This is a genomic window from Sphingobacterium sp. CZ-UAM (assembly GCF_002000245.1).
In the GTDB taxonomy this organism is placed as follows: domain Bacteria; phylum Bacteroidota; class Bacteroidia; order Sphingobacteriales; family Sphingobacteriaceae; genus Sphingobacterium.
In genome coordinates this window covers 230,686-288,356 of record NZ_MTCM01000003.1, presented here as the reverse complement: position 1 = coordinate 288,356, position 57,671 = coordinate 230,686, and the positions used below count along the sequence as shown (strand labels likewise).

The following is a 57,671-nucleotide window of genomic DNA, read 5'->3' as shown; positions in this document are numbered from 1 at the left end:
TTGCATCTACTTTTTCCAGGTTCAACAAGGTGTAATTCTGGTTGAAATAGAGATTATTATTCAGGTTGATATTCAATTTCAAAGGTTCTACGCGATAACCAAGGCTATTATGCCATTTTAGATTGTATACGCCGTTAAAATTCTCGGGTTTGATATATTGCCCTCCCGGTCCCAGTATGACATCGTTCTCAATGGTAAATGCCGAATCAGTTGTAAAGATGGTGTTTGAAATCTTGTTCTGAATAAAATCCGCTGTAAAATCTGATGTAAAACTTCGGCCCGAGGCCTTATTGACAGACCTGAACTGCATGACCAGGTTATGGTCGTATTCCTGTTTTAGGTTCGGGTTGCCCGAAGTAATGCGCAGTGGGTTCTGATTATCTATAAAATCCTGTAACTGTTCAATAGCAGGTGTATTCGTTTTGGCATTATAGCGCAATTCAATACGGGTTTCTTTAGTGAAGTTATACTGGAAGTTTAAATTTGGCAGTAAACTGTTGAAGTGACTTTCTGTTTTCAATCTGTTCGGAAATAACTTGTCATTTGTCTGATTGGCGGTCTGATAATCCAATCCGACCTGAAAGCGTATGCTATCTTTTTTATTGAATAAATAAGATACCCCCGCACTGTGGTAAACAAAGTCATTGCGGAATTCGTTCGAGAGACGGTTTTTCAATTCGCCCAACTGCTCGGTTTCTGCCAGGAATTCATAGGTTTTACGGTCAGAATACCGTGCTGTATTCCGAAAAGTATAGTTTCCCTGCAAACGTGCGTATCTGCCTAACATCTCGGTATAGGCAATTTTGGTGCGAAAACCATTATTGTCACCGATGGTGTAATTGCGGTTGTTTACGGTGTCCATTCGACTGAAGTCCCCATTTTTGTAGTACGTGTTTAAAGCGTAGTTTGCGGCGTTTGCCTTGTTTGTGCTGAAAGATCCATTCATATTGACGCTGATCGTTCGTCCCGGTTTGTTTAGCCTACGCATATAGGTGAGATCCCCGCCCCAGTTGAAATTTTCGCCAAAACTGCTGTTGTTTCTGTTGGATTGGTTAAGCATTTCGCTCAGGTTTAATAAGGTACTGCCCAGCGAGCTGCTATGCCTATTATTGCTCTGATAGGAAAAATTGGGCTGAATGTCCAACTTTTGAATAGAATCTATTTTCCAGTTTGCCCGCATGGAGAAGGCGTGATTGTTTGTGTAGGTGCTACCAGATTGCTGTTGATTGTTGATCTGGTTGGCTCTATTGCCGGCAGTATATTCAGTTTTGTTTTGGCTGATGGTATTATTGTCGGTATAGTTGTAGCTGTAATTGGCGTTGAAATCCATGCGGTCTGCCAAAAAGCGGTCGAGATAATTAAATCCGGCATTGAAGCGTGTTGTGATGCCCTGTCCGGTACGGCCGCGCGTATTGCCGCGTGGTGCAAAACCATTGGGCTGGTTGACGTTATTAGTGTTGATATCTATCGAGTACTGACGCTTTGGATTCATTTTGGTGACTTGGGTATTTACAGCATATTTGTTGTCTGGGCCAGCTCCGCCGCTGATCTTGCCAAAATAAGATTTCCTTTTATCCGGCTTGGTGACAATATTGATAACCTTCATCCGTTTGCCATCGTCAAATCCGCTGAATTTCGCCTGCTCGGTTTTGTCATCAATGAGCTGGACTTTAGCAATCACATCGGCAGGTAAGTTTTTAAGGGCGACTTTTGGATCAGTGCTAAAAAATTCACGGCCATCAATAATAATCTTGCTTACGGCTTCTCCCTGCGCCTTTACATTCCCGTCTTCGTCAATTTCAACACCCGGGATCTGCTTGACCAGCTCGTCAGCATCTGCAAATTCAGGTGTGATATATTTTTTTGCATCAAATTCTAAGGTATCCCCCCTTACCTGTACACTCGTCGGTGAGATGCTGATTTCATCCAGCACGATCTCCGAGCTGTTGAGCTTAAAATTGACCTCGACGGTTTTACCAACCAATCTGATCTTTCGGATATCTGCTGTATAACCCATTGGCTGTACCGAAATCAGATAATCACCGTTGGGAAGTGCTGCACTGGCAAATTTGCCTAAGATATCCGTTGGTGTCTGCAGTTTACTGGAGTCTTTTAAGGCAATGATCGTTACATTGGCTCCCGAAATTGGTTTTGAACCGTTGCTGTCCATGAGCCTCCCAGATATATATTGCTGGGCAAAAGCATTCATCTTTAATAGCATTAAACTAAGCGAAAGGATAACAATTGTCCAGGTTTTGATTTTCATTGGTTGGGGATGTATGCGTGGTTTTAGGCTTTGTTATTGGTTGTTTTTTTTATTTGTCAAATTTATGCGACTATTTGATACGAATTACTATCATTTTAGTTACAATAATCCTAACTGAACGGAAAGATTAGATATATTTGCAGTAGAATTAGAAATCAACTGAACGGCATAGTATATGAAAGAAAGTGTTTTGAGTAGAAAAGAGCGTATTATGAAAGAAGCATTGCTGCTTTTTTCAGACCAGGGCTATACCAATACGTCTACCAAAACAATAGCACAGAACGCAGGCGTTTCTGAGGCTTTGATATTCAAACATTTTGGTAACAAAGATGCACTCTTGGTCTATCTGGTTAAATCCGGATATCGCAAGGTCCTTACCCATCACCGTGGGATGATGACCTATCGTGAACCCAAAGATTTTTTGCGTACCATGATCAACCTTCCCAATAAGTTGGTCAGTGCCGAACCCATATTCTGGAAATTGCAGGAAAGACTGTCCCATCATCCTTTTTCCAAGCAGCAGCATGAACAGTTTATGAAACCGGTACAGCCGATTATCCATCGTGCTTTTGAAGAATTAGGATATGAAAATCCTGAATTAGAAACACAGTTCCTTCTATTGATCATTGATACGCTGTGGAAAAAAGAGGCCATCGGTGAATTGGATCATGTTATGGAATTGACGCTGTTCCTCGAAAAAAAGTATAATTTGATTTAGTATCTAGTATTTAGTAATGAGTATTTAGATTCTGGTTGTTTAAGCTTACAGCTGATACTTCGTTTGTCTTTACTCTTGGGTATTTTAGGCTTGCTTAAGCTTATTGCAGCTACTTAGCTATAGCTGGCATTCATTACCAATCAAGTCCATAATCAGATTTGTCCCGAAGCCAGCTCTTAACAAAATCAACAATAGACAACAGGTATATCCGGCAGTAGTTCTCAGGTATAGGATCATTATATTTCCTTTCGTTGCGCTTGAAATGCGTCTTGTTGCGTGTTTTAATAAAATTGTTGCAAAAACAATTTCATATTATCCAAAATAATAGCGTTATTAGTATTCTATTTAAGACATTATACAAACTAATTTATGTTCAAAAAATTCAGTCTGGGCCTATTGGCATTGGTCGGTGCGTTATCCATTGCGAAAGCACAGGACAAGAAAGATTTTGTAAAATACATCAATTCCCAGCATGATTGGGTGGATGCCGTATTTAATACCTTGACACCAAAGGAAAAAGTGGCTCAGTTGTTCCTTGTACGCGCGCATACCAATCTCGGTCAGAAATATATTGATTCCGTTGCACAGGTTGTTCAGGATGAGCAACTGGGGGGGCTTGTCGTTTTTCAGGGCGGTCCCGTACGGCATGTGGATATGTTCAATCGTTATCAGTCTGTATCCAAAGTGCCCTTGTTGGTCACATTTGATGGCGAATGGGGGCTAGGTATGCGTATGCCGGATTCTACTTTATCATTCCCTTATCAGATGACACTCGGAGCTGTGCAGGACAATCAATTGATCTATCGCATGGGACGTGAGGTTGCGCTGGATTTTCACCGTATCGGTATGCATTTTAATTTTGCACCAGATGTGGATATCAATAACAACCCCAAAAATCCGGTCATCGGTATTCGTTCTTTTGGCGACAATAAATATAATGTCACCCAAAAAGCAAAAGCCTATATGGACGGTATGGTGGATGGTGGTATTTTGGCTTCCATTAAACACTTCCCGGGACACGGTGACACAGATGTCGATTCACACCATGACCTGCCTAAACTTCCGTTTGATAAAACCAGATTAGATACGTTGGAACTCTACCCTTTCAAAGAACTTATTAAAGCGGGTGCGCCAGCAGTTATGGTTGCGCATATGAATATCCCTGTCTTGGATGATACGCCCAATATGCCATCTTCGATTTCTAAAAAAGTCGTTACAGATCTTTTGCGGAATGAACTTGGTTTTAAGGGTTTAACAGTAACTGATGCCATGGATATGAAGGGTGTCAAAAAATTCTTTCCGAATGGAGAAGCCGATGTTCAGGCCATTGTGGCAGGGCATGATCTGCTTGAGGTATCCGAAAATAGCAAACGCGCTATTGACCTTATTTTGAAAGCAATTGAATCGGGTCGGATCTCGCAGGCAGATATCGATGCACGCGTGAAAAGAGTACTGGCAGCTAAACTATGGCTAGGTTTGGATAAATACCGGGCAACCCCACAACAGAATCTGTATGCTGACTTGCATCGCGCATCTGCAGTTCAGTTGATTGATCAACTATCCGATGCTGCTATTACAGCCCTTAATTCGACGGAAAAACTGAAATCGTTTAAAAAGGATCTACCTACAGCGATTATTAATGTCGGTGTTGCTGCCAATCAAACATTCCAGAACGAACTGGCAGCGGGATTGACAAATGAAACACAGTATTTTGTGCCAGACAGCTTGAGCAAAGATGATATGAAACGTCTGGTGAAGGAAATCAAGAAAAACAAACAATTCATCATCGCTGTCCACGACACGCGGTTACGTCCTCGCCCGACCATGCAGCTAAATGAAAATGTGCAGAAGCTGATGAAAAAATTTGCAAAGAAATCCATCTTGACCCTATTTACAAATGTATATGCGTTAGATGGCGTAGAAGCATCCAAGAAAGCAAAGACAATTTTGCTGGCTTATCAAAATGATGCTTTTATGCAAAAGGCTGCTGCCAAAACCTTATTGGGGCAAAATGTCCCTAAAGGAAAATTGCCTGTTACCATCAATAAAAAATTCAAATACGGACAGGGCAAATAAGATCGCCTTAAAATCACACCAATAAAAGAGCCCTTCCGGAGCAGCTTGCTGTTATCAGCATTCTGATCTGGAAGGGCTCTTCTTATGTTTTGTCAATGCCGATCGTTCAGACGAAGATTAGCTCTCCCCATCTTCCTCCCGACTGTCAGAAGGACGACTCTCATTTTTCATCCGGTCTATTGCGGTGACTACATATTTATAACGTTGATTCTGTTTGATGTCATCATCCGTATACTGGAGTTTATCGGCATCGTATGTGATAAAGATGATTTTGCCCGGATCTTTGATATTGACGCGCTCACCTACGACAAATCGATAGACAACATAGCCATAGGCCGATTGACCGTCACTGGCCACATCCGGTTTCTGCCAAAAAAGTGTATTCATTTTTCCGTTGGCGGATGATTTGACGAGCAAGCCGAAAGGAGCATTGGGCGGAATACTGTCCAACCAAGGCATTGTGGGGGGCAAAGCGGGGCTACGATACAAGTCATTTCGCATGGAATCCTGTAATCCCGCCAAATTGTCCATGAGCGATTTGGAACTGAAGTATATACTTCCTTCGACATCATGTTCTTCGCGTAGGTGACGCACCTGTCGGGGGATCTGGCTTTTGTCAGTCCACCCCGTCTTTTTCTCTGTTACGCGGTAGGCTCCATGCCCCACATAAAAATGCCGACCATAGGTATGTCGCTGCCACCAGGATACCAGCACCTCATAGGCGGCTGCACGGTTTTTAAAGGGGAAGTAAATCTGTGGATTGATATAGTCAATCCAACCCTCCTGCATCCATTTTACGCCATCCGCATAGAGTTCACGATAAGCGCTTAGCCCGCGTGTTTCCGAACCGATGCTATTGTTTTCCTTATTGTCCCATACGCCACATGGGCTGATGCCATATTTGACATAAGGTTTTATTCTTTTGATCGCGATACCAAGGTCACGTACAAGCATGTTCACATTATTGCGTCGCCAGTCTTCAATATTTTCGATGCCATTATGATACTGGGCAAAAGTCAGCTGATCCGGTACGGTTGTATTCCGGCTATCGGGGTAAGGGTAAAAGTAATCGTCAAAGTGTATCCCGTCTACATCATAGTTCTTTACAACATCCATAATGACATCGATGATATACTTACGGACATCCGGTAGTCCTGGGTTGAAAAGCTTTTTTCCGGCGTAAGTAAAGAACCATTCGGGATGACGTTTGGTAATATGATCATCGGAGAAATGTGCAGGATTGAGTGTGGTTGAGGCCCGATAGGGGTTGAACCAGGCGTGCAATTCCATTCCTCTTTTGTGTGCCTCCGCAATCGCAAATTCTAAAGGATCATAAAATGGTGCCGGAGCCAGTCCCTGCTTCCCGGTCAGGTACCTGCTCCAGGGTTCACGGCCTTTGCCGTAAAAAGCATCCGCTGCAGGGCGTACCTGTAGAATAATGGCATTTAGCCCCGCACTGCGGTGCTGGTCCAAAAGATCAATAAATTCCTGCTTTTGCTGGGCAACATTATTGCCCGCTCTGACCGAAGGCCAATCTATATTACCTATGGTTGCAACCCATACACCACGAAACTCTCGCTTGGGTATTTGTTGGGAATATGTTCTAGTCGAAAATAAACAGACAAAAAAGGCAAAAAAAGAATATAAATATGTTTTTCCTGTCATTCTATAAATAGTAGCCAACAAAGATAGGGAAGCATTTCTTACTTTTTCCCTAAAAAATGTAAGATGTTTGTTGGATACTTGTTAAAAGAATGTCAGCTTGGTTTTCAAATTGATAATAATACAAATACAGGTAACATTGTACACTTATTTGTGCTAATTTAGATGCGGTTTTCACAAAAGCTAGGAAAAGCGAGCTGACCGCAACAATAAAGATTATGAGCAAAGAACAAATATCCGTTTTTGATATGTTTAAGATTGGTATCGGACCATCCAGTTCGCATACCTTAGGACCTTGGCGTGCAGCCCAGCAATTTACCCATGTTCTCAAGACAAGAGCTGTATTGCATGAGGTGGAGCAGGTCAAGATTTTGCTTTATGGATCTTTAGCCAAGACCGGTGCCGGACACGGTACAGATATCGCTGTTCTGCTCGGACTGAGCGGCGATGATCCAGTTACCTTCGATGTAGATCAGGTGACACCAAAGGTAGCGCATATCAAAGCGGTAGGCGAACTGGAGGTTGCGGGTGAGCGTACGATCCCATTTTCCTATCCGGAAGACCTGCTGTTTTTGTACACAGAGAGTTTGCCCTTCCATCCAAATGCGGTCACTTTTCAGGCTTTCCTGTCAAATGGCAAAGCCATTACGGAGACCTATTATTCAATCGGAGGTGGATTTGTCGTTCAGGAAAATGATACTGAAAGCGTATTGTCCGAAGTAGATCTCCCTTTTCCGGTGGATACCGCACAGGAACTGCTGCACTGGACCATGAAAACCGGCTTGAAAATATCCGAACTTGTTCTTGAAAATGAATGTGCATGGCGGGAGGAAAGTGAAACTGTTGCTGGGGTCCTGAATATCTATAAAACCATTTACGAGTGTATCTATCGTGGCTGTCACACTGGCGGTACTTTACCAGGAGGCTTGAATGTGGAACGCAGAGCTGCAAAATTAAATAAGAAATTAATGCAGGGGCGTAGCTACCAAGATTATGAATCATGGGTAATGGCCATTCGTGAAGGTGGGCAGAATTTTCAATATATCCTGGACTGGGTAAGCTGCTTTGCACTTGCCGTCAACGAAGAAAATGCGTCTTTCGGGCGTGTGGTTACCGCTCCCACCAATGGTGCTTCAGGGGTTATACCCGCAGTTTTACAATATTATATTACTTTCCATGATGGGATGCGGGAAAATAAAATTGTACAGTTTATCCTGACCGCTTCGGAAATAGGTTCCATCTTTAAAAAGAATGCAACCATTTCAGCCGCTATGGGTGGCTGTCAGGCCGAAATTGGCGTCTCTTCAGCAATGGCTGCCGGTGCGTTGACAGAAGTACTGGGTGGCTCACAACGGCAGGTGCTGATGGCGGCAGAGATCGCCATGGAACATCACCTCGGATTGACCTGCGATCCGATCGGGGGACTGGTACAGATTCCTTGTATCGAACGCAATACCATGGGGGCAATAAAAGCGATTACGGCAGCTCAGCTGGCTTTGCAGTCAAATCCCGACAAAGCCAAAGTAAGTTTGGACACCGTGGTCAAAACCATGTGGGAGACCGCTTTGGATATGAATGCCAAATATAAAGAAACAGCAGATGGAGGTTTGGCGGTCAATATCCCATTGAGTTTGCCGGAATGTTAAGGTTCAACTGAGTGCTCTTGTTTTTTGTATCTTTGCTGCAGTAGAATATATATTCATAAATAGTATACGCGAATGAAATATTGTGCAATCGCCTCCGGGAGTAATGGAAACTGTTATTATATCGCCAAAGATGATTCGGCTATCTTGATTGATGCTGGCATCAACAGTAAACATATCCATCTCAGGATGTACAATCTCGGGATCATTCCGACCCAGATTAAAGCAATTTTTATTACGCACGAACACTCCGATCATATCCGAGGACTGTCTGTTTTTGCAAAAAAATACAATCTACCCGTGTATATCACAAAGGGAAGTTATGAAGGATCCAGACTACACTTGCCGCCCCACCTTGTCAATATCATTGCGTCCAATGAGGAAGTTGAAATAGGAGGGTTAAAAATTTATGGGATTCCCAAATATCATGATGCAAAAGAACCCTGTAGCTTCCTTGTCTCGGATGGCGTTCATAATATAGGTGTGCTGACCGATATCGGGCGGCCCTGTGAAAATGTGCAGCATGTGATCCAACATTCCGATATCCTATTGCTGGAATCCAATTATGATGAGGATATGTTGCGTACCGGAAGATATTCCTATTTTTTGAAGAACAGGATCAGCAGCGGATGGGGGCATCTTTCGAATCGGGTTGCGGTTGAACTATTCAACCAATATAAAACCGATCGTCTCAAACATCTGATCTTAACGCATCTTTCCGGTGAAAATAATACGGTCGATCTCGTTCATGCGACTTTTGAACCCCATTGTGGGAATATCAAACTTCATGTGGCCACGCGGTACCAGGAAACGGAATTGTTTGACATTACCCACATCTTAAAGAAACAGGTGGTTTTATCAGCTACAGCTGTCCTGGATAATTAAACTAAGCGCTGTTTCTAAAGCGCCCGTCAGCCTAAATAAAGACAATCCCTATTTTCACTTTTATTGCAGATTCCGGTCTGCTATGGTTGCTGCTAAATGACAGACTGTTCACGCTCAGCAATCTGCTACCGCTCCGATATGGGACAGCCTAGGGAAGCTGCCCGATATGTAGGCCAACTGATTTATTTGATTCGGGTTTTGTAAGTTTTGTTTTACAGCTTGATTTAACAAAAGGTCAATGAAAACCTCAAAACTGAAAAAAATAAAATATACTTGATATCCAAATAATTCCTTTTATATTTGCTTTGTTTTTAATCAGTCTAAATTATTCGAAAAAGATTTACAGGTTGGATTGAAAACAGACACCATGCAATAGACGGCAATCTATCACATGGTGTAAAAGCTAAAGACAGCGGCAACTGCCTTTAGCCGACTGAAGCAGCTCGCTGCTCCGGTTGCTTCCGATATAGGATATGGAAGAACTTGCAAGATAACGAAATTTGCGGTTTTATTCGTTAACCGGATTTTTTTTATCTGTGAGCTCCTCCATAATAAGTTGAAAAACTAGACGCATCAATCAACATATTATGAAAATTTTAACTTCGCTCTTTACATTCCTTACAGTATTGTTCTACTGTAACAGCAGTTCCGCTCACGCACTTTGGATAGAATCCGCTCCTCGCGGTACAGTCAATCAGTCGCATGAGGTAAAAGTCTATTATGGTGAATATGTGACCAATGAAAGAGATCAGATTGAAAAATGGTATTCTGATGTAAAGGATTTCACCTTGTTATTATATGTTCCGGGAAAAGCGCCTGTTCAAGTGCAATTGACCAATAAAGGCGACCATTTCAGTGGTTCATTCCAACCGACCGAACAAGGAACCTACTTTTTATCGATCGTCAAGGCACCGAAAGATCTAGGTGGCCAGACAAAATATGAGTTTTCTTCCTTAATGCCCGTTGTTATTGGCAAATCAAGCAAATTGGACTATAGTACATTAAAAAATCCCTTGCAGGTTGAGTTGCTCAATTCCGCCGATGCAAAAAAAGGAGCTAGCCTCCAGGCTAAGATAACCAGCGAAGGGAAAGTCGTTCCCAATGCCAAAGTATCTGTTTTCTCGTCCACAGGCTGGGGAAAAGAGTTTGTAGCTGACGCCAATGGTATTATTACATTTGATGCCCTCTGGTCAGGTGCTTACGTACTCGAAGCAAGCACATTTGTTGAGAAAGCAGGTGAGCATGAGGGAAAACCCTACGCATCATCTTGGCAGGGAAGTACAACCTTTCTTGAAGTAAAATAAAAATTGATACCTACAAATCAGATGGATTCATTTTAAATCTCACATTCAAAATGAATCCATTTATCACATATCTACCAGTGAAATACACATGAATAAAACTTTATCCTTTCTAGCTATTCCGATGATCAGCTCAATTTTTTCTGTGGCACAGGCGCAGAGCAAATTGAAGATTGACGGTATCCTTGTCAATGAAAAATCCGAACCTATTTCGGGTGCAACAATTAAACTATCGCCTACAGGCGTGACCACCAGTACAGATGCTGAAGGGCGCTTTATTTTCTATAAACTCGCGGCGAATACATATACCATCGAGATCAAAGCTTTTGGTTACAGCAAACAGACGATGACAGCGGTCCTCAGCGGTGAAGACAGTCATTTGGGTGAAATTAAACTCAGTGACCAGTCTGAGGCTATTGATGAAGTAGCCGTTTATGGAAAATATTATCAAAATTATAAATTTGACAGTATATCCGGATCACTGCGTCTAAAGACGCCTATCTTGGAATTGCCACAAAATATCCAGGTAGTCTCATCGGATTTGATGGCTGACCAGCAGGTTTTTGATATTGTCGACGGGATCACCCGTAATATCAGTGGCGCGACACGTCAGGGGCACTGGGACAATCAATATGCCAATATACGTATGCGCGGATCCAAGATCCCTGCCTTTCGTAATGGAATGAACATCGAAGCTTCTTGGGGGCCTACTGCTGAAGATGTCAGCATGATCGAACGTATTGAGTTTGTCAAAGGTCCGGCTGGTTTTATGTTGGCCAGCGGAGAGCCGGGAGGTTTCTACAATGTGGTAACCAAAAAGCCAACAGGTCATACCAAAGGATCGGTTACCCTTAATACCGGAAGTTTTGATCTCTACCGTGGGGCTGTGGATCTGGATGGAAAAATTACCAAAAACAATAAGTTGCTTTATCGTCTGAACGTAGCAGGGCAGAAGAAAAAGTTCTTTACAAAATACAATAATAGCAATCGTCTTGTCATCGCTCCGGTATTGACCTATAATATCGATTCGCTGACTGCTATCACGGCAGAATACACCTTTCAGGGATCTTCTTACCTGAGCAACGGAAATTATACCTTTTCGCCCAAGGGCTTTGCCGACCCAGGGATTGCCAACGACTTTTTCTACGGTGATCCGGGGATGGAGCCTGGGAAGCTTAGAGACCATAGCGCCTATCTCTATTTTGATCGAAAACTTAGCCAAAAGTGGAAATTCCACGCCCAGGCAGCTTATTTTAATTTCGACATGAAAGCAACCAGTACCTGGTTGAACTATATGACAGCGGCAGGGGATATGCCGCGCTATTATAGTACAGCTGATGAGCATGGTGAAAATAAATTTGGACAGTTCTCCTTCAATGGTGAAGAGCGGACAGGAAGTATTAGACACCGGATACTGGCAGGTGTGGATTATGGCAATAAAAAATTCTGGGGTGATTTCAGTTCATTGTTGCCAAGCATCCCCGGTGATCCTTTAAATGTTTATAATCCTGTTTATGGTATTCCGGAATCTGTCTTTCCCAAAGTTGACCGCACCTTGGACATTAAAGAACGGGCACAAGGGCAAGCCTATGTGACAAGTTCGTCCTATACATCCTTTTATGTACATGATGAGATGGCATTCCTTGCGGATCGCCTTAAATTATCTTTGGGATTACGTTTTACTTCATCCAGTGTGGTTTCAAAAACAGGGGCTGATCCCACAAAGGATAAGGTGTGGAGCCCACGTGTAGGATTAAACTATTTAGTGACTCCTTCAACAAGTGTTTACGCCCTGTTTGACCAGTCCTTTGTACCTGTACCGGGAACTGATTGGGAAGGCAATGCTTTCAAGCCTATACGCGGCAATAGTATGGAAGCAGGTGTGAAGAAGGAATGGGGTGGCGGAAAATGGATATCTACATTAAGTGCTTATCAGATCAAACGCAAGAATGCAACAGCTACAGACTTTGACCATCCGCTTCCCAATGGCGGGGGTTATTTCATGATGCAGCTGGGTGAGACAACGACCAAAGGAATTGAGTTTGATATCACGGGTGAAATTGTTAAGGGATTAAATGTCAATGCGAATTATGCATTGACTGACTCTAAAATTTCAAAAGATACTAAACCAGAAAATATAGGGAATATAACCCCTAATACCGCAAAGCATACTGCGAATGCATGGGTAACCTATCGTTTGCAAAAAGGCCCACTAAAAGGTGTTGGTTTTATTGGGAGTGTTCAGGGGATGTTTGATCGCGCTATTGGCGCCACAAAAGAGTCTAATTTTAAAAATTACTTACGCACGGATGGCGGTATTAGCTATCAACACAACCGATATAATATCTCGCTTATGGTCAACAACCTGTTGGACAACCGGAAGCTAATGACTGCCGGATCAACAACTGCGAAAAATGCTAAAATTGAGAACAGTGTTATGTACTATACTTACATCGTCGAGGCAAGACGCAACTTCCGCCTAGGTTTAACCTACAAGTTTTAATTGAGCGACTTTATTAAATTATTTATACGATGTATAGCACACTTTTAATAATCATACTTATTGGCGCTTACCTTTTTTACAACTGCAGTAAAAAAGTGAAGTTCCAGCATAGGCCCGAATGGTTAAAAAAACTTTGCGCGCAGACACATTCTGTGCGCATCTTGAGTATGGTGTTGCTGCTACTCCCATTTGGGATTATTCTTTATCTACAGGGGCTCGGCGCAGGATTCTTTGCTTTTTTTGCCTACGTCATGTGCATGATGAGCCTGGTCGTTCTATTGAACCCTTACCGTTATTTAACAGGCTACCGGGTATTCGGATTGTACGCCCTGAGTCTCTGTGTCGAATTTTTGATATGCTAAAGATTTCTTATGCCAGCAAATAAAAAATACCTGAGTTCGCCCTTTCAACGATTCCTGAAGATTACCGCCGGATTTATCGGTGGCTATGTGGTTATGCTTTCTTTTCATGTATTGCTGACCAGCTTTTTTGATAAAAAAGATGTTGTTATGACCGCCGGGATCAGTGGTTATCTCCTTTGGGCTGTGCTGATGCTCCTGGCCTTTCTTTCCAAAAGCGGATGGAAAATATGGGGGATTTATATACTCCTCGCAGCAGTGTTTTCGTTGCCTTATTTGTTAAAGATGTAATCGATCATGAACAACAGAAATTACAATATCTATTTTAATACCCATACCATAAGCGGTATTATCATCTGCGCGCTGCTGTATGTGATATTTTTCGCGGGCTCTTTTGCATTCTTTAGAAATGAAATTGCAGCCTGGCAAAATAATGCTTCGTATGCAACTTACAAGGAAGATCATCAAAGTTTTGACAAGCTTTTGGATTCCCTAAAGGGAGAAACTAACCTACACGGACGTGATATTAACTTTTATATGCACCGGGAGGCAACTTCTGCTTATGTGGGGTACACGGCTTCAAACGACACGATACTCAACAAGGAAAATTTATCCAAGATAACGCCTGAACAGAAAGCGGAGAAAAAGAAAGGCCGGAGACGGCGAGGTGGCGATGATGACTCGAAAAATTTTACCTATAATTTTGTCAATCAAAAAGTGGGGGACTATGCGCAGAACTATGATATGGGCGAGTTTTTATTCCGCTTACATTTTCTGGCCCAGCTCAATCAAGTACCTATTAGCGTAGGAATAGCCCCATTCGGGTATCTCGTCGCAGGAATTACCGCCTTTATCTTTTTATTTGCATTGATAACAGGTCTATTATTGCATTGGGATAAATTAGTATCCAACTTTTTTGTTTTTAGACCATTCAGTAAATGGAAAACTGTCTGGACGGATATGCATACTGCCCTGGGGGTGATCGGCTTTCCCTTTCAGTTTATTTTTGCTGTGACGGGAACATTTCTGATCGTCAATTCGGTTCTGGCGCTCCCCTTCAGCAAATTGCTGTACGCGGGGGATCAGCAAAAAATGTATCAGGATATTGGTGTATCCGCCAATGAGGATTATGCGTATAGTTATAAACCCCTGAATGGCGATGTGAAAATCGCTCCCTTTCTAGATATGGCGAAGACCAAGTGGCCGGAAAGCGAGTTTCATCGTATTATTGTAAAAAACTATGCGGATTCCAATATGCATGTTATCATGTTGCTCGAACCGCATTATAACAGCAGCTTTGCCGGATCCGGGATACTGACCGTGAAGGTGGCCGATAATAAAATTATTGAGGAGAAATCACCGTTGACGGGAGCAAACTATGGTGACTACGTACGAAGCATTATATATCGTCTGCATTATGGTGACTTTGGTGGATATCCACTCAAAATGGTCTATTTTATCTTAGGCGTCATGGGCTGTTTGGTTATAATTTCGGGAATTCTGATCTGGTTGGTTGCGCGGAATAAAAACAATGTCATCCCAAGGAAACGCAAATTCAATTTTTGGGCCGCAAATGTCTTTACAGCGATCTGTTTGACGATGCTGCCGGTCACAGCGATAACATTTATTGCCATTAAGATCAGTCCCAAAGTTGATCAGGATTTTATCTATAAGGTCTACTTCTATGCATGGTTGGTTCTGTCACTTTACTATATCATTCGCCGGAGTATAAGAAGGACAAACCGCGAAACGCTATTGGTCGGCAGTATCCTCGCGTTTATTATTCCTATAGCCAATGGTCTGGTCACCCATAATTGGTTTTGGAAAACATTTGTGAATGGACAACGCGACCTATTTGTTGTCGATTTTCTTTGGTTAATGATCGGTATTATTGGGCTATTGGCCTTTTATAAGACAAAAAAGTTCTTTCAGAACATTCAGTAATTAGAAGGCGTCCTTTTAGGACGCCTTCATTATTTTGGCGATTTTTTTAACCTCCTTTGCGAATTTGTACGCTAAGCTTTCGCAGGTAAATGCGGCGAAAGCTCTCAGAGCAAATTTGATTTCAGGTCATATATTGATTGTCGTTGGGAAGGTATCCATTCCGTCGTGTAAAATATATGCTTAGGGCTGCTTGAATAAAGCAGCCCCTAAGCATATCTGAGATGTGTCTAAGGCATCCGTGATATATTTTTCGCATTGCACAATGGTTGGGATGTGTTCGGACACTGTTGCAATGAGGTCCGACGGTTTAGCCAGAGCTAGCCCGAACAAGCGGTAGACAGGCAGTGGACAAATTCGCCCCAGGTTAACCCTTTATTCGGCAAAGCTTCAGCAGCTGGTCGGCATTTTGTCGAAGGTTTGTCGAAGGTTTGTCGAAGGTTTGCCGAAGCGCAGTCGAAGAACAGTCGAACAGCAGTCGAAGAATTGTCGGACAAATCCCGAAGCAGTCCCGTCTCTGTCTTCTTGCTGTTTCGAAGCGGATACGAGGCGTAGCCGAATAACAATCAAACAATCGCCGAAGCACAGTCGAATCATAACCGAATAGCTCCCGACTGTCTGATAGATATCTTTGTCAAGTGATGATAACGAGGTTAACAGGGATTCATTTAAATGACAGCTTTAAAAAATCGGCCCAATCGCATCAGGTCATGCGCGGTTTTTTCGTTCCAGTCGACGGCATAATTCAGCCGGATACAGTTTTTAAACTGATCATGTTGTGTAAACATTCGGCCTGGCGCAAAGCTCAATTTCTGTTTCAGTGCGTAATCATATAGTACAGTAGAATCAATTTTTGGATCCATTTCCAGCCAGAGCATAAATCCGCCTTCGGGCTGTGACATTTTTGTATTCTCCGGGAAATGAGCCTCGATACTTTTTCTAAAATTGATATAATTGCTATACAACTTCTTTCTAAAGGTATTCAGGTGATGGTCATAACGACCGATTTTTAGAAATTTGGCCACCGCTTCCTGATAGATAGCTGGTTGCGAGATGGTCTGGATCAACCGTTGTTTGAGGATCTTGTCTTTGTATTGTCCGGGTTCGACCCATCCGATCCGAAAACTTGGTGCTAATACCTTGGTGACAGATCCGCACCACATGACCAGGCCTTCCTCATCAAAATATTTACAGGGTTTGGGACGCGAAGAGCCGAAATAAATATTTCCGTAGAGATCGTCTTCAATCAATGGAATATGATGGAAAGCGAGCAGTTTGACAAGTTCTTTTTTATGTTCATCCGGCATCAGCGCACCCAAGGGGTTACTGAAATTGGAAACAAAGCAGCATACATCGATTTTATGGATCACCTTTTTCAGCGCGTCCAGTTCAATGCCCGTAATGGGATGGGTCGGTATCTCAATGGTTTTTAATCCCAATAACTTGAACGCCTGGATAAAGCCAAAATATAGGGGACTTTCCACGGCAATGGTGTCTCCCGGTTGGGTCACCGCACGCAGGCAGCTATAAATGGCATTCATGGCTCCGGAGGTGATAATCAGATCTTCATCACTGATCTTTCCTTCCAGTACGAGCGACCATTTGGCGATCTCTTTACGCAAATTCGGACTCCCTTGTACCTGACCATATTGATCGCCGTAATCGTGCAGCTCGTGAACCGTCTCCAGAATACATTTATTGAGTTTCTGAATCGGAAGTAACGAGGAACTGGGCAATCCGAGAGAGAATCGTGTGATCTCCTTATCCTCCAGGGAGTGAAAAACTTTATCAATCAATGTCGCAGGATCCTGTTTCTTCTCATCAGTCTTAAAAGTTGAAACGGAGGGGATAGACATCCGGCGCTGTCCTGCCAGACTGACAAAAAAGCCCGATTTAGGTCGTGACTCGATCAGGGATCTACTCTCAAGTTCCATGTAGGCATTTTTTGCCGTATTTAAGCTTACATTATACAATTTCTGTGCACTACGGACAGAAGGTAGACGATCTCCGTAGGTCAAAGAGCCATTTTTGATCTGGTTCTCTACGATGTTCGCAATTTTCTTATATAATTGTTGCTGTTCCATGTTTACACTAATTTACTGTTTCCGCTTGGATTTACCCAATCGTGAAAATAACGGATTCCCCTTTTTAGTGATTCTTCGTCGCCAAACATATTTAACAGCTGCTGTTCGAAATAAGCCTGCGCTTTGCGCTTAAATACCGTTGATAAGTCTTCGGAAACTTCGGTTCGATAAGAAATTTCAACAGTAAGGTTGTTGTTTTCGGAGACTATAGCAGAAGAAACAGCTGCTATTTCCTCGTTTTGTGCAAGCAAGAGAAAAGGCATGCGCAACAGGTTTTTGCTGCTCACTTCGGGATGAGCTTTTTTCAGTTGGGAGAGATCAGAGAGAGCAACCTGTCTGATGGAATACGATTGATGTGCTGTAGTCGACATGGCAATAAATCTTTTTGCTAATTTAGAAAGGGTACAGGTCGGATTTGAGGTACAGAATCAAATAGAAATGAGGGTACAGATGAAAAAGTGAAAAAATATGACGGGGAATGGATGGTTTTTAAGGCCCATTTAAGATATTTATAATATGGTCTGGGAAATAATAATAGTTGGAACCCTTTGGGCTTGTTATTTAATCCGAACCACGATGAAAGTTATAATAACAGGGGCCACAGGGATGGTCGGAGAAGGTGTTTTATTGGAATACCTTCAAAATTCTTCGCCCCTTCGGCAGTGTTGTCCCTGCATGAGGTGGGACGGGCGATGATTCATGCCGTGGAGCGGGATAATGTGAAAAACATATTGGAAATCAAAGATATCAGCGCTTTGGCTCAATAGCGAGGACGCTGCAGCATCTTCGAACCTATTTCCATTTCCAGTCCAGCTCCTCCTGATAGGCGATATGAAGGCGTTGGCTGAGCGCTGTCAGGAAAGCTTTAAATTCGGCGGTATCTTCGATCTGCTGTTTTGGGAAAAACAGTTGATCCGCCATTTTCAGTTTGATAAAAAAAGCGAAAGCCGTTTCGGTCATATATTCAAACTGATCGTATTGATATTTGGACTCCATTTGTTTGCTTTTGATCTGGAGATAATTATCTTCAAAGCTGATTGTGTGTAGAATACCGATTCGATTCTGGAATTCGGGGCTTTTGACATATTTGGTGAAATAGCGCTTATAGTATATCCCGAGATATTTCGGAAAGAAAAGAAAGGCGATTACGCTAACTATGATAATCAAAATTGCCAGTGGACGCTCATAGTAGAAAAATGGAATGGATAGTATCAGCATGAGCAGCATAAACATGAATCTTGATTTTTTGCGTGCTTTGACGATTTGGGGTGATTTGGACATGCTGAACAATAATGCATCCAGTTGATCTTGCTCGGAAAGGGTTAGTTGAAGTTCTTTCATAATTTAAATGTATTAAATTGGTAAGATAATCGGAATATTTCCGATTATCTGCAAATAATTTGACATGTTTTGTTTTTTGCAGCAGCGGAAAACCGATAATATTGGGTTGGGATTGCTCGCTGAACGAGCTTCTAGTGCTTGGCGAAACTTGGTAAGAATCATTCTATTCACCAAAAGTAATGCTTTTTGGTGAGTTCATTCACTAAAAAGCATTACTTTCAGTGAATGGGGTGGTAGGATTTAGATTCCGAGATTGACTAAATGTAGCTTGACGTACATAGGTATCTATTCTATTTTCTCCACCTGAATAGCGCTTGAAATTTTCCCAAAATAATCTTCCATCTCTTCGTTACATCTTTCGATAAACAGCTTTGTAAGTTCCTGTAATCTTATAATGGCGAATGGATCTCCCTTATAGTTCGCGTTATATCTAAATTCCTGTTGGGCTTTGATAATTTCTTTAAACAGTTTAACATGGTCGCTGTTGTTCAGGCAAAAGGTCGCGTGTGCTTCCGGAACAATTAATCGGCAAAGATTCATTAAAAAGGGGAGCCCAACAGTTTGAGGTTTGTATTGAAGGATTGTATTGATAACACCGAGACAGGTTTGTTCTAAAACTTGTGATAGCGAATGATATACGGCTTCAACTCCAAAAGACCAATCCTCTTCAAAAGCATAGTAAAGGCAGCGGGCGTTATTGTAGCGGTTTCGCCATTGTTGACGTGCATAATCCAGGTCAAGTTGAGGAGCGACAATAGAGTCAGGGTTGATATTTTCGATTATTGTATTTTGGAACCAGATATCACCGACTTTTATGAGGGATAAGAAGAAGGGATGGCCTTTGGAAAGTTTTTTGATAAAGTGTGCTGTCTCTTCAGTGACCAAGGTCAGTGACACATTTTTCGGCAGCAGATCCATTGTCTTTTGTTGTAGGTTGGCGAGGTCTGTATTTAGGCTGTCATAGGCAATAAAGAGGTAGTAAGCATGCGTTATCTGGTCTTCTTTATTGTTTTGGAGCGGGCTATTGTACTTATGTTGATCAGAATGATAACCGAAGCAGGCAACTAGGGAAGGGGAACAATATAACTCCAGCGTATTTAATATTAGATCGCGGTAGTTACTGTTACATTTATTTGTGTTGTAAATAACAATGTTATTTTTGGATTTTTCAATCTCCTTGTGCTGAATTTCTTTCTTGCTAAGTTTTTCTCTGATTTCTTCGAATAAAAGATTGGAGTAATCGTAGATCCAGTTTAAAGCGTTTATGGCAATTTGGTAAGCTGTTTCTAATAGACTTTTGTTGATCGTATAATCTTGATTGTAACGATAACCAACATAGGCCTCATCAATCTTTTCAAGTGCTTTTTTTCCCTCTTCGCTGTCTGTCAATTTGGCCAATTTAGAGTCAAAAGTTTTGAGATGGGCTATGGTACCTCTAAGTGAATGTGATTTCCTTTCATCGTTTAAGAGAAGCTTTTCTGCGGTTCTTAGAGAGAGCTCGATGGCCTGATGGAGCATAAAGGCTGCGTGTGCATGGTTGTTGCTATCCAGATAGAAAAAGTGTCCATCTATAAACGATCTGATTTTACTTTTCTCTTGATCGATATATGATCTGGTTCTTTCGATAACCTCAGCTGGAGCATATTTGGGTAATACAAGTGGTATTTCTTGAACAGGATTTTGATAAATGCGATTTTCTGATTGATAAATAAGATAGGTACGGCCCAATCCTTGGTCGAGTTTCTTTTGTATCTCATGGGTGAAGTGTATTTTGACGTATAGGTCTGGGTGATTCTTGATGATCTTGTTAATCGCGCCGAGAGGATCTATACATCGAATTGCTGTATTTGACAAGCGGTTAATCTGAAGTATTTGATATTTCTTGCCATCGTGGTCATACGTCCAGTGATAGATTTCATCGACGGCAATAGCGCGAAGGATAGCTTCGATGATTGGAGTGAGTTCGGTGTTCATAATCGATTGGTGTATTGTTGTTATTTGGTTAGTCTATCGCCTATTGTCCTAATTTAGGAGCAAGTCGACTTTCGGAGTGAAAGTGCTCTTAATTAGCTACAGTATCTAATATTTCAATCTCATTTTCGTATGCTAGTATATAAGCTAGTTCAACTATGTTGATCAAAATATCGTAAATAAGCAAAGTTTGATTTGAAAAGTCTTCATTGGCGTATGCTTCTTTAGATAATCCATATTCTAACCAGTCATATAAGATTTCGTCCCATTCTATTTTGGTGTATTGATTGATCAACTTGGCAATGGAAAGAAATAGATCTTCGAGTTGTTCAGTGTTTGTGTGGCTTAGATGAAATTTATCATCGTTGTTTACAACGGTAATTGTCGCTGTATCACGGATGAGTATTTGTTGATTTGGATCTTTGGCTACATAGTCGATCTTTCTTAAATCGGCTTCATTACGAAACATTTCTAGTAGGGAATAGATACAGGAATAATTGAATAATAGAGTTGATCCACCGTAGTAAGGGCTTTCTTGGCCCACAGACCAAAAGCAGTTTTCTGTGATGGCTGCTCTATGCCAGTATTTTATATGTTCCTTCCATCTATCGAGGCATCCGTGAGAAAAGAAGTCTTGAACTGCTTTTATTGAAAAAGGCTGAGGCGCTAACCAGGGCGGTAAGGTAACTTGCTTTTTTAGACTAAATATTTCGTTTTCTACTGCGTCATCGAAGGATCCCTCTTTTGTCTTTATGTTGTCGGTCTGTTCCAAAGATGTTTGGTCTTGGTTTTTCTCACTTTCAATCTCTTCTTGATTGTTTGTACTATTGTCCGGAAGCGATTTGTTCTCATATATTTTATGCAGCGATATAGCCAATCTTTGTAATAATTCCCTAGTCGCAAGGATTTCCTTGCCTACATTTCCCAGAAATTCGCCATTTCTATCGCTCATATTTATCCAAATTTCGTCTAAAACTTCGTACCATTGTCCTAACGATTGGAATGAGAAAAATCGGCTGATCTCATCTTCTGGCGATTCAATGTCATTTACACTGAGACATTCCCCTGATACGTAATTCCAATAGTCGGAATCACATTTAAAAAAGTCCAATGGATTTTTTAGCTTTTTCAAACTGCATTTTTTAAAAATAACATAGGCTATTTCAACAAACGTAATCAGTTTTTTTGTATTGTAACCCAGATTTGAATAAGGGCTATTCATTTTTGCATTTGAAGCAGCATTGACGAGCAGGTTTATATCCTTGACAAAATAGTGAACGTATGTTTCTTGTTCAAAGAATTCCTTGAGATATTTCAGTGGATCTGCAATATACTCCTTGCTTAAATAGCGAAAATGTTTCGCTTTTAGTTTCTTTTGCGTATTTTTCATGCTAGGAAATGTTTTTGGTTAAATATTGTGTTTATAATTATCATCTGTTAAGCTAATTTAAGAACTATATTTCATCAAAACAAATTTATAATATTAAAATTTTCGGAAATGAGTTCTATTTTGAAGAGAATTAAGATTGTTTCAGAAAAAGAGGGGATAAGTGTGTCCGCTTTGGAAGCATCAATCGGGGCTAGTAAGGGTGTTTTTACACGCGCACTGGCAAATAATACTGATGTTCAAGCTAAGTGGTTAGTCAATCTTGCTGAAAAATATCCCAAATATTCATCAGAATGGTTATTGAGAGGAGAGGGGGAGATGCTTAAGCCCGTTTTAGTGAAGGAAGATGAAGAAACTTATCTAACACCTGAATTGGAGAGAATCACGAATGGGGAGATTAATACGTTAAAACAATTGATCGCTTCTCAAAATATCACTATTAAATCTCAAGAGAAGACAATTATGTCTTTGGAGAGATTATTGTCATCTTTGGAGCATGAGATTGAATCGCTGCGGAAATAAATAGATTCTAACGGGAAATTTGAGTTTTCTTATTGGAGGCGGAGCTCATTGGCTATGTTTTTCATGGGAATAAGTAGTTGAATCGCTTGGGATCAATACACGTCTGTGAATCTCGTCTTTTGCGGAGATAAACCCCTTCACAAATTGGAAGTTTGGTTTGCGGTTTGGTTTAAAATAATAGCGTCTTAAAAATAGAATAATTGTGAACGTAAAAGAACGTGTATTGCTGATCGCTGAAAAAAAGGGTATCAGTAAAACTGAATTTTTTAAAGATGTGGAGCTTTCCTATGCCAATTTTAAGGGCGGTCAGAAAAATACGGCCCTCAGTTCGGATGCAATGATTGCGATATTGACCCGCCATCCGGATATTAGCCCTGCCTGGCTATTGATGGGGGAAGGTAAAATGATGCGCGCTGCGGAGACCGTTAGCCCTGAACCACAGATGGCCGCGAGCAGTTCCGAAGGTTCGTCAGTTTCCAAACAATTGGTCTCCGCACTGGAGCAGATAATCAAGGCGCAGGAAAAGACCATTTCCGCGTTGGAGGGACAGGTGGAACTGCTGAATCGCAAGTAAGAAACCGGAGAGATACTGCGTTAGCTCCGATGAGCATTCTTTTTCTTCAACGGAGATATTCTTTACCCCAAGAGCCTTTAAAACAACAATTATCTTTTTTTCCGAAGAATTAGCAGCGTGCTCAAATGAAAATACTGCTGTTGTCATCATGTTTACTTGTTAAAATTGGGATTGTGTAACTTATGCTTCGATGCAAAGATAGGAAAGCTATTTTTCGTTAGTAAAACCACTTCGTTATAGAAATCGGGACGGATAAATTCTACGTTCGCGAAATAGCTGATTATAGTGATTTCCTTGGCCTTCTTTTTGCCTATTTTTGTTAAATATCAGAAATGCTATTATTCAGCTAAAATATTGAGCTGTGCTGCTCGCTGCGATGGTTTTCAATAGGTTTAGCCGACTTTGATGGATGTCTGATCGCTATTAAAAGAAATGAAGCTATATGTTTAGAAAAGTATTATTCCTGTGCTGTATCCTATACAGTTGTTTTGTGAACCGAAGCATGGCGCAGCCAGCGGGCGAACGGCCGGTGTATACATCCAAGTGGGGTTATCTCTATCGGGAGGCTGGGGAGAACAATGATCCTTTGGGGATATTTGCCACCGAAGCGCCGATTTACCTGCTCGACTCGACCAATAGGCAGTATAAGGTGCAGGTCAGCAATGGCGATATCGGCTTTATCGACCGGCAGCCGCTAAAGACATTTATGGACGGGAAAAAATCTGCGGACGAACCTGCACAGTATTTTTATCGCGGTGTTGAAGGTCATCAGTGTCCGCATTATTATGTACAGGTATCCGAACTGCGTGTCCGTAAGGCGCCGACAACGGCTAGCGCCGCTGTGCGCCGAGCACCGCTTAATGAGTTGCTGTGCATTGATTATGTGCCTTTATATACCGACGGCTGGGTGTATATCGGCGATCATTTTCATGAGAACCCTGAGTATGTGCAATTGAAATTTTTAGGTTCCGCTCTGACTTACGATAAAGTCCTGCAGGATTATTTAGCGGTAAAAGGTAAGGATCAAGAAAAAGAACTGGTTCAGGTGGGAAGATTGCGGGAGCTGGCCTGGCGGGAAGAGAAAAACTTAAAACAGGCCTTTTCCTATTGGAAGGAATCTTATGCCGCCTATGGGGTGAATAATCCGAAAGTCGATATTGATTTTGAATTGCTGCTGGCCAGCAAGCTGGATAAAAAGCCGGATTTTGAGGCGTATGAAAAAAAGATGAGGGCGTTGAACCTGCATTTTATCTGGAAAGGGGTATCGCTCATGGACGGAGAGATCAAGGATGCGCAGATGAATCAATTAAAGATGCAACGTGTTGCCGAGATACCCAATATGCCCGAATGTGGCTGGGAACCGCGATACTATTATAAAACCCCGAATATGATCGTGGCATTTGAAGAGAATTACAAAAAGAAGGTTGTTGGAACGGTCTATAAGCTATATTTTACGGATGGTGAGATCTTGGTGATAGGCCATGAACGTATGGATGCCAATTACACTGAAAGAGATTTTATCAATCATTTTGGTGATATGGTCTCCGCAAATATGATCGAGGCACCCCATGTGTACCGTCTTCAGAATGGCGATGCAGGGCAACTGATCATCACCTTCAAAGATGGTAAACTGTATAGCTACGATTGTATGTACTATTGTTAATCGCAGCATAGGGGACTAAAGAAATAAATGGATTACTAAAGGATTTCCTATTTTTAAGGATAGCATAAACAAACAAGGACCTATATTGAGCAGGTCCTTGTTTGTTTCTATTATTTCTATTGCTAGATGACTTCCATTTCAAAAAGTCTGGCGATGTGTCCGCGAAGTTTTTCCTTCACGTCATCCATATCGACTTCCTGACCAAGTTCCCGTTTCAATGAGGTCACGTCTTTATCGTCGATACCACAGGGGATAATATTGTTGAAATAGTCCAGATCTGTATTGACGTTAAAGGCGAAGCCATGCATGGTGACCCAGCGTGAGGCGCGTACGCCCATCGCGCAGATCTTGCGGGCCGTGGGCTTGTCCGGTTCGATCCAGACGCCTGTAAATCCAGGATATCGTCCTGCTGAAACACCGTAATCGGCGCAGGTCAGGATAATGGCTTCTTCCAATGTCCTTAAATAAAGGTGAATATCGGTAAAGAAGTTGTCGAGATCCAGAATCGGATAGCCTACAATCTGACCCGGTCCATGGTAGGTGATATCACCACCGCGGTTGATCTTATAGAACTTCGCTTCTTTTTCTTCCAGGCCTTTCTCATCCAGGAGCAGGTATTCTTCGTGCCCGCTTTTTCCTAAGGTGTAGACATGGGGGTGGGCTGTGAAGATCAGGTAGTTTGGTGTGTCTGTCGTCGTCGCATTGACCCGATTGTCGTGTTTGATATCCAATACGCCCTTGAAGATGGACTCTTGTCTATCCCAGGCTTCCTGATAGTCTACAAGTCCCCAGTCTTGGAACTGCACCACTTTATTCATTGCTTATCTTTTTAAGAAGACGGATCGTCGGTAACGATCCGCCATCATGTTAGTCAAATTAATACAACAAATTGTTGTACGGGTAACGTTCATTATGCATCTTCACGATGATATCGTAAAGGGTTTGCTTGAACTCTTCGATATTTGTCTTGTTTGTTGCAGATAGGAAGATCGCCGGATCGGAATTTTTCGCCATCCATGAATTGCGGAAATCGTCCAATGTAACCTCCACCTCTTCACCGTCCTGTCCTTCTTCAACTGCCGGTTTGTACAAGTCTATCTTGTTGAACACGGTGATCACGGGCTTATCCAGCGCTTTCAGGTCTTTCAATGTCTCATTTACGGCCTGGATGTGATCTTCAAAGTTAGGGTGTGAGATATCCACCACGTGGATCAGCACATCTGCCTCTCTGACCTCATCCAAGGTAGATTTGAAACATTCCACCAGATGATGCGGTAATTTGCGGATAAATCCTACCGTGTCGGACAACAGGAAGGGAAGATTATCGATAACAACCTTGCGTACTGTTGTGTCAAGCGTTGCGAAGAGCTTGTTTTCGATCAACACGTCAGATTTGGAGATCATGTTCATGATCGTTGATTTACCGACGTTTGTATAGCCTACCAGCGCTACGCGGATCATCTCGCCACGGTTTTTGCGCTGGGTTTCATTCTGCTTGTCGATCGCGCGCAGTCTTTCCTTGAACAATGAAATTTTGTCCAGGATAATCCGTCTATCGGTTTCGATCTGCGATTCACCGGGACCACGCATACCGATCCCCCCACGCTGACGCTCCAAGTGGGTCCACAGGCGGGTCAATCGGGGTAACAGGTATTGCAGCTGCGCCAGTTCGACCTGGGTTTTTGCCTGTGCAGTTTTTGCATGTCGGGCAAAGATATCCAGGATCAGATTGGAACGGTCCAAAATCTTGCGTTTGAGTTCTTTCTCGATGTTGCGCAATTGGGAAGGGGACAACTCATCGTCAAAGACAACAATGTCAATCTCTTCAGCTTCGACATAGGCTTTGATCTCTTCAAGTTTTCCACTGCCGACAAATGTCGCTCTATCCGGAAAAGCTAATTTCTGTGTAAACATGCCTTTGGTCTCGCCACCGGCTGTCTGTACAAGAAATTCAAGTTCTTCCAGATATTCCTTTGCTTTTGCCTCAGTCACGCCCTGCGTGATCACACTGACCAAGACGGCTGTTTCGGGTTTTATTGCTGTATCGTGTATTTTAATTCTGGCCATTTTGTCCTATTAAGTATATTAAGTGAAGTAGGTAGGTCACTAAGCCGCACACTGCGATCTATTGCCTATATCTTGTTATACGTTCACTTTTAATTATTGTTTTGAAAAGGTAAATTTAAGAATTTATGCGTTTGTACACCAAACAAGATGGGCACCTAAATAGGACATAATTCTTCATTAACCAATAAGTCTCTTGTGATTTGCTTACCAGGGCAACTCAAAATAAGTAAGCGGTCGGTCGCCATCTTTTGCCTAGTAAAAGAAGGGGATATTTTCTATATCATGTTCATAATGATGCAAAAATAAATAATTTTGATTTTATATACAAGCGAATTGATGATAGATAGTCTATTAGCTGGCGGCGGCGATCTTTTTCTTGATTTTGATAAACAGGTTTCACTGGTAACGGCATGTCTTCGAACTGATTTATCCTAGTTTGTTGAAGCGTTTTCGAACAGCATTGAATGGACTCCTGAATAAAACAAGTGATGGAGGGGGGGGGAAGCTTGTTAATGGCCGGCTGGCCGATGATCAGGAGATTTTGTCCCAGGCAATGCCATCTGATTTCCGGGCCAAAAAACTCCGGAGCAAGTAGTTTTTTTCGCTTTGCAGCATAGGGTCTTCTTTGAATAGGGCAATGACGGTGTTTCTGCATTCGGTCAATAAGGCCTGGTCTGTCGCCAGATTGGCCATCTTAAGGTCGAGCACGCCGGACTGTTGTGTACCGGAAATGTCGCCGGGGCCACGTAGCTGTAAGTCAACTTCGGCAATCTCAAAACCATCATTGGTCCGCACCATGGTGTCCAATCGGAGACGCCCTTCTTTGCTGAGCTTATTTCCTGACATCAAGATACAAAAGGACTGTTCGGCGCCACGGCCCACGCGTCCCCGCAATTGATGAAGCTGGGAGAGACCAAACCGTTCGGAGTTTTCAATGACCATAACCGAGGCATTGGGCACATTGACCCCAACTTCAATTACCGTTGTTGCCACCATGATCTGCGTCTCGTGTTTCACAAAACGTTGCATCTCAAAATCCTTATCTTTCACAGGCATTTTGCCGTGTACAATACTGATCTTATACTGCGGAAGAGGGAATTCGCGCTGCAGATTCTCCAGGCCGGCCTCCAAATAGATCAGATCGAGTTTTTCACTTTCTTTGATCAAAGGATAGACCACATAGACCTGTCTGCCTTTGGCGATTTCTTCACGCATGAAGCCAAACATCCGCAGGCGGGAGCTCTCAAAGAAATGGACGGTTTTAATAGGCTTACGTCCGGCCGGAAGCTCGTCGATCACCGAAATATCGAGGTCACCATACATGGTCATCGCCAAGGTTCGGGGAATGGGCGTAGCTGTCATCACCAGCATATGTGGTGGAATAACATTCTTGCGCCAGAGCTTGGCCCGTTGTTCCACACCAAAACGGTGTTGTTCATCGATCACGACGAAGCCGAGATTTTTAAATTGAACCTTATCCTCAATGAGTGCATGGGTACCGATCAGGATATCAAGTGTCCCCTCTTCGAGGGCCTGATGGATCAACCGGCGTTCTTTTGTGCTGGTTGAGCCGGTAAGCAGCTTGATGCTGACGAGATCATCGCCGACGAGCTGTTTGAGCCCCTGGTAGTGCTGTGTAGCCAGGATCTCTGTCGGCGCCATCATACAGGCCTGAAAACCATTGTCAACGGCGAGCAGCATGCTCATCAGGGCAACCACGGTTTTGCCGGAGCCTACATCGCCCTGCACCAGACGGTTCATCTGCGCGCCGGTATTGGTATCGATACGGATTTCTTTAATAACGCGTTTCTGTGCTCCGGTCAATGGAAATGGAAGACGTTCGGTAAAAAAAGTGTTGAACTTTTCACCTACTTTGTTGAAGCGTTGCCCCCTGAATTTCTGTGTGTTCAGCTGCTTATTGTTGAGCAGTTTGAGCTGGATGAAAAACAGTTCTTCAAATTTGATCCGCTTGATCGCCTGGTTCAATTCCTTTTGGTTGCTCGGGAAATGAATGGCGGCCAAAGCCTGCTGGTGAGAAACCAGCTGATGTTTTGCGATTATTTCCTGGGGGATCGTCTCACCTATACTCCGAAACACGGTTTCCAATGCGGTCTGCTGCAGGCGCTGGATGCCCTTGGTGTCCAAATTGAATTTTTTGAGTTTTTCCGTGGAGGAATAGACCGGCTGTAGGCTCATGTTGCCCGCTTGCTTGACCTGCGGATTGTAGAGGTCCATTTCAGGATGGGTGATGGATAGCTGTCCATTAAATTCACTGGGTTTGCCGTAAATGATATAGGCCGAGCCTACTTTCAAAGACTTTTGGAGCCAGGGAATAGACTGGAACCAGACGAGCTCCATGGAACCTGTTTCGTCCTTGAATGAGCCGACGAGGCGTTTGGTCCTTTTTTCACCCACGAGTTGCAGTGAAACCAGGCGCCCCAGTACCTGCGCCGCCATCATTTCGGGATGCAGCTTTCGGATCTTGTGGAATTCTGTACGGTCGATATAACGGAAAGGGTATTGGGTCAACAGATCTCCAATGGTAAATACCTGTAACTCTTTTTTGAGTACATCTGCCTTTTGGGGACCTACACCTTTGAGGTATTCTATCGGGGTAATTAAACTTAATTCAGCCATTCTTCTCGAATGGCTAAAATACGAAAAATTTAATTTTTACGATTTATATACTTCTATATATGGCTTGCCATCCCTGCATTGAACTGGTCTTGCGCTATTTGGACAGTCGCCTTGACAGCTTGTTTTTTCCAAACTGAGTTTTCTTTCGGTGAGTCGATTGTATAGTTGGATTTTTTCTATCATCTCTGCTGATCGGATGGTTTTGTGTACTGCGATTGCTTCCATACAACATCCTGTTCGCAAAAAATGACTTTGCCAATCGTTTGGATTATCGCAGGTAATGTCTTTATAGAATTCTTGAAGCTCTTTGTATCTTTTGGGCAATTCCACGTTTACTTCTTCGAGGGAAAGATTATCTGCAAAGCGGAGTTTGGGTTTTCCGTTGTCACAGATTTTTCCTACGGGAGGATTGGGGATCGGCATGCTCAGAAGCTGTGTCTCATAAGGAATCTTACCTTCACGTTCAGCGGCTTTATAACGCTCGTCCTGAAGATGATCCAATTCCTGTTTTAATTTTTCGAATTGGCTCTTCAGTGAGGAATGTACTAGGTAATAGGTATAGTAGGGCTGTTGTATTATTTCAAACTCCTCAATATTTGTGCAGGGAACAGACTGGAGCAGCGTAGTGAGTTCCTCAGTTTTTTCAATCACTTGTTCGTCCCAGTATTCAAACGATTTAAAATTGTCTTTTGAACAGGCTAGGAATAATAAAAATCCTATAATAGGAAGCGTAAATATTATTTTTTTCATTTGTCTATAATTTGGTGCGGTTCAATTTTTGTGGCTTTCTGGAGGATGCATGGATCAGTTTTGAAGCCATGATATTTGCGATTTTAGGGGTTTTGGTATAGAATAGAGGCTTTCCCTTCCTTACAGATAACTTCAAGAGGTTTCTGATAGGGCATACAGTTGATCCTTGGCGCTATCATGGGCTGGTATATTTTCATCAGTTTATTATAATCATGGACCATATTCTGCAAGCTGGTCTTATCTACTGAACGGTGGTAAGGAATGTAACTAGTGCCACATACGGTCTGGATATCCATCATTTCCCATTCTGAGGTGTCGGAACAGTTTTTTGGGCTCGCGAATGCAACGATTTTACTGAACTTTTCAGCTGAAAGTGCTTCCAATTCCTTTTCGGTTTTTCCTTTATAGAGATTGTCAAGATGGGATTCGGATTTACAGACAACAAATAGCATAATGCATGCGAGCATGGTTGTTAAGCCTAGTGTTGACAAACTTTTCATAATTGCACATTTGGTTTGTTTTATTGAACGGTCAATCTGTACTGTTTGCTACAGTGACAATTGAAAATTTCTCGGGACTGCGATATTTTAAAACTAGGTTTTATTGACAGATGGTGAGGGGGCGGAAGGTGAAAACATGAACGGTACGCAAAAAAAAAGCGGCTTAACCTTATGATTAAGCCGCTGTGGTATAGCTGGGAATTCTACTTAGAAATTTCCTTTAGCAACATCCCACCATAGACGGGTTCCGCCATTGTCGGGGCCGCCTAAAAGTGATATCGCGTTTTGTACTTCAGCTTGGTTTGTATTGTATTCGTTTTGTGGGAACGGCAATCGACGTATCTGTATTTTGGTGTCGATGAGCCCACCGCTGTTGTTGACAACTACCGGGAATAAACGTGGATATCCGGTACGGCGGAATTCACTCCATGCCTCCTGTCCTTCAGGGAAGATGGCCAGCCATTTTTGTGTAATGATGCGTTCTAGTTTTTCCTCATTGGTTGCACCTTCGTTCCACTTGATCGTTAATGAACTTGGTGATTTTGCATTATTGTCTGCATTGAATGGATCGACATAGTCGGCCGCTTTGCTTGTATTGTCGTTTAAGTAAGTATTCGCGGCTGAGGAAACTCCCCACTGTGCGAATGAAGTCTCCACGCCCTTCTCATACAATGCCTGCGCTGTTCCGCCGGCATTGTTCCAGCCTCTTAAGGCTGCTTCGGCGCGTAAAAAGTAAACTTCTGCTGCTGTCATCAGGACCGGTGCTGTACTCGCGGTGAAGGTCGGTGTGGTACCTTCTGTATTCAATGTTGAAAGTTTTTGGTATTTGTCTTTTTCAATACCCTCTGCACCGGTACGAATACCGATGTATTGACCTGCCACTGCTTTCAACGTCGGATCATTTGAAACGGGAGACATATATTTCGAGATCCGAGGATCTTTCAGTCCGACCATGTAAGATGAAAGTGTTGCATTGATACGTGTATCGGCCCAGTTTTTGGCAATAAACCAAAGTGGATTGCTATAGGTCCCATCGGTAGGTACGGTAACTTTGAAATTATCGGAATTGCTTTCCAGAACACCACCATTGGCTGGATCCAATGCCTTTTCAGCTTGTGCTTTTGCGAGCTGAGGGGCAACTTTAACCAGGCGCATTGCCAGGCGTAAACGCAGAGAGTTGGCAATTTTTAACCAATTTTTAAATCTTACCTGATTATCTGTATTTGGGAAAACCAAATCAATCTGGTCGATTTTTGCAGCCATTGGGCTATCTGCTTTATAAGCCTTCAGTACAGTTACCGCTTCATCAAGTTCTTTGAAAAAGCTGTTGTACACATCCGACTGTTTATCGTAAGGAATTGTATTGGATGTGCCCACCTGACTGTAAGGGATAGGGCCATAGATATCAGTAACGCGGCTTGCAGCCTCCACTTTGATGACCAGCGCTGATCCCCATAATGCCGGATAAGTTTCTGCAAGACCATTTTTTTTCAATTTGTCTATCGCCTTGATAACATTGAGGTATAACACTTGGAAAGATTCGCCGTTCCAACCATTTACCATGGCATAATTGAGGTTGTTCTGGCCGCTATTGAACGGCGTTGGGGACATAAAGAAGCCTGAATAAACATCCGCATTCAGATTCTGTTGCACCTGGTATGAGTTTGGATCGCCAGCACCTGAAAAGTTATAAATGGACATTTGAGCGTTGCGAAGGAAAATGACAAGATCTTGTCCGTCTCCTTTTAAGTCCTCATCTGTAACACCGATGTTGTTTTTGTTGTACTCTTCAAAGTTTTTGGTACAGCTTGTCAAGGTGCTGCCCACAACCAAAAGTGCAAGAGAGAACTTGGATATATTTTTTATTGTAAATTTCATTGTATTTCTGTTAGAACGTTGCGTTTAATGTTAGACCATAATTACGTGTTGCTGGCATCATAAAGATATCAACACCGCTTAGTGCGTTGCCGGTAGACATGGTCACTTCGGGATCGAAAGGTGCTTTTTTCGAGATATAGAATAGGTTTCTTCCCACAGCATTGACACGCAGTTTTTTGAAGAAGCTATCTTTAATGTTAAAATCATAACCAAAGGTAAGTTCACGCAGTCTCACCACCGTTCCGTCATAGATATATTGACTGCTCACAGGTCCCATACCAGCAGTTGATGTGTACCATTGCTCCGCATCCACTTTAGTGACCGCTTTGCCATCTGGCGTGACACCATTGACAATCACACCACCATTGGCCCGGGCATCGCCAGTTACTTTCGATACGCCATAACCGTCGAGTAAAGATTGTGTCACTGACATCACTTCATAGTTGAACTTGCCGTCGATGAGGAAACTTAAATTGAAGTTTTTGTAGTTAAAACTGTTGTTCCAGCCCATTTGCCAAATTGGATTGGAATTTCCAAGCTTGGTATAGACGTTTGTTTTTTGTGGAATTCCGTCCTCAGAAATTAAGATACGGCCCTGATCATCGCGGACAAAATCCTGTCCGTAGATGTCACCAAAAGATCCCCCAACTTCCAGTTTAGAAGCAAAGTTATTTCTACCTTCTCCGGTCAGGTTAAATTCAGGTACTGCATCTGCAAGTTCGATAATCTTGTTTTTGTTGTAGGTGAAGTTGACGCTTGTGGTCCATGTAAAATTATCATTCTTGATGGCATCCAATGAAACCAAGGCTTCGACCCCCTGATTTTGAATATTTCCGGCGTTGATCGCATATTGTTTGTTCAATGAAGCGTGGCTAGCGGCTACCTTAAAGAACTGATTTGTTGTATTGGTTTTGTAGTAGGTCAGGTCGACATTCAAACGACTATCCCACATACGCCATTCCGTACCGATTTCCAATGATTTGGTCTTTTCCGGTTTTAAAGTTTTCAGGAAAGCAATATCATTAACCGTTAACACTGCATAAGGATTCACTGTATTTGTCAATAGACTCGTATAAGGTGGAAGGTCGTTCCCCACTACAGCGTAAGAACCGCGAATCTTGGCCATATTGACAAATTCAGGTAGGTTGAGCTTGTCATTCAGTACAATTCCCAGACCCGCAGAAGGATAGAAGAAGGATTTTGTACCTGTAAATGCAAGTGTACTCGACCAGTCGTTACGAGCCGTCAGGTCCAAATAGATCCAATTATCATATGCTAAATTGGCCGAGGCAAATACCGATTGTAATTGTCTGCGGTTGGCAGATAAGGTGGAAGTGACAGGAGTGGTTGTATTTTGGATAAAGAATTGATTTGGAACCTTTAGACCATCTTTTCCGGTGGTGAAATCAGTACCTTCTGTTTTCCAGTCTGTGATACTCGTACCGACCAATCCTGTAATCTGCAGCTTGTCTCCTGCGTTAAAGTTCATGTTGGCAACCACATCACCATATTGTTGTGTAATGGTGGTATTGGTGTAGCTGTACGCTCCATTCTCGCGGGCAAGAATTTTCTGCGTACCTGCATAAGCTTTTCGGTCCCAAACCTCACTCGTCCGGTCTACGCTACCGCGTGCCTGCACGCTGATCCATGGTGCGATTTTATATTTTGCGCTTCCGTTCAACAATAAGCGGTTTCTGGTTGATCGTGTCGAGTTCCGGTTTGCAATCCACCATGGATTTTGTTGTGTGGTTTCATCATCCGAAAGCGTAAACCAATTCTGCTCGTTGAGGCTGCGATTTGGATTAAATTTTTCGTAGTTCTTATAATCCGCAATATTCAGACTTCGGGGTAAAAGATAAAGACCTACTAAAGGACTATAATAGAATCCGGATGTAGGCGCATTGTCCAATTTTTGTGTAATGTAGTTTGCACTTCCTTCGACCGTTAATTTATCATCAAAGAATGTTGCACTTTCTTTGAGATTGAAGTTATGCCGCATCAGGTCATTTTCTGGAAGTATTCCTTTTGCAAGGGTATTGGCATAAGAAAAGTAGGTTTGATTTTTCTCATTACCGCCGGAGAGTGTCAGTGAATTTGTAAAATTACTTCCCGTACGGAAAAATTCGCCAACATTGTCGTAGTTTGCGCCATTGGTTTTATCACCCCAGCTAAACACGCTTGTGTTACTGTTTTTGCCTTTTGAGCCTTGGCCATATTGGTTCTGGAACTTCGGTGTCGATACTGCTTGTTCGATTTGGGCACTGGATGAAAAGTTGATGGTCGTACGTCCTTGCTTCCCCGATTTGGTGGTGATCAAAATCACACCGTTTGCGGCCTGACTACCATATAATGCTGCTGCGGAAGCTCCTTTTAGTACGGAGATATTTTCTACGTCCTCCGGATTGATCAGTGATATCGGGTCACCACCATCGCGCTGGCCACCGAAAACATTATCTGGTTGACCGGCTAAGGTTTGGTTATTGATCGGGACACCGTCGACCACATATAATACCTGGTTGTTACCGGAAGCGGACTTATTACCACGTAAAACGACTTTTGCGGAACCACCAGGACCGGAGGAACTGGAAGCAATATTGACCCCGGCTACTTTACCGTTCAGGTTATTGGCCAAATTGGTACTTTTTACCTTGTTCAGTTCATCTCCATTGACCTGTTGTGTCGAATAGGTAAGCGATTTCTGTGCGCGGCTGATACCGAGTGCCGTGACAACAACACTCTCAAGTTGTTGTGTCTGTTCATCGAGACTTATCGTCACGGTGGTTTCGCCGGGTCCAAGTGTAACGGTTTTATTTTCGTAGCCAATCGTACTGATATTCAGGACACGATTTTTGTCGTCTACATTGATCTGAAATGTTCCCTTACTGTCTGTGGAGCTTGCGGTCGAGGTACCCAATACTTTAATGGTGGCGCCGACGAGTGGAGTTTTTGTTTTTGCATCAACAACAGTTCCTTTCACCTGGTTGCTCTGTGCGTGGAGTAAAGATGCTGAAAAAAGCATTGTTGGAACAATACTCAACATCCTTAATGTAGTGTATAATTTGTTATTCATCTAGTATAAGAGTTATATTCAGTTTTTTATATACCTCTTTTCACAATAGCAGTCTTTTGCCTTGGTAATGGGCTAATTCCATTTAGCATGTGGTTAGTGAAAATGGGATTGAACTTGCCAGGAGAGCAAAATAAATGATTATCGGATGTTATTCAATACCCTATATATGATGGGAGGAGAGGGACATGTGAATTCCCTTAATTAATACTAATTTACTACTGTTGATTAAAAATCAAAAATTTTAAGAAACAAAATTGATACAAATGCTGGATTTGTGCCGCTAACTACTTGATTGTTAGCTGTGTGTTGTTTTGTAATTTTTTGCGTTATGTCAAAAATGTATCTTTTGGGGTATATTTAATGCCGGAAAGCTTCAACATTTTATTGTTGAAGCTTTCCGGTATTAAATAAAGTATGAGGAGTTTTTTAAAAATTACTATTTCGCTGCTTACTTTTTCAGATGAATCGTTGGTTTGCCGTTCTCGCAGGTAATGGATTGGACTGCTGGAGAAGGGGTGAATTTGCAATCTGGTTTTTCAAAGCTGCTTAAAGCGATCTTTAACACATTGTAGCGCCCAACAGTTTTCTTGATTTCGGTATAGTCTTTATCTCTTTGGTAAAGTAATAGGGATTCATCACAGCCTTCGAAAATCCGGGTTGCTGACCATTGCTCATTACCTGTACAAGTCAGTTTATTTTTGTAAGCGTCGATTTTATCTTTAAGGGCAGGTAGCATTTCTTTATACTCTGTCGGACTAATATCTTGTAGGTAAATCAATTTTGGGTGTTGGTTTTCAAGAACCATACGAATGGGAGAATCATTATACCAATAATTGTCATCGCAAGGTTCATAAATAACACCTTCCTTAATCCCAGCATCTATTTCATTTTTGGAGAGGTCTCTGTATTCTTGCCATAGCCTGTTAAAATCTTGTTCCATCGATTTGTGCATAGGAAAATAGCTCATTCCACACCAGTAGTGGTTCGCTTCTTTTACGTACCAGTCATCAATATTTGTTGCTGTTTTAGAATTGATTAGGAGCTGGATTTCCTCCATTTTTTTAGCCCTTAATTCCCCCCAATGATCCGATGAGAGACTTTCTTTTTTACAGGAAACAAAAATTAGGCATAAAAAAAATAGGCCGTATATTACATGATGTCTCATAATTTGTATTTAATTTATTGGTTATTTACACCATAAATACGCATATCCTATCTGCTTCGCTACATCCTAATCTAATTTTTCTTAATCTGCCGCAAATTGCTGCTGTTGAATAGAACAATCGCCAATAGTATAATACCATAAGCTACGTACTTGACAAAGGGGACTGATTCCTGAAAATAGGTCGCCGCCAGCGTGAAGGCAATGATTGGATTGATGTATAACAATACGCCTGCTGTTGTTGAGGAAATTCCGGTTAGCGCATACATGCTCAAGAAAAGCGGGATAATAGTGAATACAACAGCGATCAGTAAAATTGTACCCCAGAAGATGGGAGCGGTAGGAATATCATGGTGGTTATAGATCAGTTTGGGAATGACAAATAGGGCGCAGATGCTCAGTTGGACAACTAATTGGTTGAGTTTGTTAAAACCGGTCGAGATGCGCTGTACGATAAGGTAGAAGGCATAAAAGGTTGCAATGGTTGCGGCCCACAAAACATCATTCAATGAACCCTTGGCCAATAGACAAACACTGCCAAATGCGATGAGTAACGCCACCTTCTGAATGGGGCGCAATGCTTCTTTTAAGATAAAGTAGGCTGCTGCTGCAGTGATCAATGGACAGGTCAGGTAGGCCAGTGCCGCAGATTGGATACTGATATGATTGACGGCATAGATATACGTAAACCAATTGCCGAAAATCAGCAGGGAAGCGAGTATAGTAAGGCCGCTCTGCCGAATCTTATGGTTTCGGGGGAGGTTTCTGAATTTTTCGAGGTCTGAACGCAGAGTCTTTCTTTGGAATAACAAGAGGTAGAGCCAGAGCACAGCTAAAGCCGTTATTATCCTGAAATATAGAATATCCTCGGCGGGATATTCCCGTATCCAGCGAACCGAAATGGACATGAACCCCCAGATAAAAGGTGCCAAAAAAGCCGCGAAAAGATATTTTCCGCGGCTTACAGTTTCGTTATTATTTTCCACGGATTAATCTTTCCAGGCAATGACCGAAATTTCGACATTGACGTTTTTTGGTAATGTTTTCACGGCCACACACTCACGTGCCGGTTGTGCCTCCTTGAAATATTCGGCATACACATCATTAACAAGGCTAAAATTGCCCATGTCACTTAAAAAAATTGAGGCTTTGACAACATCCTGAAATGTATAGCCTGCATGTGTTAAGATGGCCTCCACATTTTTCAACACTTGGTGTGCTTCATCTTTTACACCTGAAGATATCAGTTCCATGGTCTCTGGTATAAGTGGAATCTGACCCGATACATAAAGGGTATTTCCTGCTTTGATAGCTTGATTATAGGGTCCGATCGCTGCAGGAGCTTTGTCTGTATTTAAGATCTCTTTTTTTGACATGATGCTTGTTTAGGATGAAAAAAATATTTTATAGATCAGCCCCAATAAAAAGACAATAATAGCCGTTGCATTAATGATATGCATGGCTCTGATACTGCCATTGCTGGGCCGGTCAGCGTTGCGCTTTCTGAAAAAGTACATGGAACTAAGTTACGACAGTAAATTAAAAAGTTAAAATTAAAAACGCAAAAACTTTGGGATAGGGCGAATACAAATCCTAACTTTAGGATCAGGAGCCTACTGTGTAAATTTTTACGGCTGAAAAATACAGGGAAACCGGAAGAAGGTATGGTAGGGGCTAAGGAAGAATTGTTGCGGCGATGTCTTAAGCTCTTCGAGCGGATAATAAGTCGATATTCTGACCCCGATATGTTTGCAAGTTGAAGCGTCCCAAAGGAAAAATGTAAAATGATTTTAATGAAGAAAATAGCATTGACTGGCGGTAAGATCTATACCGGCACAGAAGTTTTAGAAAAAAAGACATTGCTTTTAGAGAGAGCGAAGATTGTTGGTACGGTCAATGATAAAGATATCCCCGCGGATTATCATCTTCATGATGTCAAAGGCGCGAATATCTGCGCCGGATTGGTTGATCTGCAGTTATATGGTGACGGTTCGGATCTCTATTCTGCCGAGCTCAGTCAGGAGTCATTGGAGCGGATCTCTGACGGATTGATTGATAAGGGGACGACTTCCTATATGATGACTTTGGCAACGAATACTATTCCGGTGTTCAAAGAAGCTATCCGTGTCGCTGAGAGCTACCATCATGATGCTTTTCTGGGGCTGCACCTAGAAGGTCCATTTCTGAATGCAAAAAAACGGGGAGCTCATCCGGAAGAACTGATTATAAAACCGACGAAGGAAAGGATTGACGATCTGCTCCTAGGGACTAAGGTTGTTAAGATGATGACAATTGCTCCTGAATGTTTTTCGGATCAACTGCTGCGGTATCTGCAAACCTATCAGTTGCTGCTCAGTGCTGGGCACAGTGACGCTACTTTTGTCGAAGGGACACATGGTTACGATGCAGGAATCCCGACGAGTACACATCTGTTTAACGCCATGTCGCCATTGCATCATCGCGAGGTGGGTTTGGTCGGAGCTATTTTTAACCATCACAAAGCCTGTGCGAGTATTATTGTGGATGGACATCATGTCAGCTTTGAAGCCGTGAAAATTGCTAAAAAGCAAATGGGCGACCGTTTATTTATGATTACTGATGCTGTTGCCGCCTGTGATAAAGGGATTTATCAGCATGTGTTGAATGACGGTTATTACGCTTTGCCGGATGGCACGATTTCAGGAGCAGCCATTTCCCTGTTTGAAGGAATCAGAAATTGTGTAGAGCAGGTGGGAATCCCATTGGACGAAGCAATCCGGATGGCCACAAGCTATCCAGCAAACCTGTTGCAAAGAAGCGATATTGGGAATCTCAATGTAGGTAGCATGGCTAATGTCATCGTGTTTACGGATGATTTCAGTTTGGAGCAGGTTTTCTTTAAAGGGGAGCCGCGCTATTGATGAGCCTGTTGGGAAGATTATGTTATCATCAGAAATTGACTTATATGAGGAGTATTTTCATCTGATGTAAACATATTGTAAGAAGGGTGAACGAAAGCTGAATTTCTTTCCTATTGAAATTTAGCTTAGTTTTGGGAGTTATTTTGAAAAAAAACACTAGACTTTATCGCTTAATGAAACGTTCCTTATTATTTTTAGCTACGGCAGTCTTTCTTTTGTCTTCTTGTTCATCCAAGAAAAATAAAAAGGAAGAACCTGTAAATACGAATACCAATGTTGAAATTGTAAAAAAAGATCCGCCTTCGGTTCCAAAAAGAGAGCGGATGAAAAATACAATCGAGACTAAAGAGACCAAAGAACAGCCTGCTGTTGAAAAAAAGAAGGATATCGTTGTTGAACTCCCGGCTGTGCCACGCGAATTCCGTGCGGCCTGGGTGGCCTCTGTCGCCAATATCAACTGGCCGAGCAAAAATTACCTCAGTACTGCCGAGCAGCAGCAGGAAGCGATCGGTATTTTGGATTTTTTAAAGAACAATAATTTTAATGCGGTTGTCTTCCAGGTCCGTCCCTCGGCGGATGCTTTTTATAAGAGTGATCTAGAACCTTGGTCTTATTTTTTGACAGGAACTGAAGGTCAGGCGCCATCACCTTATTATGACCCACTGGAATTTTGGGTGGAGCAGGCACACAAAAGGGGAATCGAGCTTCATGTTTGGTTAAATCCTTATCGTGCGCACCATACTGCCGGAGGAACAGTGACATCATCTTCAATGGCACGCAAGATGCCTGAATCTGTTGTGAAATTAAAGCAGGGATATTACTGGTTTGACCCATCGAAACAGTCGACACAGGATCATGCAGCCCGCGTGGTCATGGATATTGTGAAGCGTTATGATATTGATGGGGTACATTTTGATGACTACTTCTATCCTTATGCGGAATACAATGGCGGACAAGACTTCCCGGATTCGGATAGCTATAACGAATTTAAACGTAATGGTGGTACCCTTTCGCGCGGTGATTTTAGGAGAAACAGTGTGAATACCTTTATTGAACGTATTTACAAAGATATTAAAAAGGAAAAGAATTTTGTGAAATTTGGGATCAGTCCTTTTGGGATCTGGAAGCCGGGATATCCTGCGGGAATACAGGGTTCAAGTCAATACGATATGTTATATGCTGATGCCAAGCTGTGGTTGAACAAAGGTTGGGTTGATTATTTTGCGCCGCAGCTTTATTGGCCAATCCAACCCGCTAGACAAAGTTATACGGCTTTATTGAAATGGTGGGAAAGTGAAAATACCATGGGCCGTCACCTTTGGCCGGGGATCAATACGGTGGGAAGACGTGGACCAGAATATGTGCAGGAAATTGTCAATCAGGTTGCCGCGGCAAGGGATCTTTTACCAAATAATCGGGAGGGTGTTATTCATTGGAGTTTGGCAGGCCTAACAAAAAATCCAGCGATGACCCAAGCGCTTGTGGATGGACCTTATCAAGCTAAGGCCTTGGTCCCAACAACGCCATGGCTGAATGCGAACCCACTATTGAAACCGTCGTTGTTGCTGACACCACAAGGAAATAATATTTTCTTGAAATGGCAGCATCAGCAAGTAGACCAGGTTGCAAAATGGGTGCTGTATCTGAACTATGGTGGGCAATGGACGTATGAGATCCTGGAACCGGGTGTAACAACGAAAGATGTGCCGACGTCGTTAAATAATAAAAAACTGCAATATGTTGCGGTTAAGGCTGTTGACCGTCTGAGCAATGAAAGCCCTTATATCGCTGAAAAAATCAAATAAAGAACTTTTGTACTATTTGAAAAAGGGGTATCTGATTATTTCGGATATCCCTTTGCTTTTTGCCTGTTATTAAGTTGCCCTATTTTTTAGGTGAGGCGCCTGTGTGCCGGCTGATGGAGTTTATTTGTCTCTTTTGATCAAAACGAGTAGGGATACTGTGATTTTGTTTTGAATTTTGATCTGTCTGGGGTAAATTTAGGGATATGGAAGAAATCTATAAAACCGTTAGTGATTCGGTGATCCGAATTTCACAGCTGATGTTACCATCCAATGCCAATTTTGGCGGGAAGATCCATGGAGGCTATATTTTGTCCCTGATGGATCAGATAGCCTTTGCGGTAGCCTCTAAGTTTTCGGCGCATTATTGTGTGACGGCTTCTGTTGGAAAGGTTGATTTTTTGAAACCTATAGAGGTAGGAGAGTTGGTTACATTGATTGCTTCGGTTAATTATGTGGGCAATTCATCGATGGAGGTGGGGATCCGGGTAGAAGCGATGAACATCCAGACAGGGGAAACTAAACATTGCAACTCCTCTTATTTTACTATGGTTGCTAAGGATGAAACCGGTAAACCGGTGCGTGTGCCACGCTTGATTCTGGAAACGGAGAAAGACCTGTTTCGATTTTACCGTTGTGTAGTAAAAATGGAGGTGGACAAAGAACGTGACCGTGCTATTCATGACCTGGAGCGGGACTCAATGGAGCAGCAAGCGTATATCAGTGCGCATTATGATGTTAAGATTGCATTGAAAAAATAGGGGCTATCTTGTCGTGATAGCCCCTATTTTCTTAAATAGCCGGATCCGCAGGTGTATTCGGATTACCTATTCGCTCCTGATCGGGATAAGGATAGAAATTCCGGTTGCGTTCTGTTGTGTTTTGTGGCGGGGCAGGACGGCCGAACCGTCTGCTGTCCTCCAGTCGTAAACCTGACATAAATAACTCTGCGCAGCGCTGTTTATAGACTTCAAGCAACAGCTCATTTTTGTTGACGGCTCCTGCATATGCGGGAAGACTAGCATTGACGTTGAATAGATCGCCGTTGGCTTGGGTGCGAACTTCATTGATCAGATCCCGCGCCTCGGTCAATGAACCGTTGTTGCGTAATAAGGCTTCCGCTTTAATCAGTTTCATTTCGTCAGGTAAGTAAACAGGAACTTCTCCGGTCTGTGTCTCGGAGAAACCTTTAAGCTGCAGCGTTGTACCGCTAAGTTTGGTATAGAAGTCAAGACGTTTATCGCCAGTTTCAAATAGGCCTGTCGGGAGACCCAGGTTTTCCCTAACGATGTAATATTTCAAGATATTGGTCTGATTCCAAAGGGGATTAACACTTATTGCTGTATAGGTAAATGTACTTTTTTTGGTTAAATCAACAAGGTTAGCTTCGCTGTAGGCCTGTTGGTAATTGCCGGCCATGAGGTTAAAGCGAGCATTGAAGGCGTGTAGGCAATTCAGTAGGTGAATGGTCGATCCAGTTACACTTGATGTAAATTCGGATGATATGGGTGTTTGTTGAACCAGGGCAATTGCCGTGTTTAAAGATTTGATAGCCTCTGCAAGAACCGCTTGTCTATCCACGAAAGTCACTTTACCATCTTTTTGGGTATGTGTATTCGCTTTCTCAAAACTTGTTGCCAGTGCGCCAAGCGCTATTGCCCTGTATAAGTGGGCATTCGCCAATGTACCGGATAGTGTGCCGCCGGTTAAGGTACTGATGGACGCGGCATTGTTGAGCACACTTTCACTCATGCCGAGAAGTTTTTGCATACTGGACCATAGGGTCAGGATGTTTCCGTTGGCTGTCGGTAATTCAGTACCCCCTGCCTCAAGTTCTAACGTGTTGGTAAAGGTAGCAACACCCTTAAGTTCGCGTGCTGTTACGGCAGGGTAAAAATAGGTCGCGGCTACGCCATTGGTGGAATAGTACATCTGTAAACCCGCGCTAATAGCAATGATCCCTTCCCGGGTTGTTGGGACTGCACTTCCACTTGGTTGATTTATGTTGGGTACATCCATTTTACAGCTATTGAAGCTCAATGCCATCGCCGCAAGCAGGAGGAATTTATAGTTGAAAATCTTTTTCATTTGAATATTTTTTAAGGATGATCAGACAACGGAGAATGGTTTTATCCATTTAACGATCTGTGGCTGTCTAAACATCATGGTTGTGCTGGTATTGTTAAATTAAAATGTGAGATTGACTCCTGCAATGACCTGCCTTGGGAGTGGGACTTCGACGAAATCAAACCCACGGACGGCATTGCTCTGCCCTGCAGCATTAACTTCAGGATCCCAGCCGCTATAATTGTCGAAAGAGAATAAGTTGCGGCCGGCTAGGGAAAAACGGATATTTTTAATCTTAGCGTTTGGACGTACCCAATTGTAAGATGCTGAGACTTCTCTTACTTTGACGAAGGATCCCTTTTCAATCCAGTTTTCCATAATGGAGAACAATGCTGCTGAAGTACCTTTGGGAACCTCACCTCTCAGTTCTGGCTCATATCCTGCAAGGCCGCCATATAGGTCGCGGTCACCGACACGTCTCGTGAAATTAAAGACATCCTGACCGACGACGGCATCTAATTGAGCCCGGAAGGTCCATTTTGAACCGACATTGATTTCGTTAATCAAAGACCCTGTCCAATCCGGATTAGGGTCGCCAATGACTTTTTTAAGTGTGGCGCCAGTAGGAATACCATTGTTGTCTTTTCCAACTTTGGCTGTTGTCGGAAGACCAGCAGGATTGTGATAAATGGATCCGTCTTCGTTTCGTGCAAAATAAGTTGCGTAGAAGGCTCCTAAAGGGGATCCGTTGACTGCAGCCACTTGGCCGAATCCAGCGGAATACATTAATATTCCTCCTGGGACATTATTGACGACGTTTTTGTTGTGGGAGTAAACAGCCGTAATATTCCATTTGAAGTTTTCTTTTAATACTGGAATCCCACGTAATAGAAATTCCATTCCTCGGTTGGTCATTGTTCCAATGTTGGCGTATTGGGACATATAACCTGTGGAAGGTGTCAAATTGATGTTCATAAGGAGATCTTTGACATTTTTTCGATAATAGGAAAACTCCAGTCCTAAACGATCATGGAACATGCTGAGGTCTGTACCTACTTCGAACTCTTCTTGACGTTCGGGTTTTACACCTTCATTACCCATGAGGTCTGTGGGAATGATCCCATTAATGCCGCCAGTGTTTAGCGGCGAATAGTTGGTGTATCTACTGAAGGGGCTCAACGCGGTAAGGTTGCCAGACTGACCATACGAGGCCCGGATCTTAAAACTAGAGAAAACATTGTTAATGGCTGAATTCTGCCAGAATTGTTCATTGGATAGGACATAGCTACCACTTACCTTTGGATAGAATTGGCTACGATTCTCGCTTCCAAAAACAGAGGACATATCATAGCGAATAGCACCCGTTAGATACAATTTCTCTTTGATCCCGAATGTCTGTTGGAAGAAGGCACCGAAAATATTCATATCGGAGCGGAGTTCCGTCGGTACAACGACGCCATTATTGACTGTTTCGCCGCCGTATCCCATTTGTGTCGCTTTCATGTTGGTCGACATGTTTTTTTCGGTTTGAAAAGTTAGACCAGCACCGGAAGTCGATTCCAGCCAATCTCCAATCTTTGTCTGATAAGAGGCATTGAAATCATTATTAAGCATAAAGATGCTGATATCCGCACGTTGGGCGTAACCCGTTCCATAAGAAGGGGTGGTATTACCAGGTGGGATATAGGCCGTGCCCAGCGAATTGCTGTTATCAAATCCTAAGATATAGTTCAAGGTTAGGCCCTCCAGTGGTCTGGCCTGTAAGGACAGATTTCCGATAAAGCGGCTTGTGCGTTGAGCGAATTTAAAATTATTGATCGCTTCAAGTGGGTTTGTCCTTTTGACCACATTCACTGGTGTCGTGGAAGGATATTTCCCATTTTGGTCTTTTTCGGGATCAATAAAATTATTGCTGAAAATAAATCCGGTCAACGCACCATAGGCTTCATTCATGCCACCATTGGGCATTTCGTTGGAATGACTATATACATAATTCATTCCGGCACCGAGTTTTAGCCAGGAATTTAGATCTTGGTCCAGGCGTGCACGCAGTCCCGCACGGGTAAAGTCGGTACTTTTGATAATACCTTGGTTGTTTAGGTAATTGCCGCTGACATAGTATTTTGTGCCTGCCGTACCTCCCGACATAGAAATGTTATTATCAGTGCCAATACCGGTCTGGAAGATTTTGTCCTGGTAATCGTATCTTGTGACATCTGTTTGCGTGAGATCGGTGGCCGTTGTATTGACAAATGTTTTGTTGAAGGTATTATACGGAAGTTTTTTTCGTAGAGAAGAGGTTTTCAAGCTTGTGCTAAAGGTAAAAGTAGGCTTTCCCTCTTTTCCTTTTTTTGTGGTAATCAGCACAACACCGTTGCTGGCCCGGGAACCATAGATGGCGGCCGCGGCAGCACCTTTGATGATCTCAAAGTTTTCGATGTCAGCGGGGTTGATATCGACCAATCTATTCTGACTATATCCACCTAGGTCCAATAGCTCCGCAGAAGAGTTGTTGACAATAACACCATCCACGATATAGAGTGGACTGCCACTCCCAACAATGGAACTAGGACCGCGTAATTGTACGCTGATACCGCCGGCAGGGTTTCCGGAGTTTTGGGAAATTTGGGCGCCGGCGACTTTTCCCGTTAGCGCCTGGTCAATTGATGTTGCGTTACTATTGGCAATATCTTTGGCATTGACGGTCGAAACGGCATTACCTAAGACTTTACGACTTGTTCCCACCGCGTTACCGATAACAATTACCTCATTCATCCGCACTAAATCTTCCTGCAGGCTTGGAGTGAGTGTAAGCGTTGTCTGGTTTCCGAGTTCGATGGGCGTGGTGGTCGGCGCATAACCTACATTGGATAATACGAGGTCGTACTTTCCGGGATTGATGGATGTGGTTAAGGTAAACTCACCGTTAGCATTGGTGCTGACGGATTGGTTGGTTCCCTTGAGCTTAATGGTGGTGCCGGGGACAGATTGTCCGGTGCGGGAATCTGTCACTTTACCTTTGATCGTGTAATTTTTTTGCTGCGCAAACACTACGGAGCTTGTGCTTAATAGCGCTAGAAGTGCATAACAACGATAATGTAACTTGCTGTTTAGTAGATGTTTTGTCATGAATTTAGATTTATGTACAATAGGGTGACTATTGTGATCCTTGTTTAATATAAATATAGGGGTTTTAGCAGTTTGTTAATACTGTTTTGTATTTTTTTTGCTACATTTTGCGTTTTTATGTGTTTTTGATGCTTATTCAAAGGTTGTTTTGTTGTCGGGAGATGCGGTAGTTCCATTATTTTTAATTCTTTTTCAAATACTTATGCATAAACTTGCATAACTAAACTCCTTTTTATAGTATTGTATTATAATTGATGTAAACCTCGGGCTGGAACCTCCCGTTATGATCAATTATTAACAACTAACTAAATACCATGAATAAAAAATTACTCTTATTCTGTTCAGGAGTGATGCTATCTACCAGTTTATGGGCACAGACCAAAACAATTACAGGTAAGGTGACGAATGCCTCGGATGGTGGATCTATGGCTAATGTTACCGTCAGCATCAAAGGAAAACCTGTCAGCACGCAAACTAATCCAGATGGAAGTTTTACGATTAAAGCCGAGCCAGGGGATATTTTAATTTTCCGGGCTGTTGGATCGAAAGAAAAACAGCAGCTTGTGGGTTCAGATGCTACCGTTAATATTTCACTTTCTGGAAGTGAGGAAGCGTTGGAAGAGGTGGTTGTGACAGCGATGGGGATAAAGAAAGAGAAGAAAGCGTTAGGTTATGCAGTTCAAGATATCAAGGCTGATGAATTGATGAAGAATAAAACGGCTAATGTGGTTAACTCTCTAGCTGGTAAGATTGCCGGTGTTAATGTGACTCAGGCGTCGGGTTCGGCTGGTGCCGGTGCACAGATTATTCTTCGCGGCGGTACTTCTCTTGAACGGGATAACCAGCCCTTATTTGTTGTCGATGGTGTGATCTACGATAACTCCACGGTAATAGGCGGGAATAGTGCCTTCGATGGAGCACAAGCGACAGCAACCTCAAACAGCAACCGTGTCATGGATATAAACCCAGAAGATATCGATAATGTATCGGTATTAAAAGGCCCGGCTGCCGCTGCTTTATACGGATCAAGAGCTGCTGCGGGAGCCATTATTATTACGACGAAAAAGGGACAGGAGGGACGTACTGAGATTGGTTTTTCAAGTAGGTTTTCAAATAACTGGGTTAACCGGTTGCCGGAGCAACAAGGAAAATATAAACGCGGCTATTACAACAGTGCTGGTGTACTAGATGATTATACTACGCAATCCTGGGGCGAGAAGTTTGGAAGTAATGATGTTGTTTATAATAACGTGAAAGATTTCTTCCAGCATTCGACGGTATTTGACAATACCGTTAATTTGTCAGGTGGAAATAAAAATGGATCATTCTACCTGTCTGGTTCCCGCTTTGATCAAAAGGGTATTGTGCCTAATACAAGCTTTGACAAAACCACCTTCCGCTTTAACGGCGATCAGAAATTTGGTAAGTTGACGGTAGGCGCCAATGTCGGATATTCGTTGGCAAATACGGATAAAACCTTGACATCTGCTGGGCTATGGGGATCTGGTGGTACGGGTGCGATGGAATCCCTGTACAGCTGGTCGCGTAGCGATAACATGAAAAAGTACCTCAATGATGACGGGACGAAATATCGGATGTTTGAGGGGCGCCAGCCGCTGGAATCTGATATCGAAAATCCGTATTGGACCATTAACCGGAATATATTAGGGGATAATACAGAGCGTATCACGGGTAGTATCAATGCAACGATGCCTATTTTTGATTGGTGGAGCCTGACCTATCGTGTCGGGATGGATAGCTATCTGACTAAAAACTCAACGATTATCGGTGAAGGTGGTGCAATTAAGAAACCTTGGCAAAAAGGTATGATGTCGGAAAGTGATTTCAAATACAACTATTGGTCTTCCAATATCATGTCCAATTTCAATAAAAAGGTAGGTGATTTTGATCTAGGTGCTTTAGTTGGATTTTTCTCTGAGCAAACCAAGACAACAACAAACCGCCGAATGGGCTATCATTTTGAGGTTGACAATTTTTACAGTTTCGAAAATATAGCTGCGGCGAATAAACAGTTTGCAGTGAACAATACAAAAAAACGCCTATTTGGTTTGTACGGTGAGTTAAGGGCTTCCTATAAAAATATGTTGTTTTTGAATGTTACGGGAAGAAATGATTGGACCTCAACTCTGCCAGTAGACAATAGGTCCTATTTTTATCCTTCTGTTGGCGGTAGCTTTGTGTTTACCGAACTGATGAAAGACAGTCGTCCAGACTGGCTGGATTTCGGAAAGTTGAGAGCTTCCTGGGCGCGAGTGGGTAAAGATGCAAACCCGTATGTGACCAATACCTACCTTTGGAAACCTGTTGAATATTTAGGTGGAATTGTCGGTGCTGGAAATAATTGGCAGAAAGGTAATCCGTTCTTAAAACCTGAAACAACAGGTTCGTTTGAAGTCGGCGCTGAACTGCGCTTCTTTAAAGGGCGATTGGGCGTGGATTATGCCTACTACACCAATAATTCCTATAACCAGATCCTGTCACCGCGTTTGGGACAGTCGACAGGTTATATTTTCATCTCGGTCAACGGTGGAGATATCTACAATAAAGGGATGGAGTTGTCCTTAACTGGTAAGCCGATCGTGAAAAATGACTTTGTTTGGGAATCTACGTTAAATATGTCCAGAAATAAAGGGACAGTAGACAACTTGCTTGCAGGTGTCAACATTTTGTATGTCACAGATGTGCAGGTGGGAAATGCGAAAGCTGCATCCTTTAACGGAGGAAATTTTATGGGAATCTCAGGTTCGCAATGGACCCGTACGCCCGATGGAAAAGTTGTTTTGGATGCCAATACAGGTATGCCGACTAGTGACAATCAGACGACGTATAATATCGGAAACCGTGAGCCTAAGCTGACGGGTGGGTTCAATAACAGCTTGACTTATAAAAATTTTAATCTGTCTTTCCTTTTTGATTTCCGTATAGGTGGTGATATCTATAATGGTACGGATTACGCAATGACAATCAATGGTATGAGCAAGCGGACCGAGGATCGTGATCAGTTAATTTTGGATGGTGCTATCCGTAACGGCGGAACAAATGACGCTCCAGTGTACGAAAACAAAACATTCACTTTCTTGGCCGATCAGATGTATACTATTAAAGGTGTATCAACAAGTGGACGGAAAATTATCCAAGATTATTGGAGTGATTTCTATGCCCGGGAAAGCGCGAACTTTATGGTGAAGACAAACTGGTTGCGCTTGAGGAATATCTCAATGTCCTATAACTTTTCGAATGGTCTCCTGAAGAACGCTGGTGTTTCCAAAGTGGTTAAAGGTCTTACAGCTACCTTGACTGGTACTAATCTCTGGTTGTTGACCAACTACAAAGGTCTCGATCCGGAAGCTTCCGCTGCGGGATCTGGCGTCACGGGATCTAGTTCGGTCGGTATAGATTACAATGGGGTGCCAAGTACCGCTGGTGTCATGTTTGGTTTAAATTTTAGATTTTAAGATAGAAGAGTCATGAATAAATATAAGAGAATAGTCTCATTTCTGTTGGTTCTAACTTTATTTTCATCCTGTAGTAAAAAATGGTTGGATATCAATATAGATCCTAATACGCCGTCAAGTACCGTTGCTTCGGTTCAAAGTCGTCTGGCTTGGATACAACATTATTATATGTATGCACAAGGTACGGCGGGCACACGAGCGGGTTTTGTAACACAGCAACTGACATTTGTCAACAGTACTGCATCCAACAGCATGATTGCTGGCTGGAACCCCGCAGCAGGTATGTCTACCACACCCTATCAGTTTTTCTTTGTTGGCGCAGGGGCCAATTTTAAAGATATGGAAGATAAGGCTACGGCTGATAAGGCTTACCATTATCTGGGGGCGTTACATGCTATCCGCGCCATGGGTTTTATGCTAATGACGGATTGGTATGGGGAGATGCCTTATACGGAGGCCTTGGGTACCATCATAACACCTAAGTTTGATGGTGGAAAAGTAATCTTCGAAGGTTGTCTCGCTGATATTGATAAGGCAATTGAATATTTTAATATGACTCAGCCTGGCACTGCTGCGCCGTTGTCAGCGGGTGATAGCTGGAATGGCGGGGATGTAAGTAAGTGGTTGAAAATGTGTTATGGATTGAAAGCGAGGTGGTTAAATAATCTGTCGAAAAAGAGCGCTTTATACAAGCCAGATGATGTACTGGCAGCGTTAAATAAGGCGGCTACTTCGGTAGGTGAAAGCACAGTAATTGCCCATATGGATGATGCGACTGACAATATAGGGGATATCCTATTTGCGGATCCCGTAAAAACGTCCATCGTTTTTAATAATGCGGGTATGAATACCAATACATTGGTTACGAAGTGGTATGAAAATCTATTGACCAATTTTGACAATAAAGGCATAGAGGATCCGCGGGCGGATAAATTATTGCCTTGGGCAGAGTATGGTTATCCAAAAAAAATGATCCGGTCTAAGGGGGTGGATATGCAGTCTACTATCCGCATGAACTCTGGGCCGATAGCATCCTCTTATAACGATAAGGATGAAGCTATTCAGAGTAACGGCCGTACAGTAAACCCACATTCCTGGTATATTAACAGCGCCAATACGGCACGTTGGGGAGATACGGTGTATGTTTCCATTAAGAGTAGCTCTAAGGGCTATGACAGTGATGTGTCAGATACCTATAGGTGGAAAGATGGTACCGTTGCTGCTTCGGGTACATTTTATTCGCGTCCGGATGCGCCTACTCATCTAGTTGCTTACCCGGAGATGTGCTTTATTAAAGCTGAGATTTTGTTTAATAAGGGGGATAAAGCTGGCGCTTTTAATGCCTATAAAGAGGGGATCAAAGCACATATTGACTTAATGAATATAAAGCTAAACTCGTATGCGGATGCCAGTCCGAGCAAATCGCCAATGACGCAGGCGAAGATTGATAATTTCCTAAATAATGGCATTGGTACGGCTGGAAATATTACATTGGCTAAAATTATGACACAAAAATTTATCGCACTTTCGTTCTCGCAGCAAAACTGGAATGATATGCGTCGCTATGATTTTAGCAGTTCGGTATATCCAGGGTGGTCGGTCCCTTATGAATACACGGTGACCGCGGCGGCCCAAACTAAAATACCTCAAGGAAAACAGTTTAGAAGGGTTCGTCAGGTTTCGCATGAAATCAACTACAATTCCGATAACTTAAAAGCATCTCATCCAAATGCGTTGAACGATGATATTTGGTCTTTCCCTGTCTGGTGGGATACGAAGGAGTAATGCTCTCTAATATAGATAAATTAAAGGCCCGGTTTTATTTTTTTTGAACCGGGCCTTTTTTCATACCTTCGAGTATGAAGACTATCTTTTTTGTACTGTTAAATTGCCTTTGGACAATATCGCTTTTTGCACAATCACCCAAGATTGTTCAAAAACCGATCACCTGGAATCAGGAGCGTATTCAACTATCGCTGGATTATCTGAAAAATAGGCACGGCTTAAATCAATCTACGCCGGCAATACGACCGAGGATGATTGTCGTGCATTGGACCGCAAACAATAGTGTAAAAGCAACATTCAATACTTTCAATCCAGTGAAATTACCAGGGCGGCCGGAATTAACAAAAGCTAGTGCACTCAATGTCTCGTCCCAATTTGTGATCGACCGTGATGGAACGATCTATCAATTTTTGCCTGATACAATTTTCGCACGGCACACCATTGGCCTCAATTATTGTGCAATCGGTATTGAAAATATAGGTAGTCGGCAGAACCCTTTAACGGATGCCCAATTGAAAGCAAATGAAGAATTGATCCGTTATCTTAGCAAAAAATACGCTATTGAATATGTGATCGGGCACCATGAATATCAACGCTTCAAAAAAACTTCGTGGTGGAAGGAAACTGATCCAAAATATATCACAGGGAAAGATGATCCGGGAGATAAATTTATGCATTCCTTAAGAGGTCATCTAGTCGAACTAAAACTCAAACCTCTACCTTAGTTCCGTATATATTGATATGCTAACCGGTGGCATTAGCTTGCTGCCCAGCTTTTTTGTTGTCTTGAATTTTCAAAACTTTATGCTCTTGTCAATATTGCGTCTTCAAAAGGCATAAGTTCGTTTTGCATGTTTGCTTTGTTTTGCTGTATTGTTAATGAGATGTTAAATCATAGCATCGCTATTTTCTGTTTTTTGCTGGCTTTACGGTTCTCTCCTATATTCAATGCTGTTTCGGTAATTATTAGGGTTTCAAGCGCTTTTTTGTTCATTTTGTTTGTGTTGTAGTGATTGTTTTTATCGTTATTTGTAAGTAAACACTTACTTTCTTTTGCGTTTTTATAAGTTATTTTGTTTTAAAAACGAAAACTTCTACTTACTTTTATTCTGATTTTCAATTATTCATGCATAAAAATGCAATTTATGCACGAGCAAATAGTCTATTTATGATGAAATATGCCTTACTAAAATTAGCCTGTGTACTATCTCTTGTCGCCTTTTTCTCTTGCGGGAATTCACTGAAAGCAAGACGGCTAAATACAAAAAATAGCGATACGCTATCAATTAGCAAGAAAAGCACGATCGCCCCGGGGGCTGACCAGCTGTCTTTGTATCTGCCACAGTTAAAAGGTAAGAAAGTTGGAATTATGGGCAATCAGACTTCAATTGTGGGGAGTGATAAACGGCATCTGGTGGATGTTTTGCTTGAAAATAAAGTTGATCTGAAGTTTGCCTTTGCACCAGAGCACGGTTTTCGTGGTAACGTAGAGCGCGGAGAGAAATTTGGTAACGATGTCGATCAAAAAACAGGCCTGCCTTTATTTACCCTGTACGGGGGAAATAAAAAACAGGATTCGATTGTCAATTCTATTGATGTTATGATTTTTGATTTGCAGGACGTCGGAGCACGATTCTACACCTATATTACTTCTTTGCACCGGGTGATGGAATTGTGTGCAAAGCATAATAAAAAACTGGTTGTCTTGGATCGTCCCAACCCCAATGGTGATCAGGTGGATGGACCTGTGCGGCATGACGATAAATTTAAGTCTGATGTTTCCTGGCATAAAATCGCGATGATTCACGGTTTGACCATTGGCGAACTAGCACAGATGATCAATGGTGAAAAATGGCTGGAAAATGGACGTCAGGCTGATCTACAAATCGTAAAAGTTCAAAATTGGGATCATAAAAAGATGTACAACCTGCCGATCATTCCCTCGCCGAGTTTGCCAAACCAGCTTTCTGTGCGTTTGTATCTCTCCTTATGTTTGTTTGAAGGAACAGATATTTCGGTAGGGCGCGGTACAGATTGGCCTTTCCAGGTGTTGGGGTATACAAATCCTGTGTATGGCTCTTTTGTGTTTACGCCGGGTGAACGTCATGGTATGTCAAAACATGTGGAGGGGAAAGGGGCTAAAAATTATGGTATTGATCTAAGGGAGCTGAATCCTGATGATCAAAAATTTACTTTAAAATATTTGCTCGACTTTTACAACAAGACGCCGGATAAGGCGACATTTTTCGCTAGACCGGAATTTTTTGACAAGCTCGCCGGAACAGATCAATTGCGTAAGCAGATCATAGCCGGAATGTCTGAGGCCGAAATCAGGGCTTCCTGGGCGGATGATTTAAAAGCTTATAAAAGTATGCGTAAAAAATATCTGCTGTATGCTGATTTTGAATAGCTTATAATAAACAGTAGGAACGAATAACTAACAATATTAACTAGATCATTTATTTTTAAAACTCTATAATCAATGAGAAAATTTGTACTATTTTCTGTTGCTCTTGGATTGAGTTTTCCTTTGGAATCCTATTCTTTTACAAAGAAAGAAGGTTCTTTGAATAGCACTAAATTGACGGGTGCACTTCTGAACTCTTCTGCTAAAAGTATGGTGCAAAATACAGTACAAGGTACTGTAACAGATGGAAAAGGTCCAGTCTCTGATGTAAGCGTATCTGTTATTGGCGGAGAGGTGTCAACGAAAACAGATGCACAGGGACATTTCAAAATTACAGCTGCGGTGGGGAGCAAGCTGCGATTCTCATCTGTGGGCTATATCTCACAAGATATTGTCGTCAGCTCGAATTCGCTTAATGTGACTTTGGTTAGCAATGACCAGGCACTGGACGAGGTTGTTGTCGTCGGTTACGGTACCCAGCGAAAAGGGAATTTGACCGGAGCTGTTTCAACAGTTAATGTAAAAGAAAACCTGCAAAGCCGTCCGATTGCTGATGTCGGAAGAGCAATTCAGGGTACTACTCCTGGTTTTAGTGTAACCGTACCAAGTGGCGAAGTGGGATCTGACCCGACGATGCGTATCCGTGGAGCGATCTCAACTATTCAGGGAAATAGTAGTCCGTTGATTTTAGTAGATAACGTTGAAATCCCGAGTATTCAGTATGTAAATCCTGATGATGTCGAATCGATTACCGTATTGAAAGATGCGGCGTCTTCGTCCATTTATGGTGCGAAGGCTGCATTTGGTGTGGTATTGATCAAGACGAAAACAGGAGGTAGTTCGGAGAAAATTTCGGTGAATTACTCCAACAATTTCTCGTTTCAAAATCCATATAAAAAATTGGAGATGGGCCGCGTAAACGCGTTGAAATATACCATTGATGCGTTGGATCGCATCGGAGGAACGGAGACTGGCGCATTCTATAAAGTGAATAAAGAAAGTTACGAAAGAGCTGTTGAGTGGGATAAAAAATATGGTTCTTCTATCGGTAAAGATGATCCAACCGTATATGGTCGTGATTGGTATGTTGACCCAGGAGCGCCAACGAAAAAATATGGCGTCAGAACTTACGATCCTTATGATTATATGGTTCGGGAATGGGCACCCACTCAGACGCATAATCTGTCTTTGAATGGTTCGATTAAAAAAACGCAATATACGGCTTCGTTCGGTTCTTTGAACCAGAGCGGTATGTTGAAAGCGGGTGATTCGGATAAATTTAAACGATATAATGCAGCTCTACGCTTAAATACGGAACTGAATAAGTATGTAACTATTCGGGGGGGCGCTATGTTTGCGCAACGAAATAAGGTTTATCCTTATGCGACAAACTCGACCACAGCCGATCCTTGGTTGTATATGTACCGATGGAGCTCGCTTTATCCAATGGGATATGATGAAAATAACAACCCAATAAGAAGCCCATGGAGCGAAAATGAGGCTGCAAATCAAGCTTCTATGCTGCGTAATTATATTAACCTAAATGCCGGTGCTACAGTTAATATCATGAAGAATTGGAAGGTAGACATTGATTATACCTTTACAAATGAAGACTATAATTGGCGCAAAAATGGAACGCGTTATACGGCGGCAAACTCATGGGTAGCAGCCAAACAACGCTTTGACGCACAGGGAAATCCTGTTTACGTAAATAGAGAAGGTGCAGTTGTCAACAAAGGGGATGAAGGGGCAAGTTTGGCTTATGATCTTTCTAATGACATGTATACGGCTAATGGATCTGCGCAGGATCATATTTATATGCGGTCACAAAACGAGCATAAGCATACTGTGAATGCATTCACAACTTATGAGCTTGATCTGAACGAGGATCATAACTTTAAATTTATTTTAGGGTTGAACCGGGTGACAAATGATGGTTCTTACCATTGGACTCAACGTGCGGATCTATTGGATGTTAAAAATCCTCAATTTGATTTGGCTGTAGGACAGATTACAGGTAGTGGTGGTGAGTACTGGGAATCTCAGCTGGGGTATTTCGGCCGGATCAACTATGCGTATAAGAATAAATACTTGTTTGAAGGTAACCTTCGGTATGATGGAGCGTCAAAATTCCCTGGGGATTTGAAATGGCGATGGTACCCGTCTTTTTCAGCTGGTTGGGTAGTTTCGGAAGAAAAATTTATGGACTGGTCGAGATCGGCACTAAGCCAGTTGAAATTTAGAGGATCTTGGGGAGCTATCGGTAATCAAACCGTAGATTCAGACCTCTATATTGCGAATATGTCGGCGGGACAAATCAATTATATTGTGAACGGAGCTTTATTGAATGCAGTGGGTTCCCCTAAATTGAACTGGCCAGATGTTTCATGGGAAAATATTGAGACATTGGATTTTGGTGCGGATGCGCGATTCTTTAAAAATAAATTAGGATTTACGTTTGACTGGTATCAGAAAAAAACCAAAAATATGTTTGCGCCGTTAGAGGGCACTACGCATACCTTAGGGGCGCCGGCGCCGCTTGGAAATTTTGGTACATTGACGACAAAGGGGTTTGAGCTTGCCATAGATTTCAACCATCGTTTTGAAAACGGTTTAGGAATCAATTTTAGAGCTAACTTTGACGACGCGAAATCTGTATTTAGTGGATACACGCCTTCAAGGACCACTGGTGTAAATTATGATGGTAGGGTGTATGGTGATATTTGGGGATATGAGACAGACCGTTTGTACCAATATAATGATTTCGTGTTGGACGGCAACGGTAACCCGCAGCTGGTGGAGATGAATGCGGATATGAGTAAGTACGCAACTGGGAGTGCTTATCTGTTAAAAGGAGGGCCGAATGGCGAAAAGCCTGTCTATCAGCCGCGTTTCCAAAATTCAACGAATTTTTATTTTGGTCCTGGAGATGTTAAGTTCAAAGACCTAAATGGCGACGGGGAGATTGACAACGGTGATGGCACGATTGATAATCCTGGTGATATGAAAATCATTGGTAACTCTACGCCGCGTTATCAGTATGGTTTTAGGGCAGCAGCGGATTGGAAAGGTTTTGATCTGTCTATTTTCTTCCAAGGAGTAGGACAACGGAAAGTTTGGGGAGCAGGATTCCTTGCCATCCCAG

Annotated in this window: 40 protein-coding genes (2 of these 40 only partly in view); 20 read left to right on the top strand and 20 right to left on the bottom strand. The window is 42.5% G+C overall.

All coding sequences use genetic code 11. The annotated features are described in order from the left end of the window. Nucleotides 1–2,266, bottom strand: partial view of a TonB-dependent receptor gene (locus BWD42_RS15005; protein WP_077437209.1) — the 5' portion only. The gene continues 476 nt to the left of window position 1, outside the view; the window shows 2,266 of its 2,742 coding nt (coding positions 1–2,266); the start codon lies at nt 2,264–2,266; its stop codon lies off the left edge, out of view. Between the two features lie 175 nt (nt 2,267–2,441). Between BWD42_RS15005 and BWD42_RS15000 the strand changes: the two genes are divergently transcribed. Both BWD42_RS15000 and BWD42_RS14995 read left to right on the top strand, forming a co-directional pair. Then, the gene (locus BWD42_RS15000) at nt 2,442–2,984 is read left to right on the top strand and encodes a TetR/AcrR family transcriptional regulator (RefSeq protein WP_077437208.1); all 543 of its coding nucleotides are present in this window, start codon (nt 2,442–2,444) and stop codon (nt 2,982–2,984) included. Nucleotides 2,985–3,353: 369 nt separating this feature from the next. Further along, the gene (locus BWD42_RS14995; protein WP_077437207.1) at nt 3,354–5,060 is read left to right on the top strand and encodes a glycoside hydrolase family 3 protein; all 1,707 of its coding nucleotides are present in this window, start codon (nt 3,354–3,356) and stop codon (nt 5,058–5,060) included. A gap of 117 nt (nt 5,061–5,177) precedes the next feature. Here BWD42_RS14995 and BWD42_RS14990 read toward each other — a convergent pair whose 3' ends face one another. Continuing rightward, entirely contained in the window at nt 5,178–6,725 is a 1,548-nt protein-coding gene (locus BWD42_RS14990) for a glycoside hydrolase family 10 protein (protein ID WP_077437206.1), read from the bottom strand. 215 nt (nt 6,726–6,940) lie between these two features. On the opposite strand from BWD42_RS14990, the gene BWD42_RS14985 reads away from it, so the two are divergent. The 7 genes from BWD42_RS14985 (at nt 6,941) to BWD42_RS14960 (ending at nt 15,357) form a co-directional block, all read left to right on the top strand. Continuing rightward, nucleotides 6,941–8,368, top strand: coding sequence for an L-serine ammonia-lyase (locus tag BWD42_RS14985; RefSeq protein ID WP_077437205.1), 1,428 nt, complete (start codon nt 6,941–6,943; stop codon nt 8,366–8,368). 72 nt (nt 8,369–8,440) lie between these two features. Then, nucleotides 8,441–9,250, top strand: a complete 810-nt coding sequence (locus BWD42_RS14980; protein ID WP_077437204.1) for an MBL fold metallo-hydrolase — start codon at nt 8,441–8,443, stop codon at nt 9,248–9,250. A 587-nt stretch (nt 9,251–9,837) separates the two neighbouring features. Then, on the top strand, nt 9,838–10,554 hold the full coding sequence (locus BWD42_RS14975) for a DUF4198 domain-containing protein (RefSeq protein ID WP_077437203.1): 717 nt from the start codon (nt 9,838–9,840) through the stop codon (nt 10,552–10,554). Between the two features lie 88 nt (nt 10,555–10,642). Then, complete coding sequence (locus tag BWD42_RS14970; RefSeq protein ID WP_077437202.1) at nt 10,643–13,054, top strand: TonB-dependent siderophore receptor; 2,412 nt, start codon at nt 10,643–10,645, stop codon at nt 13,052–13,054. Between the two features lie 29 nt (nt 13,055–13,083). Next, the gene (locus BWD42_RS24515; protein WP_139351174.1) at nt 13,084–13,416 is read left to right on the top strand and encodes a hypothetical protein; all 333 of its coding nucleotides are present in this window, start codon (nt 13,084–13,086) and stop codon (nt 13,414–13,416) included. A gap of 9 nt (nt 13,417–13,425) precedes the next feature. Continuing rightward, on the top strand, nt 13,426–13,704 hold the full coding sequence (locus tag BWD42_RS14965) for a hypothetical protein (RefSeq protein ID WP_077437201.1): 279 nt from the start codon (nt 13,426–13,428) through the stop codon (nt 13,702–13,704). 6 nt (nt 13,705–13,710) lie between these two features. After that, a complete protein-coding gene (locus BWD42_RS14960) occupies nt 13,711–15,357 on the top strand; it encodes a PepSY-associated TM helix domain-containing protein (RefSeq protein ID WP_077437200.1) in 1,647 nt (548 codons plus the stop codon). Nucleotides 15,358–16,022: 665 nt separating this feature from the next. Here BWD42_RS14960 and BWD42_RS14955 read toward each other — a convergent pair. The 5 genes from BWD42_RS14955 to BWD42_RS14935 form a co-directional block, all read right to left on the bottom strand. Beyond that, complete coding sequence (locus tag BWD42_RS14955; RefSeq protein ID WP_077437199.1) at nt 16,023–17,438, bottom strand: PLP-dependent aminotransferase family protein; 1,416 nt, start codon at nt 17,436–17,438, stop codon at nt 16,023–16,025. A gap of 2 nt (nt 17,439–17,440) precedes the next feature. Next, complete coding sequence (locus BWD42_RS14950; RefSeq protein WP_077437198.1) at nt 17,441–17,809, bottom strand: hypothetical protein; 369 nt, start codon at nt 17,807–17,809, stop codon at nt 17,441–17,443. Nucleotides 17,810–18,230: 421 nt separating this feature from the next. Then, nucleotides 18,231–18,779: a YcxB family protein gene (locus BWD42_RS14945; RefSeq protein WP_077437197.1), complete on the bottom strand. Its 549-nt coding sequence runs from the start codon at nt 18,777–18,779 to the stop codon at nt 18,231–18,233. 285 nt (nt 18,780–19,064) lie between these two features. Beyond that, the gene (locus tag BWD42_RS14940; RefSeq protein ID WP_077437196.1) at nt 19,065–20,753 is read right to left on the bottom strand and encodes a HEPN domain-containing protein; all 1,689 of its coding nucleotides are present in this window, start codon (nt 20,751–20,753) and stop codon (nt 19,065–19,067) included. Between the two features lie 88 nt (nt 20,754–20,841). Next, nucleotides 20,842–22,140 carry a hypothetical protein gene (locus tag BWD42_RS14935; RefSeq protein ID WP_077437195.1) on the bottom strand — a complete coding sequence of 433 codons (1,299 nt, stop codon included), beginning with the start codon at nt 22,138–22,140 and terminating at the stop codon, nt 20,842–20,844. Between the two features lie 108 nt (nt 22,141–22,248). On the opposite strand from BWD42_RS14935, the gene BWD42_RS14930 reads away from it, so the two are divergent. From BWD42_RS14930 to BWD42_RS14920, 3 genes are all read left to right on the top strand, one after another. Further along, nucleotides 22,249–22,659: a hypothetical protein gene (locus BWD42_RS14930; protein ID WP_077437194.1), complete on the top strand. Its 411-nt coding sequence runs from the start codon at nt 22,249–22,251 to the stop codon at nt 22,657–22,659. A 202-nt stretch (nt 22,660–22,861) separates the two neighbouring features. Beyond that, a complete protein-coding gene (locus BWD42_RS14925; RefSeq protein WP_077437193.1) occupies nt 22,862–23,233 on the top strand; it encodes a hypothetical protein in 372 nt (123 codons plus the stop codon). 442 nt (nt 23,234–23,675) lie between these two features. Next, a complete protein-coding gene (locus tag BWD42_RS14920; RefSeq protein WP_139351173.1) occupies nt 23,676–24,896 on the top strand; it encodes a hypothetical protein in 1,221 nt (406 codons plus the stop codon). Between the two features lie 122 nt (nt 24,897–25,018). Here BWD42_RS14920 and lipB read toward each other — a convergent pair whose 3' ends face one another. From lipB to BWD42_RS25130, 11 genes are all read right to left on the bottom strand, one after another. After that, on the bottom strand, nt 25,019–25,714 hold the full coding sequence (lipB, locus tag BWD42_RS14915) for a lipoyl(octanoyl) transferase LipB (protein WP_077437191.1): 696 nt from the start codon (nt 25,712–25,714) through the stop codon (nt 25,019–25,021). Between the two features lie 58 nt (nt 25,715–25,772). Then, nucleotides 25,773–26,963 (bottom strand): GTPase HflX, encoded by a 1,191-nt coding sequence (gene hflX, locus BWD42_RS14910; protein WP_077437190.1) that lies wholly within the window; start codon nt 26,961–26,963, stop codon nt 25,773–25,775. A 531-nt stretch (nt 26,964–27,494) separates the two neighbouring features. Further along, nucleotides 27,495–29,600, bottom strand: coding sequence for an ATP-dependent DNA helicase RecG (recG, locus tag BWD42_RS14905; RefSeq protein WP_077437189.1), 2,106 nt, complete (start codon nt 29,598–29,600; stop codon nt 27,495–27,497). Nucleotides 29,601–29,636: 36 nt separating this feature from the next. Beyond that, complete coding sequence (locus BWD42_RS14900; protein WP_077437188.1) at nt 29,637–30,350, bottom strand: hypothetical protein; 714 nt, start codon at nt 30,348–30,350, stop codon at nt 29,637–29,639. 83 nt (nt 30,351–30,433) lie between these two features. Further along, complete coding sequence (locus BWD42_RS14895; protein ID WP_139351172.1) at nt 30,434–30,850, bottom strand: hypothetical protein; 417 nt, start codon at nt 30,848–30,850, stop codon at nt 30,434–30,436. 207 nt (nt 30,851–31,057) lie between these two features. Continuing rightward, nucleotides 31,058–32,728: a RagB/SusD family nutrient uptake outer membrane protein gene (locus tag BWD42_RS14890; protein ID WP_077437186.1), complete on the bottom strand. Its 1,671-nt coding sequence runs from the start codon at nt 32,726–32,728 to the stop codon at nt 31,058–31,060. Between the two features lie 10 nt (nt 32,729–32,738). Then, on the bottom strand, nt 32,739–35,798 hold the full coding sequence (locus tag BWD42_RS14885; RefSeq protein WP_077437185.1) for a SusC/RagA family TonB-linked outer membrane protein: 3,060 nt from the start codon (nt 35,796–35,798) through the stop codon (nt 32,739–32,741). Between the two features lie 448 nt (nt 35,799–36,246). Beyond that, on the bottom strand, nt 36,247–36,855 hold the full coding sequence (locus tag BWD42_RS14880) for a hypothetical protein (protein WP_077437184.1): 609 nt from the start codon (nt 36,853–36,855) through the stop codon (nt 36,247–36,249). A 179-nt stretch (nt 36,856–37,034) separates the two neighbouring features. Continuing rightward, nucleotides 37,035–37,946 carry an EamA family transporter gene (locus tag BWD42_RS14875; RefSeq protein WP_254846247.1) on the bottom strand — a complete coding sequence of 304 codons (912 nt, stop codon included), beginning with the start codon at nt 37,944–37,946 and terminating at the stop codon, nt 37,035–37,037. A 3-nt stretch (nt 37,947–37,949) separates the two neighbouring features. Then, a complete protein-coding gene (locus BWD42_RS14870; RefSeq protein WP_077437183.1) occupies nt 37,950–38,336 on the bottom strand; it encodes a RidA family protein in 387 nt (128 codons plus the stop codon). A gap of 9 nt (nt 38,337–38,345) precedes the next feature. Continuing rightward, nucleotides 38,346–38,477 carry a DUF6728 family protein gene (locus BWD42_RS25130; RefSeq protein WP_317041807.1) on the bottom strand — a complete coding sequence of 44 codons (132 nt, stop codon included), beginning with the start codon at nt 38,475–38,477 and terminating at the stop codon, nt 38,346–38,348. A 276-nt stretch (nt 38,478–38,753) separates the two neighbouring features. Between BWD42_RS25130 and nagA the strand changes: the two genes are divergently transcribed. The 3 genes from nagA (at nt 38,754) to BWD42_RS14855 (ending at nt 42,423) form a co-directional block, all read left to right on the top strand. Beyond that, nucleotides 38,754–39,860, top strand: coding sequence for an N-acetylglucosamine-6-phosphate deacetylase (gene nagA, locus BWD42_RS14865; RefSeq protein WP_077437376.1), 1,107 nt, complete (start codon nt 38,754–38,756; stop codon nt 39,858–39,860). 173 nt (nt 39,861–40,033) lie between these two features. After that, entirely contained in the window at nt 40,034–41,665 is a 1,632-nt protein-coding gene (locus tag BWD42_RS14860; RefSeq protein ID WP_077437182.1) for a glycoside hydrolase family 10 protein, read from the top strand. A gap of 203 nt (nt 41,666–41,868) precedes the next feature. Continuing rightward, nucleotides 41,869–42,423: an acyl-CoA thioesterase gene (locus BWD42_RS14855; protein WP_077437181.1), complete on the top strand. Its 555-nt coding sequence runs from the start codon at nt 41,869–41,871 to the stop codon at nt 42,421–42,423. Between the two features lie 31 nt (nt 42,424–42,454). Here the strand turns inward: BWD42_RS14855 and BWD42_RS14850 are convergent, their stop codons facing one another. Both BWD42_RS14850 and BWD42_RS14845 read right to left on the bottom strand, forming a co-directional pair. After that, entirely contained in the window at nt 42,455–43,750 is a 1,296-nt protein-coding gene (locus BWD42_RS14850) for a RagB/SusD family nutrient uptake outer membrane protein (RefSeq protein WP_077437180.1), read from the bottom strand. A gap of 99 nt (nt 43,751–43,849) precedes the next feature. Then, nucleotides 43,850–46,858 carry a SusC/RagA family TonB-linked outer membrane protein gene (locus BWD42_RS14845; protein WP_077437179.1) on the bottom strand — a complete coding sequence of 1,003 codons (3,009 nt, stop codon included), beginning with the start codon at nt 46,856–46,858 and terminating at the stop codon, nt 43,850–43,852. A gap of 314 nt (nt 46,859–47,172) precedes the next feature. On the opposite strand from BWD42_RS14845, the gene BWD42_RS14840 reads away from it, so the two are divergent. From BWD42_RS14840 to BWD42_RS14820, 5 genes are all read left to right on the top strand, one after another. Next, the gene (locus BWD42_RS14840; RefSeq protein ID WP_077437178.1) at nt 47,173–50,334 is read left to right on the top strand and encodes a SusC/RagA family TonB-linked outer membrane protein; all 3,162 of its coding nucleotides are present in this window, start codon (nt 47,173–47,175) and stop codon (nt 50,332–50,334) included. 12 nt (nt 50,335–50,346) lie between these two features. Next, nucleotides 50,347–52,119 (top strand): SusD/RagB family nutrient-binding outer membrane lipoprotein, encoded by a 1,773-nt coding sequence (locus BWD42_RS14835; protein ID WP_077437177.1) that lies wholly within the window; start codon nt 50,347–50,349, stop codon nt 52,117–52,119. A 74-nt stretch (nt 52,120–52,193) separates the two neighbouring features. After that, nucleotides 52,194–52,844, top strand: a complete 651-nt coding sequence (locus BWD42_RS14830) for an N-acetylmuramoyl-L-alanine amidase (RefSeq protein ID WP_077437176.1) — start codon at nt 52,194–52,196, stop codon at nt 52,842–52,844. 443 nt (nt 52,845–53,287) lie between these two features. Beyond that, a complete protein-coding gene (locus tag BWD42_RS14825) occupies nt 53,288–54,529 on the top strand; it encodes an exo-beta-N-acetylmuramidase NamZ domain-containing protein (protein WP_254846246.1) in 1,242 nt (413 codons plus the stop codon). 72 nt (nt 54,530–54,601) lie between these two features. Beyond that, a protein-coding gene (locus BWD42_RS14820; RefSeq protein ID WP_077437175.1) for a SusC/RagA family TonB-linked outer membrane protein crosses the window boundary here: on the top strand, nt 54,602–57,671 show its 5' portion. The gene runs 416 nt beyond the window's last position; 3,070 of the gene's 3,486 nt are visible here — the first part of the coding sequence; the start codon lies at nt 54,602–54,604; the stop codon falls past the right edge of the window.

Coding starts and splice junctions, on each gene's coding strand:
- BWD42_RS15000 (WP_077437208.1), top strand. CDS start 2,442: ATGAAAGAAAGTGTTTTGAGTAGAAAAGAGCGTATTATGAAAGAAGCA.
- BWD42_RS14995 (WP_077437207.1), top strand. CDS start 3,354: ATGTTCAAAAAATTCAGTCTGGGCCTATTGGCATTGGTCGGTGCGTTA.
- BWD42_RS14990 (WP_077437206.1), bottom strand. CDS start 6,725: ATGACAGGAAAAACATATTTATATTCTTTTTTTGCCTTTTTTGTCTGT.
- BWD42_RS14985 (WP_077437205.1), top strand. CDS start 6,941: ATGAGCAAAGAACAAATATCCGTTTTTGATATGTTTAAGATTGGTATC.
- BWD42_RS14980 (WP_077437204.1), top strand. CDS start 8,441: ATGAAATATTGTGCAATCGCCTCCGGGAGTAATGGAAACTGTTATTAT.
- BWD42_RS14975 (WP_077437203.1), top strand. CDS start 9,838: ATGAAAATTTTAACTTCGCTCTTTACATTCCTTACAGTATTGTTCTAC.
- BWD42_RS14970 (WP_077437202.1), top strand. CDS start 10,643: ATGAATAAAACTTTATCCTTTCTAGCTATTCCGATGATCAGCTCAATT.
- BWD42_RS24515 (WP_139351174.1), top strand. CDS start 13,084: ATGTATAGCACACTTTTAATAATCATACTTATTGGCGCTTACCTTTTT.
- BWD42_RS14965 (WP_077437201.1), top strand. CDS start 13,426: ATGCCAGCAAATAAAAAATACCTGAGTTCGCCCTTTCAACGATTCCTG.
- BWD42_RS14960 (WP_077437200.1), top strand. CDS start 13,711: ATGAACAACAGAAATTACAATATCTATTTTAATACCCATACCATAAGC.
- BWD42_RS14955 (WP_077437199.1), bottom strand. CDS start 17,438: ATGGAACAGCAACAATTATATAAGAAAATTGCGAACATCGTAGAGAAC.
- BWD42_RS14950 (WP_077437198.1), bottom strand. CDS start 17,809: ATGTCGACTACAGCACATCAATCGTATTCCATCAGACAGGTTGCTCTC.
- BWD42_RS14945 (WP_077437197.1), bottom strand. CDS start 18,779: ATGAAAGAACTTCAACTAACCCTTTCCGAGCAAGATCAACTGGATGCA.
- BWD42_RS14940 (WP_077437196.1), bottom strand. CDS start 20,753: ATGAACACCGAACTCACTCCAATCATCGAAGCTATCCTTCGCGCTATT.
- BWD42_RS14935 (WP_077437195.1), bottom strand. CDS start 22,140: ATGAAAAATACGCAAAAGAAACTAAAAGCGAAACATTTTCGCTATTTA.
- BWD42_RS14930 (WP_077437194.1), top strand. CDS start 22,249: ATGAGTTCTATTTTGAAGAGAATTAAGATTGTTTCAGAAAAAGAGGGG.
- BWD42_RS14920 (WP_139351173.1), top strand. CDS start 23,676: ATGTTTAGAAAAGTATTATTCCTGTGCTGTATCCTATACAGTTGTTTT.
- lipB (WP_077437191.1), bottom strand. CDS start 25,714: ATGAATAAAGTGGTGCAGTTCCAAGACTGGGGACTTGTAGACTATCAG.
- hflX (WP_077437190.1), bottom strand. CDS start 26,963: ATGGCCAGAATTAAAATACACGATACAGCAATAAAACCCGAAACAGCC.
- recG (WP_077437189.1), bottom strand. CDS start 29,600: ATGGCTGAATTAAGTTTAATTACCCCGATAGAATACCTCAAAGGTGTA.
- BWD42_RS14900 (WP_077437188.1), bottom strand. CDS start 30,350: ATGAAAAAAATAATATTTACGCTTCCTATTATAGGATTTTTATTATTC.
- BWD42_RS14895 (WP_139351172.1), bottom strand. CDS start 30,850: ATGAAAAGTTTGTCAACACTAGGCTTAACAACCATGCTCGCATGCATT.
- BWD42_RS14890 (WP_077437186.1), bottom strand. CDS start 32,728: ATGAAATTTACAATAAAAAATATATCCAAGTTCTCTCTTGCACTTTTG.
- BWD42_RS14885 (WP_077437185.1), bottom strand. CDS start 35,798: ATGAATAACAAATTATACACTACATTAAGGATGTTGAGTATTGTTCCA.
- BWD42_RS14880 (WP_077437184.1), bottom strand. CDS start 36,855: ATGGAGGAAATCCAGCTCCTAATCAATTCTAAAACAGCAACAAATATT.
- BWD42_RS14870 (WP_077437183.1), bottom strand. CDS start 38,336: ATGTCAAAAAAAGAGATCTTAAATACAGACAAAGCTCCTGCAGCGATC.
- BWD42_RS25130 (WP_317041807.1), bottom strand. CDS start 38,477: ATGTACTTTTTCAGAAAGCGCAACGCTGACCGGCCCAGCAATGGCAGT.
- nagA (WP_077437376.1), top strand. CDS start 38,754: ATGAAGAAAATAGCATTGACTGGCGGTAAGATCTATACCGGCACAGAA.
- BWD42_RS14860 (WP_077437182.1), top strand. CDS start 40,034: ATGAAACGTTCCTTATTATTTTTAGCTACGGCAGTCTTTCTTTTGTCT.
- BWD42_RS14855 (WP_077437181.1), top strand. CDS start 41,869: ATGGAAGAAATCTATAAAACCGTTAGTGATTCGGTGATCCGAATTTCA.
- BWD42_RS14850 (WP_077437180.1), bottom strand. CDS start 43,750: ATGAAAAAGATTTTCAACTATAAATTCCTCCTGCTTGCGGCGATGGCA.
- BWD42_RS14845 (WP_077437179.1), bottom strand. CDS start 46,858: ATGACAAAACATCTACTAAACAGCAAGTTACATTATCGTTGTTATGCA.
- BWD42_RS14840 (WP_077437178.1), top strand. CDS start 47,173: ATGAATAAAAAATTACTCTTATTCTGTTCAGGAGTGATGCTATCTACC.
- BWD42_RS14835 (WP_077437177.1), top strand. CDS start 50,347: ATGAATAAATATAAGAGAATAGTCTCATTTCTGTTGGTTCTAACTTTA.
- BWD42_RS14830 (WP_077437176.1), top strand. CDS start 52,194: ATGAAGACTATCTTTTTTGTACTGTTAAATTGCCTTTGGACAATATCG.
- BWD42_RS14825 (WP_254846246.1), top strand. CDS start 53,288: ATGATGAAATATGCCTTACTAAAATTAGCCTGTGTACTATCTCTTGTC.